The organism is Kitasatospora sp. NPDC127111 (genome assembly GCF_042677465.1).
Lineage (GTDB): Bacteria > Actinomycetota > Actinomycetes > Streptomycetales > Streptomycetaceae > Kitasatospora.
The window spans coordinates 1-43,007 of record NZ_JBHXTG010000024.1 but is presented as its reverse complement, the minus strand read 5'-3'; the positions used below and the strand labels follow the sequence as shown (position 1 = coordinate 43,007).

Annotated in this window: 44 protein-coding genes and 1 pseudogene; 19 read left to right on the top strand and 26 right to left on the bottom strand. The window is 75.1% G+C overall.

Annotation, left to right across the window (positions count from 1 at the left end; translation table 11 throughout):
• Positions 1–265 precede the first annotated feature (265 nt).
• The 3 genes from ACFVHB_RS17100 (at position 266) to ACFVHB_RS17090 (ending at position 3,535) form a co-directional block, all read left to right on the top strand.
• Positions 266–934, top strand: coding sequence for a hypothetical protein (locus tag ACFVHB_RS17100; RefSeq protein ID WP_380321950.1), 669 nt, complete (start codon positions 266–268; stop codon positions 932–934).
• A gap of 126 nt (positions 935–1,060) precedes the next feature.
• Positions 1,061–2,590: a TolB family protein gene (locus ACFVHB_RS17095; RefSeq protein ID WP_380321947.1), complete on the top strand. Its 1,530-nt coding sequence runs from the start codon at positions 1,061–1,063 to the stop codon at positions 2,588–2,590.
• A gap of 381 nt (positions 2,591–2,971) precedes the next feature.
• Positions 2,972–3,535 (top strand): DinB family protein, encoded by a 564-nt coding sequence (locus tag ACFVHB_RS17090; RefSeq protein WP_380321945.1) that lies wholly within the window; start codon positions 2,972–2,974, stop codon positions 3,533–3,535.
• A 67-nt stretch (positions 3,536–3,602) separates the two neighbouring features.
• Here the strand turns inward: ACFVHB_RS17090 and ACFVHB_RS17085 are convergent, their stop codons facing one another.
• Positions 3,603–4,253: a DUF4360 domain-containing protein gene (locus ACFVHB_RS17085; RefSeq protein ID WP_380321943.1), complete on the bottom strand. Its 651-nt coding sequence runs from the start codon at positions 4,251–4,253 to the stop codon at positions 3,603–3,605.
• A gap of 224 nt (positions 4,254–4,477) precedes the next feature.
• Positions 4,478–5,320: a class I SAM-dependent methyltransferase gene (locus tag ACFVHB_RS17080; RefSeq protein WP_380321940.1), complete on the bottom strand. Its 843-nt coding sequence runs from the start codon at positions 5,318–5,320 to the stop codon at positions 4,478–4,480.
• A 105-nt stretch (positions 5,321–5,425) separates the two neighbouring features.
• On the opposite strand from ACFVHB_RS17080, the gene ACFVHB_RS17075 reads away from it, so the two are divergent.
• From ACFVHB_RS17075 to ACFVHB_RS17060, 4 genes are all read left to right on the top strand, one after another.
• Positions 5,426–6,226 (top strand): phosphotransferase, encoded by an 801-nt coding sequence (locus ACFVHB_RS17075; RefSeq protein WP_380321937.1) that lies wholly within the window; start codon positions 5,426–5,428, stop codon positions 6,224–6,226.
• A gap of 52 nt (positions 6,227–6,278) precedes the next feature.
• Entirely contained in the window at positions 6,279–6,722 is a 444-nt protein-coding gene (locus ACFVHB_RS17070) for an NTP pyrophosphohydrolase (protein WP_380321934.1), read from the top strand.
• A gap of 128 nt (positions 6,723–6,850) precedes the next feature.
• Positions 6,851–7,342: an HPP family protein gene (locus ACFVHB_RS17065; RefSeq protein ID WP_380321931.1), complete on the top strand. Its 492-nt coding sequence runs from the start codon at positions 6,851–6,853 to the stop codon at positions 7,340–7,342.
• A 565-nt stretch (positions 7,343–7,907) separates the two neighbouring features.
• The gene (locus ACFVHB_RS17060; protein WP_380321928.1) at positions 7,908–8,288 is read left to right on the top strand and encodes an ATP-binding protein; all 381 of its coding nucleotides are present in this window, start codon (positions 7,908–7,910) and stop codon (positions 8,286–8,288) included.
• A 148-nt stretch (positions 8,289–8,436) separates the two neighbouring features.
• Here ACFVHB_RS17060 and ACFVHB_RS17055 read toward each other — a convergent pair whose 3' ends face one another.
• Positions 8,437–8,937: a hypothetical protein gene (locus ACFVHB_RS17055; protein ID WP_380321925.1), complete on the bottom strand. Its 501-nt coding sequence runs from the start codon at positions 8,935–8,937 to the stop codon at positions 8,437–8,439.
• Positions 8,938–9,338: 401 nt separating this feature from the next.
• Here ACFVHB_RS17055 and ACFVHB_RS17050 point away from each other — a divergent pair, with 401 nt between their 5' ends.
• Entirely contained in the window at positions 9,339–10,286 is a 948-nt protein-coding gene (locus ACFVHB_RS17050) for a helix-turn-helix domain-containing protein (protein ID WP_380321922.1), read from the top strand.
• A gap of 296 nt (positions 10,287–10,582) precedes the next feature.
• Complete coding sequence (locus ACFVHB_RS17045) at positions 10,583–11,491, top strand: NAD(+)/NADH kinase (RefSeq protein ID WP_380321919.1); 909 nt, start codon at positions 10,583–10,585, stop codon at positions 11,489–11,491.
• Positions 11,492–11,546: 55 nt separating this feature from the next.
• Here the strand turns inward: ACFVHB_RS17045 and ACFVHB_RS17040 are convergent, their stop codons facing one another.
• Positions 11,547–12,140 carry a TetR/AcrR family transcriptional regulator gene (locus tag ACFVHB_RS17040; RefSeq protein ID WP_380321916.1) on the bottom strand — a complete coding sequence of 198 codons (594 nt, stop codon included), beginning with the start codon at positions 12,138–12,140 and terminating at the stop codon, positions 11,547–11,549.
• A 147-nt stretch (positions 12,141–12,287) separates the two neighbouring features.
• On the opposite strand from ACFVHB_RS17040, the gene ACFVHB_RS17035 reads away from it, so the two are divergent.
• On the top strand, positions 12,288–13,433 hold the full coding sequence (locus ACFVHB_RS17035) for an FAD-dependent oxidoreductase (protein ID WP_380321913.1): 1,146 nt from the start codon (positions 12,288–12,290) through the stop codon (positions 13,431–13,433).
• Between the two features lie 91 nt (positions 13,434–13,524).
• Here the strand turns inward: ACFVHB_RS17035 and ACFVHB_RS17030 are convergent, their stop codons facing one another.
• The 11 genes from ACFVHB_RS17030 to ACFVHB_RS16980 form a co-directional block, all read right to left on the bottom strand.
• On the bottom strand, positions 13,525–14,343 hold the full coding sequence (locus tag ACFVHB_RS17030) for a class I SAM-dependent methyltransferase (protein ID WP_380321910.1): 819 nt from the start codon (positions 14,341–14,343) through the stop codon (positions 13,525–13,527).
• A 2-nt stretch (positions 14,344–14,345) separates the two neighbouring features.
• The gene (locus ACFVHB_RS17025) at positions 14,346–15,095 is read right to left on the bottom strand and encodes an ABC transporter permease (protein WP_380321907.1); all 750 of its coding nucleotides are present in this window, start codon (positions 15,093–15,095) and stop codon (positions 14,346–14,348) included.
• A gap of 1 nt (position 15,096) precedes the next feature.
• A complete protein-coding gene (locus tag ACFVHB_RS17020; protein ID WP_380321904.1) occupies positions 15,097–16,110 on the bottom strand; it encodes an ABC transporter ATP-binding protein in 1,014 nt (337 codons plus the stop codon).
• Positions 16,107–16,865: a type II CAAX prenyl endopeptidase Rce1 family protein gene (locus ACFVHB_RS17015; RefSeq protein WP_380321901.1), complete on the bottom strand. Its 759-nt coding sequence runs from the start codon at positions 16,863–16,865 to the stop codon at positions 16,107–16,109. The genes ACFVHB_RS17020 and ACFVHB_RS17015 overlap by 4 nt, the downstream gene beginning before the upstream one ends.
• Positions 16,862–17,641: a type II CAAX prenyl endopeptidase Rce1 family protein gene (locus ACFVHB_RS17010; RefSeq protein WP_380321898.1), complete on the bottom strand. Its 780-nt coding sequence runs from the start codon at positions 17,639–17,641 to the stop codon at positions 16,862–16,864. Before ACFVHB_RS17010 ends, ACFVHB_RS17015 begins: the two co-directional genes overlap by 4 nt.
• Entirely contained in the window at positions 17,616–18,980 is a 1,365-nt protein-coding gene (locus ACFVHB_RS17005) for a YcaO-like family protein (protein WP_380321895.1), read from the bottom strand. The genes ACFVHB_RS17010 and ACFVHB_RS17005 overlap by 26 nt, the downstream gene beginning before the upstream one ends.
• Positions 18,977–20,065 carry a hypothetical protein gene (locus tag ACFVHB_RS17000; protein WP_380321892.1) on the bottom strand — a complete coding sequence of 363 codons (1,089 nt, stop codon included), beginning with the start codon at positions 20,063–20,065 and terminating at the stop codon, positions 18,977–18,979. Before ACFVHB_RS17000 ends, ACFVHB_RS17005 begins: the two co-directional genes overlap by 4 nt.
• A 3-nt stretch (positions 20,066–20,068) precedes the next feature.
• Positions 20,069–21,019 carry a SagB/ThcOx family dehydrogenase gene (locus ACFVHB_RS16995; protein ID WP_380321890.1) on the bottom strand — a complete coding sequence of 317 codons (951 nt, stop codon included), beginning with the start codon at positions 21,017–21,019 and terminating at the stop codon, positions 20,069–20,071.
• Between the two features lie 255 nt (positions 21,020–21,274).
• Entirely contained in the window at positions 21,275–21,400 is a 126-nt protein-coding gene (locus ACFVHB_RS16990; RefSeq protein WP_380321887.1) for a hypothetical protein, read from the bottom strand.
• A gap of 181 nt (positions 21,401–21,581) precedes the next feature.
• Positions 21,582–22,574, bottom strand: a complete 993-nt coding sequence (locus tag ACFVHB_RS16985; RefSeq protein WP_380321884.1) for an asparaginase — start codon at positions 22,572–22,574, stop codon at positions 21,582–21,584.
• A 546-nt stretch (positions 22,575–23,120) separates the two neighbouring features.
• On the bottom strand, positions 23,121–24,038 hold the full coding sequence (locus ACFVHB_RS16980; protein ID WP_380321881.1) for a YhjD/YihY/BrkB family envelope integrity protein: 918 nt from the start codon (positions 24,036–24,038) through the stop codon (positions 23,121–23,123).
• A gap of 601 nt (positions 24,039–24,639) precedes the next feature.
• Between ACFVHB_RS16980 and ACFVHB_RS16975 the strand changes: the two genes are divergently transcribed.
• Complete coding sequence (locus ACFVHB_RS16975; RefSeq protein WP_380321878.1) at positions 24,640–25,389, top strand: hypothetical protein; 750 nt, start codon at positions 24,640–24,642, stop codon at positions 25,387–25,389.
• Between the two features lie 90 nt (positions 25,390–25,479).
• Here ACFVHB_RS16975 and ACFVHB_RS16970 read toward each other — a convergent pair whose 3' ends face one another.
• Together ACFVHB_RS16970 and ACFVHB_RS16965 are read right to left on the bottom strand one after the other, a co-directional pair.
• Positions 25,480–26,271, bottom strand: a complete 792-nt coding sequence (locus tag ACFVHB_RS16970) for a DUF1775 domain-containing protein (protein ID WP_380321875.1) — start codon at positions 26,269–26,271, stop codon at positions 25,480–25,482.
• 158 nt (positions 26,272–26,429) lie between these two features.
• Positions 26,430–28,226, bottom strand: coding sequence for a protein kinase (locus tag ACFVHB_RS16965; RefSeq protein WP_380321872.1), 1,797 nt, complete (start codon positions 28,224–28,226; stop codon positions 26,430–26,432).
• Positions 28,227–28,414: 188 nt separating this feature from the next.
• Here ACFVHB_RS16965 and ACFVHB_RS16960 point away from each other — a divergent pair, with 188 nt between their 5' ends.
• Positions 28,415–28,825, top strand: a complete 411-nt coding sequence (locus ACFVHB_RS16960; RefSeq protein ID WP_380321869.1) for a hypothetical protein — start codon at positions 28,415–28,417, stop codon at positions 28,823–28,825.
• Between the two features lie 86 nt (positions 28,826–28,911).
• Here ACFVHB_RS16960 and ACFVHB_RS16955 read toward each other — a convergent pair whose 3' ends face one another.
• Genes ACFVHB_RS16955 through ACFVHB_RS16940 form a run of 4 tightly spaced genes read right to left on the bottom strand, consistent with a single transcriptional unit; the run spans position 28,912 to position 32,070 of the window.
• Entirely contained in the window at positions 28,912–29,787 is an 876-nt protein-coding gene (locus ACFVHB_RS16955) for a biotin-dependent carboxyltransferase family protein (protein ID WP_380321866.1), read from the bottom strand.
• A gap of 53 nt (positions 29,788–29,840) precedes the next feature.
• The gene (locus ACFVHB_RS16950) at positions 29,841–30,458 is read right to left on the bottom strand and encodes an allophanate hydrolase subunit 1 (protein ID WP_380321863.1); all 618 of its coding nucleotides are present in this window, start codon (positions 30,456–30,458) and stop codon (positions 29,841–29,843) included.
• Positions 30,455–31,258, bottom strand: a complete 804-nt coding sequence (locus tag ACFVHB_RS16945; RefSeq protein ID WP_380321860.1) for a LamB/YcsF family protein — start codon at positions 31,256–31,258, stop codon at positions 30,455–30,457. Before ACFVHB_RS16945 ends, ACFVHB_RS16950 begins: the two co-directional genes overlap by 4 nt.
• Positions 31,255–32,070, bottom strand: coding sequence for a GntR family transcriptional regulator (locus tag ACFVHB_RS16940; protein ID WP_380321857.1), 816 nt, complete (start codon positions 32,068–32,070; stop codon positions 31,255–31,257). Before ACFVHB_RS16940 ends, ACFVHB_RS16945 begins: the two co-directional genes overlap by 4 nt.
• Before the next feature lie 195 nt (positions 32,071–32,265).
• Here ACFVHB_RS16940 and ACFVHB_RS16935 point away from each other — a divergent pair, with 195 nt between their 5' ends.
• From ACFVHB_RS16935 to ACFVHB_RS16920, 4 genes are all read left to right on the top strand, one after another.
• Positions 32,266–33,054, top strand: a complete 789-nt coding sequence (locus tag ACFVHB_RS16935) for a DUF969 domain-containing protein (RefSeq protein ID WP_380321854.1) — start codon at positions 32,266–32,268, stop codon at positions 33,052–33,054.
• Positions 33,051–34,019 (top strand): DUF979 domain-containing protein, encoded by a 969-nt coding sequence (locus ACFVHB_RS16930; RefSeq protein ID WP_380321851.1) that lies wholly within the window; start codon positions 33,051–33,053, stop codon positions 34,017–34,019. The genes ACFVHB_RS16935 and ACFVHB_RS16930 overlap by 4 nt, the downstream gene beginning before the upstream one ends.
• A 173-nt stretch (positions 34,020–34,192) precedes the next feature.
• Positions 34,193–34,834 carry a pyroglutamyl-peptidase I gene (pcp, locus tag ACFVHB_RS16925; RefSeq protein WP_380321848.1) on the top strand — a complete coding sequence of 214 codons (642 nt, stop codon included), beginning with the start codon at positions 34,193–34,195 and terminating at the stop codon, positions 34,832–34,834.
• A gap of 119 nt (positions 34,835–34,953) precedes the next feature.
• The gene (locus tag ACFVHB_RS16920) at positions 34,954–35,952 is read left to right on the top strand and encodes a 1-aminocyclopropane-1-carboxylate deaminase/D-cysteine desulfhydrase (protein WP_380321845.1); all 999 of its coding nucleotides are present in this window, start codon (positions 34,954–34,956) and stop codon (positions 35,950–35,952) included.
• A 131-nt stretch (positions 35,953–36,083) separates the two neighbouring features.
• On the opposite strand, the gene ACFVHB_RS16915 is transcribed toward ACFVHB_RS16920, so the two are convergent.
• The 4 genes and pseudogenes from ACFVHB_RS16915 to ACFVHB_RS16900 form a co-directional block, all read right to left on the bottom strand.
• The gene (locus ACFVHB_RS16915; protein WP_380321842.1) at positions 36,084–36,479 is read right to left on the bottom strand and encodes an STAS domain-containing protein; all 396 of its coding nucleotides are present in this window, start codon (positions 36,477–36,479) and stop codon (positions 36,084–36,086) included.
• Positions 36,480–36,551: 72 nt separating this feature from the next.
• Positions 36,552–36,875, bottom strand: a complete 324-nt coding sequence (locus ACFVHB_RS16910; protein ID WP_380322094.1) for a plasmid stabilization protein — start codon at positions 36,873–36,875, stop codon at positions 36,552–36,554.
• 246 nt (positions 36,876–37,121) lie between these two features.
• Positions 37,122–37,529, bottom strand: a pseudogene (locus ACFVHB_RS16905) (DNA topoisomerase IB); the annotation flags it as partial.
• Between the two features lie 18 nt (positions 37,530–37,547).
• A complete protein-coding gene (locus ACFVHB_RS16900) occupies positions 37,548–38,114 on the bottom strand; it encodes a CinA family protein (RefSeq protein ID WP_380321839.1) in 567 nt (188 codons plus the stop codon).
• A 404-nt stretch (positions 38,115–38,518) separates the two neighbouring features.
• On the opposite strand from ACFVHB_RS16900, the gene ACFVHB_RS16895 reads away from it, so the two are divergent.
• Complete coding sequence (locus ACFVHB_RS16895; RefSeq protein ID WP_380321836.1) at positions 38,519–39,412, top strand: SDR family oxidoreductase; 894 nt, start codon at positions 38,519–38,521, stop codon at positions 39,410–39,412.
• 188 nt (positions 39,413–39,600) lie between these two features.
• Here the strand turns inward: ACFVHB_RS16895 and ACFVHB_RS16890 are convergent, their stop codons facing one another.
• A complete protein-coding gene (locus ACFVHB_RS16890) occupies positions 39,601–40,569 on the bottom strand; it encodes an LLM class F420-dependent oxidoreductase (protein WP_380321833.1) in 969 nt (322 codons plus the stop codon).
• A 286-nt stretch (positions 40,570–40,855) separates the two neighbouring features.
• On the opposite strand from ACFVHB_RS16890, the gene ACFVHB_RS16885 reads away from it, so the two are divergent.
• A complete protein-coding gene (locus ACFVHB_RS16885) occupies positions 40,856–42,046 on the top strand; it encodes a YbdK family carboxylate-amine ligase (RefSeq protein WP_380321830.1) in 1,191 nt (396 codons plus the stop codon).
• Positions 42,047–42,570: 524 nt separating this feature from the next.
• Positions 42,571–43,005 carry an Hsp20/alpha crystallin family protein gene (locus tag ACFVHB_RS16880; RefSeq protein ID WP_380321827.1) on the top strand — a complete coding sequence of 145 codons (435 nt, stop codon included), beginning with the start codon at positions 42,571–42,573 and terminating at the stop codon, positions 43,003–43,005.
• Positions 43,006–43,007 lie beyond the last annotated feature (2 nt).

Below are 43,007 nucleotides of genomic sequence, written 5' to 3'. Positions count from 1 at the left end.
CTCTCTCTCCTCTTTCGGTACCCCGATCCCCGCCGGCGCCCGCCCCGCCGGGGTCCCCCCCGCGGCGCTGGTGGGGTTGGTTGCGCGGGCCGTCCCCCCCCCCCCCCCCCCCGGCCCCCTTCCGGAGCGAGCTCCCGGGCCCTCCTCCCCCGGGCGGGGGAGGAGGTTCCCCCTCCGAGGGGAGGCGGGCGGGCCGGGCGGCTGCGATCTTCGTCCCGGGGGCCGGGCACGACGCACGGCCCGGAGCACGACCGGAGAACCGACCATGACCGCCGTCACCGACCTGCCACGCCCGTCCGACCCGCCACCCCCGTCCGACCCGCCACGCCCATTCGGGCGGCTGCGCACCACCTGGACGGCCGCGCACACGACCGTCCCCGGGGTGCCCCGCTGGGTGCGGACCACCGCGCTCGCGATCCCGTTCACGGTGCTGCCGTCGAGTGCCTGGCGGATCGCCACCTGCACCTTCCACGCCCCGCTGGACGGCGGCGGGCCGCAGGCCTCGGGGAACCTCCCCGGCTGGCTGCCGCTCGAACTGTACGTGGTCCTGCTGTCGCTGCTCTCCGAGGTGCTGGCGTTCGCCGCCGTCGGACTGACCGCCCCGTGGGGCGAGGTGTTCCCGCGCTGGATCCCCGGGCTGCGCGGACGCCGGGTGCCGGTCACGGCCGCCGTCCTCCCGGCGGGGCTGGGCGCCACCGTGCTGACGGTCGTGCCGCTCTTCCTCACCGTCATGATCGCCGGGGGGCGGACGCTCCAGGGGCGGCCGCTGGACGAGGGCATCCCGCTGGCGACGCACGACTGGCGCACCGTCGTGCTGGCGGTCTGTTACGCCCCGCTGCTGCTCTGGGGGCCGATGCTGGCCGTCGTCACCGTCGCCTACTGGCGCCGCCGGCGTGGGGGTCGCTCGTCCGAGAGCGGTTCCCACTTGGCGTGAAGTCGTCAAGGCCCGGTCCGGGCCGTTGACCGCACCCGGGGCGAGACGGTTGGCTCGGCCCGAGCCGGCCGCCGGGGGGCGGGCCGCGGCAACGCGGTGAGGGCGCGAGCGAGGGAGCCGACCACGATGACGAGGACACCCCACACCACCACGACCGGGCCCGGCGCCGCCGGCCGCCCGACGACGGGACGGCCGGGCCGCCGCCTGACGGCCCGTGCGGCGGCCGTGCTGGCCGCCGCCGCCCTGGCCGCCACGGCCGCCGCACCCGCGCGGGCCACGCCGTTCGGCGCGGCCACCACCCGGGTCAGCACCGGTACGGCGGGGGCGCAGCCGAACGACTTCTCCTGGGGCAACGCGCTGAGCGCCGAGGGCCGGTACGCGGTGTTCTCCTCCGCCGCCAGCAACCTCGTCCCGGGCGACACCAACGGCCGGATCGACGTCTTCACCCGGGACCGCTGGACCGGCCGCACCGAGCGGGTCAGCCTGACCGAGGCGGGCGGCCAGGCGGACGGCGCGTCGTACGACGGCGCGATCAGCGGCGACGGCCGGTACGTCGTCTTCACCTCCACCGCCGCACTCGTCGCCGGGGACACCAACGGCGCGGAGGACGTCTACGTCCGCGACCGCTGGACCGGCCGCACGGAGCGGCTCACCACCGGGGACCCGGGCCGGGAGCAGCCGGGTCTGGACTCCTACCTGCCGTCCGTGAGCCGGGACGGCCGGTACGTCGCGTTCGCGTCGACCCGGACGGACCTGCTGCCCGGCGAGCGGGTGGCGATGGCCAACGTCTACGTCACCGACCGGTGGACCGGCACCACCCGCCTGGCGACCGTCGGTGCGGACGGCTCACCGGCCAACCGGCCCTCGGCCGACCCGCAGATCAGCGCGGACGGCAGCGCGGTCGGCTTCGTCTCCAAGGCCACCAACCTGCTCCCGCCCGCCGGGGGCGGGCCGGCCGAGGAGGCGCGGCCGTCGGCGGAGAGCCTGGCCGCCGGCGCGGAGGACGCGGGCTTCGAGCACCGGTCCGGCGTCCCGGCCCGGAGCGGCGGGCCGCGGGCGGCCGCCGGCGAGCGCGCCACGCTCCTGAAGCCGCGGCTCCACCCGTTCTTCGTCCACGAGGTGGCGACCGGGCGGACGCGCGGTGCGAGCACCGACGAGGCCGGCGAACTGGTGGGCGTCGCGGACGCCTCGGTCGGTCCGGACGGCCGCTACGCCGTCTACGCGCTGCCGGTCGTGAACCGGGGGCCGGACGGCGAGCTCGGCGGCCGCCACTTCGAGCTGTTCGTCCGCGACCTGCGGTCGGGCGGCGTCCGGCACCTCGCGGCCGCCCTGCCGGGCACCACGTCGAACGGCTCGTTCTCCAGCCCCCGGCTGGCCCTGGGGAACCGCTGGCTGTTCTTCGTCTCCGCTGCGGAGAACCTGGTGGCCGGCGACACCAACCAGGCGGACGACGTGTTCCGCCACGACCTGTGGACCGGCCGCACCGAGCGGGTCAGCGTGGCCTCCGACGGCGCGCAGAACACGGGCGCCTCGTACGGACCGGTGCTCGACGCGCTGGGCACCACGGTGCTCTTCGGCGCGGAGGACGGCACGCTGGTGGAGCAGGATTCCAACGGCGCGGCCGACGTCTTCGCCCGGCGGCTGCCGCCGTTCTGACGGGCCGCCCGGACACCCGGCGGGCGGCGCGCGAGCAGCTGCGTACGAACAGGGAGTCGGCCCGCCCGACCTCCCGCTCGCGTCGTTTCCGGGTCAGCCACGCAGTGGACGGCCCCGCCCCGCGCGGTGTTCGCAGCAAGGACGGCACCGTGCGGATTCCCCACCTCGGCGTTCCCCGCGATGCGGGCTGACGACGGAACGGGCACCAACAGTCCTGTCGACGGTGGGCACCGTCCCGCCGTCCTGGAGCCGCGATTGCCCGGAGCAGGCCCGAACCGGTCCCCGGTCCGGCCGGGAGGACGGGACTTAGGACATGGTCTGACCTACATGCCTCCTACTGTTTCTCCTGTCACCGAACAGGACCGACGAAGGGCGGGCATCATGACGAACACCACCACCATCAGCGGCAACGCCGGCACCACCACCGGCGCGCAGGGCGGCGGGGAGCGGGCCGACCTGCTGGCGACGCTGGAGAAGCACCGGCAGTTCCTGCGGTTCACCGCCCGCGACCTGACGGACGAGCAGGCCGGGCGCCGGAGCACCGTCAGCGAGCTGTGCGTGGGCGGGCTGGTCAAGCACGTCGCGGCGGTCGAGCGGGCCTGGGTGGCGTTCATCCTCGAAGGCCCTTCGGCGATGGGCGACTTCACCGCCATGACCGAGGAGGACTTCGCCAAGCGGGCCGACGAGTTCCGGATGCTGCCGGGCGACACGCTGGCGGGCGTCCTGGCCGACTACGAGGAGACGGCGCGCCGTACGGACGAGCTGATCGCCGCGCTGCCGGACCTCGACCTGTCCCACGAGCTGCCGAAGGCCCCGTGGAACGAGCCGGGGGCCCGCTGGTCGGCCCGGCGGGTGCTGCTGCACATCATCGCCGAGACCGCGCAGCACGCCGGCCACGCCGACATCGTCCGCGAGGGCCTGGACGGTGCCAAGACGATGGGCTGAGCGGGACCGGTCCCGCGCCCTCGTCCGGCCATCGGCGGCCGGGCACGGGCGCGGGACCGCGGTGCTGTCAGGGGCAGCGCTTCCAGGCCAGGTGGTAGGTGGTGTTGATGCTGCCGTCGGTCGAGTCCATGGTCATGAAGCTGGTGGTCCTGGTCGGGTCCGAGGTGCCGGCGCTGACCCGGAGCTCGGTGTTGATGTTGAAGTTGCGCAGTTCCCCGCAGGGCGCCCAGACCAGCGCCGCGACGCCGACGGTGTCGGTCGCCTGCCAGCTGTTGTCGATCGCACCGGCGAACTGGTGGCTGGCGGAGGTGGTCTGGGGCGAGCCCTGGAAGTAGTAGTTGGCGCGCTGGACGGCGGTCGCCCCCTTCTCCAGGTGCGCGAAGCCGCGGTAGTCGGCGGAGGCGATCGCGTAGGTGAAGCCCTGCGGGACGTGGACGTTCAGGTTGAGCTGGCAGTTCTTGCGGAAGTCGGTGGGCTTGGAGCCGACGCCGACCTGGGCGAGGTACTCGCTGTACGTCACCGTGAAGGCGGTGTTGTCCGGGGAGACGGCGACGGCCGCCGTCCCGGGCCGACAACCGGAGCCGTTGACGGTGGCCACGTCGATGACGATCTTGTCCGGCGGCGGCGTCGTCCACCCCGTGCCGGCGGCGACGCCGGCGAGCGGGGTGGAGAGCAGAACGGCGACAGCGCCGCCGGCGGCCAGGATGCGTACGGTCACGGGCGTTTCCTTCCCCTTGCCCGCCGGTTGCCGGTCGCGCACCCCCACGTGCGGACCACCCGGCGAGTTGTCGCGTCCATGTCAGCAGTTGGAGGCGGTCACGTACAGGGGGAGCAACGGGGCGCATCCCAGCGCGCCGGGGCGAACCGACCGGCGCGGGTCGAGGCGCTCACGCCCCCGACCGGGCCGGCGCACCTCCGGCGCCGGTGCTCATGGGGCCCGGGTCAGGCCTCGGCGCCCACCAGCCAGCAGGCCGCGGTGAAGCGGACCCGCGCACCGTGCACATAGGGCTCGAACGCGGCCCGGACCGTCTCGACCACCCGGGCACGCGTCCGCTCGTCCACCCCGGGCAGGGCCTGGCCGACCGGGCCGAGCCTGGTGAAGTACCCGACCAGCTCGGCCTCGGGCAGGGCGCACTCCACGTCCACCGGCCGCAGCTCGACCCCGGACCAGCCGCTCCCGGCCAGCACCCGGCGGATGACGTCCGGATCCGAGAGGCCGAACTGCCCCGGCCCGTCCGGCCGGCGGGCCGGCAGGCCCGGCAGGAGGGGCGCCGCGGCCCGCTCGGCCGTGGTCATGAACGGGTTCTCCGCGATGTCGCGCCAGCACACGAAGCACAGCCGGCCCCCGGGACGGGCGGCCCGCCGCAGGTTGCCGAAGGCCCGGACGGGGTCGTCGAAGAACATCACCCCGAAGCGGGAGACGACGGCGTCGAAGGAGGCGGGCTCGAAGGCGTGCTCGGCGGCGTCGGCGTGGACGAACCGGACCGGCAGGCCCTCCCGCTCGGCGCGCGCCCGCGCCGCGGCGATCACGGCCCCGGAGATGTCGACGCCGACGCAGCGGCCCCGCGCGCCGACCCGCCGCGCCAGGGCCACCGTCGTACCGCCCGTCCCGCAGCCGACGTCGAGCACCCGGTCGCCGGCGCGGGGCGAGACCGCTTCGACCAGCACGTCCTCCAGCGGCGCGAGCATCCCGTCCAGCACGGCCTGCTCGTCGACCCAGGCGTTGCCCGAGCGGCCGTTCCACTCGTGGGCCGGTCCGGCGCCGGCCGGGTGCGGGTCGTTCACGATCGTCTCCTGTCTCCTACCGCTCGCCGCTCGCCGCTCGTCGCTCGGAGGCCGGGGCGGAAAAACGGACGGCGCCGCACCGGCCGGTCCGTCCAGAATGGCGGGATGACCGCCATGGCGCCCCGGGGACCGGTCGAGGTCCCCCCGACAGTGACCGAGCTCGCGGCCGGACGGCCGGTGCGGGCCGTCTGGCAGAACGAGGCCGGCGGGCTGACCTTCCAAGTCGGCACGGAAGTGCGGCAGTTCGTCAAGTGGAACCCCGCCGGCAGCTGGCTCGACCTGACGGCCGAGGCCGCGCGCCTGCGCTGGGCGGCCGGGTACACCGTCGTGCCGCACGTCGTGGCCGAGGGCGCCGACCGGACCGGGTCCTGGATGGTCACCGACGGCCTGCCCGGGCGCACGGCCGTGGACGGCCGCTGGAGGCGCGATCCCGGCACCGCCGTCCGGGCGATCGGCGCCGGGCTGCGGGCCCTGCACGAGGCGCTGCCCGTCGCGGACTGCCCGTTCGACTGGTCGGCCGGGCGCCGGCTGGCGGCGGTCCGCGCACGGGCGGCGGCGGGCCGGATCGACCCGGCCGACTGGCACCCGGACATCCGGCCCGTCGGGAGCGTCGAGCGGGCGCTGGAGCTGCTGGCCGACGTTCCGCCGGTGGACGTGCCCGTGGTCTGCCACGGCGACGCCTGCGCCCCCAACACCCTGGTCGGCGACGACGGCCGGCACAGCGGGCACGTCGACCTCGGCACGCTGGGCGTCGCGGACCGCTGGGCGGACCTGGCCGTCGCCACCTGGAGCACGCGATGGAACTACGGTCCGGGTTGGGAGGACCCGCTGCTCGACGCCTACGGGGTCGAACGGGACGAGGAGCGGATCGCGTACTACCGGCTGCTGTGGGGGCTGTCCGAGTGACGGCCGGGGTCCCGCGGGCCGGGGCCGGGGGCCGGCGTGGGAGGCTGCGGGCATGAGTGGACGTGCCGTCGGTGGCGGCGACGGGGGACGGGTGCCGCTGCTGGTGGTGGACGCCGCCAATGTGGTGGGTTCGGTGCCCGACGGCTGGTGGCGGGACCGGCGCGGCGCGGCCGAACGGCTGCGGGACGCGCTGGTCGGCGTCGCGCTGGAGGGTCCCACCGACCGGAGCGGGCCGCCGGCCGGGCCGGTGGAGGTGGTGCTGGTCGTGGAGGGCGCCGCGCGCGGCGTGGCGGGCGTGCCTCAGGTACGGGTCGTGGCCGCGGCCGGTGCCGGGGACGACCGGATCGTCGAGCTGGTCGCGGAGGCGCTGGCCGAGCGGCCGGGGCGGAGCTGCCTCGTCGTCACCGCCGACCGCGGCCTGCGGGCCCGCGTCACCGCCCTCGGCGCCGGGGTCCTCGGGCCCCGGTCGGTGTGGCCGGCCCGGCCGTCCACCTGAACCGGACGCGCGCGCTTCACGGCGGGCGCGTGCGTGTCAAACCGGTTGCCCCGCGGGCAACACGATCAGCCTTCAATCAACAATCTGTTTACCATCTCCGGGTCCCGTCCAGCCTGCTCGGAGCCCGCATGACCACGCCGCCGCCCGCCGCCCGTACCCGTCCGCACCCGCTGCACGTGCTGCGCGCCACCGCCTTCGCGATCGGCACGCTGCTCGTCCTGGTCGGCGTCGGGGTGGTGCTGCGGCAGCCGCTGCTCATCCCGCCGCTGGCCGCCAGCGCGGCCCTGGTGCACGGTGCGCCCGGACTCCCGATCTCCCAGCCGCGCAACCTGGTCGGCGGGCAGCTGGTCTCCGCGGTGATCGGCTTCGCCACCCTCGCGGTGACCGGGAGCACCGCGTGGGGCGCGGCCGTCGCGGCCGGGCTCTCGCTGGGCGCGATGATGCTGACCCACCTCTCGCACTCCCCCGCCGTCGCCACCGCCGTCATCGTGGTGCTGCAGGCCCCGCGGCCGGGCCACTTCCTCCCGCTGCTGGCGCTGTCCACCGTCCTCCTGGTGGTGATCGGCCTGCTGCCGGGCCGGATCGGTGGGCACCCGGTGCGCTACCCGGTCACCTGGTGAGGCCGCCGCTGTCCCGCCGCTGCCCGGAGTGCGGACGCGGCACCGACGCGCGGCGGTCACCGGAGGCGCCTCGTCGCGCCCGCGGTGACCGCCGCGTTCCTGCTCAGGGGGTACCCCGCTCAGGGGCACCTCAGCACCTCAGCACCTCAGCACTGGGGACGGCGGCCGTGGTTGGCCCCGCGCCTGGCCCGTGCCTTCTTCTTGCGGCGCCGCTTCGATGACATGACCACTCCTCTCGCGACGGTGCGCTCCCCCGGGGTTCCACGGTGGCACACCGGGGCCCAGCGGGCCTCCGGAGACCGGCAGGGCCGCCCGGCGGGTGGGTTCGGCGACCGGTTCCGGAACCCGGCGACCCCGGCCTCGAACACGCGAGCCTCGAACAAGCGCCGCTCCATCCGCGCACAGGCCGTGTGGAGCGTCGTGTAGAGCACGGCCGCCGGGGTAGACGGTCGGGTGCACAGGCACGCCCGCACCGCGCACCGGAGTCCCCGTCATGTGCACACCGCCCACCGCGGCTCGCTACTCACAGCGCCTGGCCTTCCCACCGAACGGCACGCGGGGCCGCGTGCGCCCGGGCCTCGCGTTCGTCCGCACGACCCTGGCGAACTGGCAACCCGACGCCGACACGGTGGCCGTGGACGACGCGATGCTGGTGACCGCCGAACTGCTCGCGAACGCCACCGCCCACGCCGGCCGACCGCTGGCCCTCCAGCTGTACTTCGAGCCGCGCACCACCCGACTTCGGATCGAGGTCACCGACCCGACGCCCACCCCGCCACGGCTGCGCCTCGCCCGGCCCGACGATCCGCACGGCCACGGACTGCGGATCGTCGACCGGATCACGACCGCTTGGGGAACCACCCCCACCACGACGGGCAAGACCGTCTGGGCCGAGCTCCTCCTCCCCGCGGCGCACTGGCCGGGCGCCACCCACGCCGCGCGGTAGCCCCGGGACGGACCGCGTCCGTGAGCGGGCTCCCGCCCCGGTCCACCGGAGCCTCCGCCGCCACCCCGGGCATTCTGCGGCCTCCCGGGTCCGGCCACCGGGCCGGGTCACCGCCGACCGGGCTCGTGAGCGGGCGCCCACCACGGCTTCAGGCCGCGGGACGGGGGCCGCGCCCCTCCGCGCGGGCGGTGGCCGTGCCGGTGATGGCGCGGGCGAGTGCGTCACGAAGGCGGCGTACGGCTCGTTCGGCATCGGTGAGGTCGCCAGGGGCGGGAGCGACGGTGCCGAAGGACGACCGCTCGTCGGCGCGCAGGGCGCGCCAGTGCAGAACGGGCACGAGGGCGGTGCTGGCCTGGGCGAGGAACCAGGCGAGTTGGCCGTGCGTGCGGGCGATGGAGATGGCGAGGACCGCCAGAGCTTCACGCAGGCGTTCCAGGCGGTCGATGACCGGCAGGTCCTCGTGTTCACTCGCGTCGCGGACGGCGTCCGCGAGGCCGCAGGCGGTCTTGCGGGCCAGCGCCGCCTCGTCGTCGGTCAGGACCCATAGTCCGTGGCTCACCTGGCGTTCGGCTTCCGCCGTGAGGTGCTCGATCTGCTCGCACATGCCCGCGCCGGCCGGCAGGGGGCGGAAGGTGTCGTGCAGGGCCATGCCATGCCTTTCGGGAAGGATGCGGCGGGATCCATGCCCGTGGACGCGGGCGTGGCGGAGGACAGTGCCGGGACGGTGTACGGCGGTGCCGGGCCGGTCGCGGTCCCCCTTTCGACGGTCATCGCTCGCACGCCGACCCGCAGCGCCGGAAACGAAGTCGTCGAGGAACGGCCGGCCCGCGAGCGAAGCCCGTCGTGGTCCGGGACAGCCACCCTCGCGGTCGCGCGGCAGCCCGGTCCGGTCGCGTGCGCGTGGTCCAGCCCGTGCGCGTGGCACGTGCTCCGGCCGCGGATGACGGCCTCGACCGGCAGACCCGGTCGGACCGCGAGTCGGGCGCCGTTCCGCGGGTAGACCCGTAACGTCAGGGGGAAGCAGAGGGGTCCGACCGGCCGGTGGTGAGGGTGGAGTCGTTGCTTTTCGACAGCGTGAGCGTCGACGAGACGGAAGAGTTCCTGTCGTCCGCGTACACGCCGATGCGGATCGGCGGTCCGGTCGAGGACGCGCGGGTGCACATCAGCCGCCGGGCTGCCGGCCCGGTCGCGATGGACCGGCTGGACTTCGGCTACACGATGGCCTACGACGCGCGCGACCTTGGCCGGGTGTGTCTGATCAGCATGCACCACGGCACCCTCGTGGACCTCACCGGCGGCCGCGAGGAAGTCTTCGGGCCCGGGGAGACGTTCCTCCTCGCCCCGCCCGACCAGCCCTACCAGGGTGAGGTGCGCGCCGCCCGCTACACCATCGCCCTGTTCGACACCGCCCTGCTGGAGGCCGTCGCGCCCACCGCTCCGGGCGAGCGCCCGACCCGCCTCACCGGACCGCGGCCCGTCACGGCGGACGCGAACCGTCGGCTCGCCGCCGCCATCGCCTACGTGCGCGACCACGTCCTCGACGATCCGGCCGCCTGCGCTCACGACCTGCTCGTGGGCACCGCCGCCCGGCACCTGGCCGCCGCCGCCCTCGCCGCCCTCCCCCACACCGCCCGCGACACCGCCCGGCCGGCCGACAGCTCCGACGCCACCCCCGGCACCGTGCGCCGCGCGGTCGCGTTCATCGAGTCCAACGCGGACCAGGACATCGCGCTCGCGCACATCGCCTCCGCCGCGTACGTCACCCCCCGGGCCCTGCAGTACGCCTTCCGGCGCCACCTCGGCACCACGCCGCTGGCGTACCTGCGCCGGGTGCGCGTGGCGGCCGCGCACCGTGACCTGCTCGCCGCCGACCCGCGGACCAGCACCGTCACCGAGATCGCCGTGCGGTGGGGCTTCGCCCACCCGGGGCGTTTCGCCGCCCACTACCGCGATGCCTACCGGACCTCACCCAGCACGACCCTCCGCCTGCGCAGCTGACCTGCGAGCGGCCCCCGGAGGCACGACGACCGGCACGGACCGGTCGTCAAGGCCGGCCGGCGGCTCGGCCGTGGATCGGCCGTGGCCCGGCCGTGGGCTCGCATCACGCCGCCGAGGGTCGGATGCCGCCCAGCGACCCGAGGTGCCGGCCGCTCCGGCTGACCCAGCTCGACACCGCCGTCGCCATCGACCCCGCTCCCACCGGCTGCCGACCCGGCCGGCTCCGACGCCGAGAGGACCCGGACGGATGGGCGCCGGGGCCGGGGGCCGGCTTGAACGAGGGTGGGCGGCTGTGCGTGACTGGGAGGGGGAACAGCGACCCGGTCGACAACGAGGTGCCGCAGATGGGATTCATCGGCACGGTGGGGCTGGTGCTCCACCCCGAGCGGACCTGCGGGCCCGTCGTGAACACGGTCATCCGGTGGAGCCGGGCCCGGGACACCAAGGTGCTGGGGCTGGCCGAGGAGGTGGCCCGGATCGGGTGCGACGCGGTGGCGGTCGGGCCCGAGGAGATGGCGGCGAGCGCCGATCTGCTGATCAGCCTGGGCGGGGACGGGACGATGCTGCGCGCGATGCGGCTGACGGTGGGTGGCGGCGCGCCCGTCCTGGGGGTCAACGTCGGACGGCTGGGGTTCCTCGCCGAGGTCGACATCCCGGAGCTCGCGGACGCGCTCGACGCCATCGACGACCAGCGCTTCACCGTGGAGGCGAGGTCCGGGGTCCGGGCCGGGTTCGGGAGCACCGAGGTGACCGCGTTGAACGACGTCGTGCTGATGCGCAGCCCCGGGCACCGGTCGGCGGTCGTCGCGGTACGGGTCCAGCACCAGCCCTTCGTGTCGTACACCGCCGACGCCGTCGTGGTCGCCACGCCGACCGGGTCCACCGCGTACAGCTTCTCCGCCGGCGGCCCGATCGTCTCCCCCACCACCGAGGGGCTGCTGGTCACACCGGTGGCACCGCACTCCGCGTTCAACCGCTCGGTCTTCCTCTCCGGCGGGGAGCGGCTCGCCCTGGAGGTGCTGCCGCACAGCGGGGACCTCGCCGTCGAGGCGGACGGCCTGCTGGTCGGGCGGGTCCGGCCGGGCGACGTGGTCGAGGTGGCCATGCTCCCGACCGCGGCGCGCGTCGTGCGACTCGGGCACACCACCTTCTACCAGCGGGCGCAGCGCAAGCTGCGGCTCAGCGGGTCGCCTGAGCACGGGTGACGGCCCGGCGCGCCGGACCCGGGGCGGCGGCCGGGCGGCTCGGGGCCGCGCTCGCTCAGTGGTCCGGGTACCGGGCGGCCCAGCCGGGTTCGAGCAGGGCGAAGGCCTCCTCGGCGGCGCGCCGCGGGTCGGCGTGCCGCTGGACGAGCACGCGGGCCTCCAGGGCGAAGCGGGCCAGGGCGGCGCAGGTGACGTCGTCCTCGGGCGCGCCGACCTCGGCCGCGATGGCGTGGGCCAGGGCGGCTTCGTGGCGGGTCCACATGCGCTGGGCGTAGTCGCGGAGGGCCGGGGTGTCCTGGATCATCCGCGTGAACGCGGGGAACCGCGGATCCGCGGCCGTGACGGCGAACCGGCTCCCGGCCAGCAGGACGTGTTCGCGGAGGGCGTGCGGGATCGACCGGCCGGCGGGGCGGTCCCGGACGGCGGCGACCAGTGCGTCCTCCAGGTCTCGGTCCTGGTCGAAGACCAGCGCTTCCTTGCCCGGGAAGTGCTTGAACAGGGTGGTCACGGACACGTCGGCGGCGTCCGCGACGTCCTTGACGCCGACCTGGTCGTAGCCGCGGTCGAGGAAGAGTTCGAGGGCGGCGTCGGCCAGTGCCTGCCGGGTCTGGGCCTTCTTGCGCTCGCGGCGCCCGAGGGGTTCGGTCACGGGCTCCACCGTACTCCAGGGGATGAACCCGGTTCAAAAGTGTAGTGATTGCACTTTTGTAGTGAGTGTGTTTTCGTGAGTGGCGCCGGACCGACCCGGCGGCGCCGGACCACCGGCGGCTCATCCACCTCCCGAGGGGGACCTCCCATGCACTCCACCCGCGCCCCGCGCGTCGCGGTCGTCGGCGCCGGCCTCGGCGGTCTCGCCCTGGCCGCCGTCCTGCACCGGCACGGCTACCCCGTCACCGTCTTCGAGCGCGAGGCCTCGCCCACCGCCCGCGGCCAGGGCGGCACCCTCGACATCCGCGCGAGCAGCGGCCAGGTGGCGCTGCGCGCGGCCGGCCTGCTCGACCGGTTCCACGCGCTCGCCCGCCCCGAGGGCCAGGAGTGGCGGCTGGTCGACCCGCACACCGGTGCGACGCGGTCCGCCGGCGGGCCGGACCACGACGGGTCGGGCCCGGGGCCCGACGAGGAGAGCCCGGAGATCGACCGCGGTCAGCTGCGCGGGCTCTTCCTGGAGTCGCTCGCCGCCGACACCGTCCGGTGGGGGCACGGCGTCGGCGGGGTCGGCCCGCTCGGCGACGGCACCTGGCGCCTGCGCCTCGACGACGGCACCACCGAGGACGCCGCCCTGGTGGTCGGCGCCGACGGCACCTGGTCACGCGTCCGCACCGCCCTGTCGGACGCCGGGCCTGCCTACACCGGCGTCACCTTCGTCGAGGCCGGCTTCGACGACTGCGACCTCCGTCACCCCGACCTCGCGCGGATGGTCGGGCCCGGCACGATGCTCGCGAGGCACGACGGCAGGGCCCTGGTCGCCCAGCGCAACAGCGGCGGCCACATCCGCGGCTACGCGGCGCTGCGCGTCCCGGAGGACTGGCACCGCGCCGAGGGTCGCGACGACCAGGCGGCGGTCCGCGCCGAGCTGTTGACGATGTTCGCCGGCTGGGACGAGGGCCTGCGGTACCTGCTGCGCCACAACGACCGCCCGTTCGTCCACCGGCCGCTGTACGTCCTGCCCGCCCCGCACACCTGGGAGCGCACCCGCGGCATCACCCTCCTCGGAGACGCCGCCCACCTGCTGCCCCCGGTCGGACTCGGCGCCAACCTCGCCATGCTCGACGGTGCCGACCTGGCGCACGCCCTGCTCACCGAACCCACGGTCGACGACGCCGTCCGCGCCTACGAGGCGGTGATGCGGCCGCGCTCCGCCCGCGCCGCCCTGGACTGCGTCGGCGCCCTCGACGACCTCGTCCCTCCGGCGACCACTACGGCGAGGACGGTCGCGCACTGACGGGGACGTGACGGCGGGTCGGCGGGCCGGGCCACGCCCCGGGCCTGTCGCCGCCTCCCGGGCGGGGGTCCGGTGACCGGCCCGGCGCGCGTCACGGCAGGTCGGTGCGCAGGCGGAGCACGCTGTCGGGCAGGAGGCGGGTGGCGGCGCCGGGGCGGGCGGAGATCCGGGCGGTGGGGAGGAGGTCGAGGTGGTCGCAGTGCCAGCCGGCGGCCTCGAACGGGGTGAGGTCGGCGAGGCCGTGCATGGTCAGCGGCGTCCCGGCGGTGCGGGCGGCGGCGGTGAGGCCGTGCGCGGAGGCGACGGAGAGGACGTCGCAGATCCAGGCGGCGCCGGTCCCGCCCAGCTCCGCCGCGAGAACCGCCAGGGCGCGGAGCCGGGTGTCCGGCAGGTAGGTGAGCAGGCCCTCGGCGAGGAGGAGGACCCGCCGGCCGGCGGTGCGGGGGCGCAGCAGCGCGGCCAGGGCGTCGAGGTCGCGGAGGTCGCAGCGCAGTCGTTCGACCGGGACGGGCGCGGCGCCGGCCGGCAGCAGCCGGTCCTTGAGGTCGAGCACGGGCGCGCAGTCGAGCTCGATCACCCGGCAGTGGGCCGGCCAGCCCAGGCGGTACGGGCGGGCGTCGAAGCCCGCGCCGAGGTTGACGCAGACGTCCCAGGGCGCTTCGTCTCCGCGTCCCCCCAGCAGCTCGGCGACCAGCCCGTCGATGGCGACCGTGCGGGCCACCAGCGAGGACGTCCCGGCGGTGTGCCGGGTGACGCGGCGGATGGCGGCCGGGCAGTGGGCGGCGAAGCGCTCGGCGTACGGGTCGTGCAGGCCGCCGCGCGGGTCGGCCGTCGCTCCGGCGCGGGCGAGCGCGGTGAGGAAGGCGGTCGCGGGTACCTGCTCGGCGAGCGGGGGGCGGGCGGCGGGCACGGCTACTCCCACCGGAACAGCCGGACGGCGGCGGCTCCGCAGAGCACGACGACGCCAGCGAGCACACCGAGGTCGAGGCCGACGTTCGTGGCGCTGTCCAGCCAGGCGTGCTGGAGGAGCTCCACCGCGTACGTCGCGGGCAGGGCGTCGCTGATCGCCCGCATGCCGGAGGGGAAGATCTGCAGCGGGACGGTCGCGCCCGACAGGAAGATCATCGGGAAGTAGACCAGGTTGGCGACGGCCACCGCGACCCGTTCCGACCGCGCCACCGCGGCGACCACGCCGCCCACCGCGTACATCGCGAGGGTCGCGAGGAGGAGCGCGCCGGCCGTGGCGGCGAGCGCGCCGCCGGAGCTCGGCAGGTGGAGGTCGAAGAACAGGCTCCCGGCCACCACCAGCAGGAACGCGCCCGCCAGGCTCAGCGCGACGTTCACCAGCCCCTGCGCGACCAGGAAGGCGGAGGCGTCGACCGGTGTCGCGCGGAACCGCTTCAGGACCTTGCGGTCGCGGTACTCGGCCAGCCCGAGCGGGAAGCTCATCAGCCCGGTCACCGAGACCACCAGGACCAGGTAGGCGGGCACCGACATGTCCACCGTCCCCCGCCCGTCGAACTGCTCGGACGGCTTGTTGCCGTAGATGCCGCCGAACATGCAGAGCATCAGCACCGGGAAGGCCAGGGCGAAGAACACCGGGGCGAAGTTGCGCAGCATCCTGCGCGACTCGAACCGGACGACCGGCCACAGGGTCGCCATCTCAGGCCACCTCCTTCGCCGCGGTGTCGCCCCGCACGGTGTCGCCGACCAGGTTGAGGTAGGCGTCCTCGAAGGTCGGCGTCCGGCGGCTCACCGCGGAGGGCGGGAGGCCGGCGTCCGCGAGGAGGCGCACGATGCGGTCGTAGTCGGCGGGGAAGGCGCCGGTGAACTCCAGCCGGTCCGGCCCGCCGGGCAGCCGGGACAGCCCGAGGGCGTCGAGCCGTTCCTCGACCCCTCCCGCCGCGCGCCCGCCGCCGTCCGCGACGGCGCGCAGGTCGATCGAGAAGGTGGACGGGCCGGCGTGGGCCTCGGTCAGCCGCGCCGGCGGGTCGAGGGCGACCAGCTCGCCGGCCCGCAGCACGCCGACCCGGTCGCAGAGCGCCTCGACCTCGTCCATCGCGTGCGAGGTGAGCAGCACCGCGACGCCGCGCGCGGCCAGGTCGAGCACCGAGCGCCAGGTCTCCCGGCGCTGGTGCGGGTCGAGGCCGGTGGTGAGCTCGTCCAGGATGACCAGGCGGACGTCGCCGATCTGGGCGAGGGCCAGCGCGAGCCGCTGGCGCATCCCGCCGGAGAGGTCGGCGATCAGGCCGCGGCGGCGGTCGGCGAGGCCGAAGGACTCCAGCAGTGCGGTGGAGGCCCCGGGCGCCCGGTAGATCGCCTCGTAGAGCTCGCACAGCTCGCCCACCCGGGCGCGGCTGGGGAACTGCGACTCCTGGAGCTGCATCCCGACGAGGCGGGTGACGGCCTCGCGGTCCGTGCGGGGGTCGTGGCCGCAGACCGAGATCGCGCCGTCCCGGGCGGGCCTGCGCAGCCCTCCCACCGCCTCGACGATCGAGGTCTTGCCCGCGCCGTTCGGTCCGACCAGCCCGAACACCTCCCCGGGAGGGATCCGGAAGGAGACGTCGCGCACGGCGGTGAACGCGCCGTACGTGACGGTCAGTCGGTCGACCCGGACGACGGCGCCGTCGTCCGCCGCCGCCTCGGTCGGGTCGGCGGACGGCTGGTTCCCGGTCAAAGGCTGAGCCTCCTGGGGGTGGTGGCGCGCGCTCCGGCGGAGGCGCTGAGGTGGGTGTAGAAGCCGGCGAAGGACATGTGCAGGGCGAGGGCGGGCAGGACACCGCCGGTGGCCGCGGTCAGCAGGCCGCCGACCACGCCGAGGGTCACGCTCGACGTGCCCAGGACGTACGCCTGGACCGGGGTGGAGACCAGGGCGACCTGGCCGGCGGCGAACAGGCAGGTGCTGACGGCGAGCGCGACGCCGAAGCCGCTGCCGAGCGCGCCGAGCCCGAGCAGGACCGCGCCGCGGAAGAGGAGTTCCTCGACCAGGGCCGCGGCGGCCGGGATGATCCACCGGTAGTGCCGCGGCAGGGCCAGGATCGAGGAGATCCACTGGACGCGGGCGATCTCGCCCGGGACGTCGACCCGCGGGTTCGCCCGGTAGAGCAACGAGACGCAGAGGATGTTGGCGCTGGAGGTGCCGAGGACGGCGAGCAGCAGGGCGAGCGGCGTGGTCGGGCCGAGCCGTCCGACCAGTTGCTGGAGGGAGAGCGGGGTGGCCGCCAGCAGCACGGTCAGCGCCAGCGCGCCGAGCGCGAGGTACAGCACCGTGCCGAACACCGCGAAGGCGGCCTCGGGGGTCGGTCCGGTCCGCCCGGCGAGCCGCAGTGCCGTCCGCCGGCGCCGCGCGGGGTCGTTGAACGGCACCCGGTACAGCGCCAGCCAGCCGGCGACCACGACGGCGCAGAGGCCGGCGTACCCGGGCGCGCTCATCGGGCGGCCTCCCGGGCGCCGGTCGCGTCGCCGGCTCTCTCGGCGTCGCCGTCCGCCGGGTGCCGGGCGCCGCGCTCCTGGCGGACGGCCAGCAGGTGGACGGCGGCGTTCTGGGCGAGGTGCGCCACCAGCGGCACCGCCAGACTGCCGGAGGCCACCAGGAGCACCCCGAACACGGCGCCGGACAGGGTCTTCTGGACGACGGCGAGGCCGCCGAAGAAGAGGTGCCCGAGGGCGTACGCCAGCGCGGCGACGGCGGTCGCCACAGCGGTCGGCAGCTCCAGGCGCTGGTGCAGGACGCCGATCCACAGGCCCCGGTAGAGCAGTTCCTCCGCGACCGCGGTGGCCAGGATCGCGGCGGCGTACCCGGGGGTCGCCACGCCGCTCGAACGGTGCACCGCGAGCCGCAGCCCGTTCGCGCCCCGCGGGAGCCGCGGCACCGCGCCCGCCAGGAACTCCGCGCCGACCAGCGCGGTCCCGGTCACGGCGGCGGCCGGCAGCCAGACGGCGTCGGCCCGCCAGCCGGTCAGCGTGTCCGGGGCGAAGCCGCCGCTCGCCGCGACGGCGAGGGCCAGGCCGGTCACCACCAGGTAGGCCGCCGGGGCGCCGAACAACGCGAACCACGCCGCCCGGCCCCGTCCGGTGCCGGTCCTGCCCTCCCCCGGCCCCGAGCCCGCGCCGCCGGGGCCGAACGCCGTCGCGACGCGCACGAGTTCGGCGGGGGCGACGGTGGCCGCCAGCACCAGGCACTCAAGGGAGCGGGTGTGGGACCACATGGGTCACACCCCCATGGCTCAGCATCCGCGGGTGGCCCTTCGGCGGGAACCCGGGCAGGCACATGCTCAGCAGCTCCGGGATGACCGCCCGGACCACCCGCCACGGGGTGTCCGCCAGCTCCGGCGGCGTGATGTCCAGGTAGCCCGCCCACTCGCTGACGCCGGCGAGCTCGGTCAGCAGCCGGTGGATCGCCGCCCGGTCGTCGGCCGCGTAGCCGGGGAGTCCGGCGAAGTCGACGCGCCCGGCGGTCCGGCTCTCCACCGCGGCCAGCTTGCGCTCGGCGTCCCCGGGGGCGGCGAAGTACAGCACGTTGGTGTCCAGGTCGGTGTACGCCGAACTCGCCTGCGCGAAGTGCACGTTGGGCAGGTCGAAGACGGTGCTGAACATGCCGATGCCGAGGATGGCGGTCGCCTCGGCGGCCCCGCGCAGCAGTGCCCGCCGCGGCTGCGGGTCCGCCTGCAGCCCGAAGGCGATGTACGGCAGCCTGGCGTCCCGGCGCACCAGGGTCACCCCGATGTTCGGCAGCGGAAGGTCCGGCCGGGTGAGGTAGCTCGCCCGCACCTCGTACGGCCCGTCCGGCGCCAGCCCGGCCGCGGCGAGCAGCTCCCGGCCGTCCTCGTCGAGGTCGATCAGCGGCGCCCCGGCCCCGGTGTACCAGTTGAGGACGAAGGCGTCGATCTGGACGGCCTCGACGAGCGCCCCGAGCAGCGCCTGGTCCAGCGAGACGTGGGCCGCCGTCCCGGTGGAGAAGGACGGGGTGAACAGCTTGTCGCCGGCCCGGGCGTCACTGCGGAAGCCGAGGAACACCAACTGCGCCGGGAGGTAGACCTCCTCCCCCGGCCGGGTCAGCGACGGACAGGCGATCCACGCGATGACGTCGTCCTCGGTGGGGAGTTCGGGCGAGTAGCGGTGCATCATCCGGGCCAGCAGCCGCTGCTGCTCGGCGTCGAAGACGCCCAGCAGGTCCAGCGGCAGGCAGCGGTGCCGGGAGGACAGCGCGCGGTAGGAGGCGTACTCGATCCGGTCCGCGAACAGCGGCATCGCCATGATCGCCGCGTACCGCTCCACCGACTCACCGGTGAGCCGGGTCACCGCCTCCTCGTTGGTGGACCCGTAGCCGGCGAGGTGGTACTGCATCTGCAGGTGCGGGTCGCCGAGCGCCAGGCGGTGGTACTGCGGCATCGCCGCGGTGGCCGAGCGCAGGTACGGTTCGCCGTCGATCGCGGCGACCGAGACCAGCATGCCGGGCAGGATCCCGCCCTGGTTGCCGCCGATCCGGCCGTACCGGGCGAGCGCCTCGGCCATCCCCGGGTGACCGCGGGTCGGGATCCCGCTCATCGGCCCCCTCCGAGCGCCTCGCGGACGTGGCGGTCGACGACGACCCGGCTGCTGAAGTTGATCTCGCGGACGATGTCCCGGGCGACGTGACCGCAGGCCGGACACGTGCCGATGCGCAGCACGTCCTGCGCCTGCATCTCGTACGTCGGCAGGTAGACGCTCAGCGCCCGGCCGAGGAACCGCGAGGTGCCGAGCGAGCGCAGCAGCACGGCCTCGTTCACCAGGTGCGCGCAGATCAGCGACTCCACGCCGTTGGCCCGGCCGGTGCCGGCGGACGCGCCCGCCCCGACGAAGGCGTGGTAGCCGATGTGGTCCTCCAACCGGGCCAGCGAGCGCTGTTCGAAGCACTCCAGGCAGCCGGTGCGCGGGCTCTCGGCGCCGACGACCGTCGCGAACGGTCCGTCGACCAGCCCGACCACCACCGGCTTCTCCAGGTGGCAGACCAGCCGGTTGAGGTTGCGCAGGGTCAGGATCGAGGCCTGCCCGAGGTGGACGACGAGCGAGTCGCAGTGCTCGACGGCCGCGCTCAGCCGTTTCAGCGCGTCCGCGGCGGCCAGGCCGCCCATTCCGGAGGTCAGGTCGGCGCCGCGCAGCCCGTCCAGGAAGGCGGGCGGCAGCGGCTCCAGCGGTACGCCGAGGGTCTGCGCCTGACCGGCGAGGTAGGCCGCGGCGCTGGGTGAGTCGGCGGCGAAGCCGACCGTGGCGTCGACGGACTCGCCGGCGCCGTACAGGTCCAGGTTGCCGAGCAGGGCCCGGGCCATCTCCGCGCCGTACTCGGACGGGCGGTCGTGGGCGAGGAAACCGGCCTGCCGCAGCTCGTTGACGGCCAGCCGGAGGTTGGCCCGCTCGACCGGCGTGAGGTCGACGGCCTCCGCGAACGACCCGTCGGCCGGCTTGCCCGCGGCCAGGGTCTCGAACAGCGCGGTCATCGCGGCCCGGACCGCGGGGGACTCCGCCCGCAGGTCGACGTTGACCTCGGAGAAGTTCCAGATGCCCCAGCGCAGCCGGATGACCCCCGGCTCGACGGCCAGCAGCCGGACGGACGTCGCCAGGACGACCCCCGGCTCGGACGGTGCGACGGTCATGGATCAGGCCTCTCCGTGTCCGAGGAGCGTCAGGTGGACGACATGGCACGACGTTCCGTCGCAGCCGAGCGTCTTCTCGAGGGTCTGCTTGTCGTACCCGCCCTGGTCGCACCCGATCATGCCGAGCGCGGTCCGGGCCAGGTGGACGTTCTGGGAGATCCCGCCGACCTCGATCAGCGCGAAGACCAGCCCGCTGTCGCCGTACTTCTGCGAGTTGGCGTACAGGTCGTAGACGTAGACCAGGGCGAAGGCGACCTTGTCCAGCTCGACGTCCGCCGTGAACAGCTGCCGGCCCAGGTCCACCGGGGACGGCGTCGCGGCGAGCGGCAGCAGCGTGTGGCTGTGCGGCTGGTACTCGTACCCGCCCGGCGCCAGCCCCTTCACGTGCTGGGCGAGGACCGCGACCCGCACCGGGTAGAGGCCGCCGCCGGAGGGGGCGTTGCGCAACGCCACAGCGGCGTCGCCGTCCTGGGCGGTGGGCACCGGCAGGCTGCCCGAGACGCCCTGCGCGTGCCACAGGACGGTCGCCAACTCGTCCAGGGCGACGGGCTTCCCGGAGAACCGCCGCCCGCTGCGCCGCGCGGCCACCGTGGTGGTGAGGCCGGCGCGCAGCCGCCGGTGCGCGGGCAGGGCGATCGCCCCGTCCAGCCGTTCGCGGAGGTCGCTGTGCGCGCTGGAGAGGACGGCGTCGTGGCCGTAGAACCGCGACACCCCCAGCTGCATGCCCAGGTCCCGCCCGCTGCGGCGGTGGTTGAGCAGCAGCTCCTCCCCCACGAAGCCGTGCACGGCCGGGCTCCACCGGCCCCGCACCACCGACTCCGGCGCCCGCACCACCGTGGTCGCGCTGTACATCGACACGGAGGTGTGCTGTTGCCCGAACGCCGCCACGGTGGACACGTGGGCGTTCCGGCCCAGGTAGTCCGACACGGCCTCTTCGGAGTCCTTCAGTGACATCTCGGCCTTTCGCTCGACGAGGCTTGCGGGCTGTGCGGCGAAACGGGAGCGCGCTCTCCCGGGCGTGCGAGGTGCTGGCGTCGCGAGGTGCTGGCGTACGGGTGCCGGCGTTGCGAGGTGCTGGCGTCGTGAGGTGCCGGTGTGCGAGGTGCCGGTGTGCGAGGTGCCGGTGTGCGAGGTGCCGGTGTGCGAGGTGCCGGTGCGCGTGTCGGGCGGAGGTGGCCGCCGGCGGCCGCCTCCGCCCGACACCGGTGACTACCAGCTGCAGCACGAGCTGCAGCAGCAGTTGCCGCCACCACAGGTGGTGCTGGCTCCCGGCGCCACCTGGACGAACGCACCGCCGGTGGCGGTGCTCCCGACCTGGCTGGAGAAGCTCAACATGTTCCCTCACCTCCCATCGAGGGCACGAAGGAGAAGGATCTCGGCTCCTTAGCCGACCGGGAGCGTAGCAGCCCCCACCCCACCGGGGAACGGGTCGGGAAGCGTCAATTAACCGGCCAGTAGGTTGATTTGACGGATCATCACGATCCCGCGCGCGCGGACCCGCCGCCCCGCGGAGAGGTCAGCGGGCCGTGGTCCGGAAGGCGGCGGCGATCTCGTCGGTCCTCCGCCCTTGGGCGAGCAGGACGTGGAGGAGCAGCCGGGCCTTGTAGGCGTCCAGGTGGCCGCCGTGGATCAGTCCGCGCCCGAGCAGGTCCTTCTCCGAACCGGGGAAGCCGTACGTCGCTTCCAGCACCGGCCCGTTGCCGATGCGGCTGACGAGGATCACGGGGATCCGGGACGCGGTCCGCTCCAGCGTGGCCACGAAGCTCCCGGGGACGTGGCCCGCCCCGAAGGCGGCCATCACGAGGCCGTCGCAGGCGTCGGCCATCGCGGCGAGAAGGGTGCCGTCGTCGCCGAGGGTCGCGGTGTACAGGCCGACGCGGGGAGCCCGGCCGGTCAACGGCCCCGGGAAGGCGGTGCGCGGGGCGAGCGGACCGTGGAGGTGGACACGGCCCTCGTACAGCCGTCCCAGCGGGCCGGTGGCCGGGGAGGTGAACGCGGCCGGGCTGGTGCTGTGGGACTTGCGGACGGTGCGGGCCGCGTGGATCTCGTCGCCGAGGACGACCACGGTACCGGCGCCGCGGAGCGCGGGATCGGCGGCGGCGATGACGGCGGCCTGGAGGTTCGCCGGGCCGTCCGCACCGGGCTGGGTGGGGTTGCGCATGGCCCCGGTGACGACGATCGGCTGATCACCCGCATGCAGCAGGTCGAGGAGGAAGGCGGTCTCCTCGATGGTGTCGGTGCCCTGGGTGACCACCGCGCCGTCGCAACCGGCCCGGAAGGCATCGGCGACGGCGTCCGCGAGCGCGCTCAGGTCGTCGAAGCCGAGGGAGGCCCCGGGCAGCCGCCGGAAGTCGTGGACCCGCAGGTCGACGTCGAGGCGCCGCAGCACGGGGACGGCGTCGAGGAGCTCCTGGGCGGAGAGCGCGGGCACCACCCCGCCGGTGACGGGGTCGGTGGTCATCGCGATGGTCCCGCCCAGCGAGAAGATCGCAACCGTTCTCGTGCTCAACGCCGTCGTCTCCCTCTCCCCGGTCGTCCGTGCCGCGGTGCGGCCGCAGGGCCCCCGGGCAATCTACCGGCTGTCGGGCTTCGGCGAGCGCTGGGCGCGGAGCACCTCCCGTGCCACGTCGGGGGAGCCACGGCGGGTTCCGTGCCACGGCCGGTGACCTCCACCGGCGGGATCGACCAATGCCGGCGGCCACCAGGGTGCCGTTCTGTGAACGCCGTCCAGGAAGGGATCGACAGCGGTGCCGCCGCCGCGGGGAGGCCCGCCGGGCACGGAGGCGAGGCGGGAGGAGAACGACCGTCGCGGCCATCGATCTGATCAGTGTCAGCATCCCCACGCGTTCGTTCTTCGTCGGCATCGTGCGGGGCGTCGTGAACCTCCGTCAACGGCGGTCGGCCGACCTGGTCGATGCCGCCGGCTGGTCTTCCGGCAGGCGACAGCCGAGCGCCCGGCCGACCGCCGGGACACTCCGCCGGCGTCGTCACCGCCGACCGACCGGGGCAGCACGGTCAGGGCCGGCGGGGCACGGTCAGGGCCGGCGGGGCACGGTCAGTGCTCGTCCGGCGGGCGGGGCTCGGTCGGGCGACGCCGGCGGGGCCGCTGTTCCTGCACGGTCCGCCAGCGCGATCGGATCTGCTCGACCAGAGCGTGCCACTCGCGGCGGACTTCGTCCTCGGGAGGGCGCTCACCGCGGTTGATGCGGTTCAACTCGTCGTGCACCTCGCGTCCGAGCGCCGCGGATCCGACGACGGCGACCATCGCACCGAACAGGGCCGAGAGCATCGCGAAGACCGAACCCACGGCACCGTACCGGTCGGCATAGGAACTGAACAGGCGCGGCAGGTAGACCGTCGCACCGATCGAGTAGACCGCCGTCACCGCGGCGGCGGTGACGCCGAACGGCACCAGGTCGCGCGCGGTGATCCGCTTCGCGGACAGGACCCGCCCGCTCCAGACCAGGAAGGCCCCGGTCAGCGGAGCCACCAGCAGACTGGCCGCCCATTCGTGCCGTCGGCTGCCGACGGCCGCGTGCAGCCAGCCGCCCGCCACCGTGTAGACCGCCAGGCCGAGGATCCACCACAGCCCGTTCGCCGTGTTGCGGACACTGAGCGGTCTGAGCTCCCAGGTCTGCTCGAACAGCCGTTGCGCGGCCCGGGCGAAGCCCAGCATCGAGAGCAGCAGGAACAGCGCACTGAAGACGTCCCCGCCCGTGCCCGTGGCGGCCGACGGCGCCAGGGCCTCCTGGACGGCCTCCGCCCCGTCCCCGGTGAGGTTGTACCGCTCGACGACGCGATCGGCGACGTCGCTGCCCCCGAGGCCCGCGAGGAGGGTGCCGCAGAGGATCGCCAGCGGGATCGCCGCGGTCAGCGCGGCGGACGCCAACGCCAGGGCGCGGTCGAACCCCGCGATCGCCTGGAACCGTTTGGCGACGCGCAGCCCGAAGGCCGGACGGAGCCAGAACGTCATCGATCTGATGACGATCTCACGGCTGAGCCGGGCCGTCTCACCCTCCCGCGCTTCGACAGTGACGACCTCAGGAGCCTAGCCCGACGCCCCCTCACCGCCCGGTTCCGACACGGCCCCCGCCCGGCCGCGGCCCAACGCCCCTGAAGCCGGCCGGCTCCGGCGGCACCCGCGCCCGCTCGTTCGCCGAGCCCGGACGGGCGCCGAGGACGGCCGTACCCCGGTGACGCCCGGCCGCGGCGGGCAGCGGGCGGAGCAGGCCGGATCGACGGCTCCGAGGCCGTCCGTGCTCGCGGTTTTCGGTTATCGCGCTCCCCGTCGCCGGTCTCCTGTAGTAGTGAGGCCGAACCCCTCGGCTCCGCACGGCGCGCCGCCCCGGTGCGCCCGCTACGGGAAAGACCTGCCGATGACCGCTGCTCCCTCTCGTCCGTTCTCCCGAGGTTGGCTGCTCGCGTCCTGCGTGCCCACGCTGCTCGTCATCGGGATGGCGGTGTCCGTCCCGGAGGCTCCCTCCGGTGCCCCGCGGGCCGCGGCGGCGAGCATGCCGGGAATGCCGGGAATGCCGGAGGCGGCGGGAACGGCGGAGGCGCCGGGGATGCCGGGGATGGCTGGGACGGCCCACCCGGCGGGTGCCTCCCAGGGCCTCGCCCGCGGCCTCGCCGCCGAGCGGGACGGCTACCGGCTGAACCTCGTGACCTGCAGCCCGCCGGCCGGGCGGCCGACGGCCTTCCGGTTCACCGTCACGGGCCCCGGCGGCTCCCCGGTCACCGACTTCGCCGTCCACCAGACCAAGAAGCTGCACTTCTACGCGATCCGCTCCGACCTCACCGGCTTCCAGCACCTGCACCCGGACATGGCGGACGACGGCACCTGGACGGCCGATCTCGCCGCCCTCGCCCCGGGCACCTGGCGGCTGTACGCCGACTTCATCCCGAACACCGGCGCCCGGGCCACGGAGCTCGTCCTCAGCCGCACCGTGACGGTGCCCGGCGAGGCCGTCCCGGTGCCCCTGCCCGCCCCGAGCGACAGCACCACCGTCGACGGCTACACCGTCACCCTGCAGGCCCGCCCGATGGCCGGCGCGCACCAACTGGTCGCCACGATCGGTCAGGACGGACGGCCGGTCACCGATCTCCAGCCCTACCTGGACAGCTACGCCCACCTCAGCGCGTTCCACGAAAGCGACCAGGCGCTGGCCCACCTCCACCCCGCGAACCCGGTGAACGGTGACCACGGCGGGCCCACGCTGACCTTCCAGGCCCTGTTCGCCGAGCCGGGCGACTGGCGGGTCCACCTCCAGTTCCAGACCGCGGGGAAGCTGCACACCGCCGAATTCACCCTGCACGTCGACTGACGGAGACCCGCCACGGACGCCGCGGTGCCCGGTACTCGTGGGCCCGGTCCTCGTGACCCGGGGGCCGGGAACCGCAGCGGCTGCGGACCGTCAGCCGGACCCGCTGCGCTTGCGGCGCCACCACCAGGCGCCGCCCGCGGCGAGTACCACCACGGCGGCGACACCGAGGGCGATGGGGGCGGCGGACGAGGAGTCGCCGGCCGAGGCGGTCGCCGCCGCGCTGGGCGAGGCCGCCGTCACGCCAGGGGCGCCCGAAGCGGTGGCCGGCGCCGCTGCGGTGGCCGGAGCCGAGGGGGCGGCCGGAACCGAGGGGGTGGCCGGAGCCGAGGGGGCGCCCGACGCGGACGGCGTCGCGCCGGTGGGCGCGACGGACGGCGTGCCGATCGGGGCCGCTCCGGGCGCGGCGGCGGCGAGCTTGAGGGTGGGCGCGGGGTGCTCGGGCTTGGTGCCGGCTTTCGGGAGTTCGATCCAGCGGTCGATGCGGCCGTCGCCGTAGGTCTCCAGGGTCTTGAAGACCAGTTCCCCGGCGTCGGGCAGCTGCTTGACCGTGATCTTGTAAACGGCGTCCTTGCCCGGGGCCAGCGCCGGGCCGCCGACCGTGTAGCCGTCGGCGGTGGCGGCGAGGGTCCAGCCGGCCGGGGCGTCGGCCAGGGCCACGTCGGCGGGGGCGATGCCCTCGGGCAGGACGACCTGGAACCCGGCGAGGCCGGCGGTGGTCGACTCGGCCTCGGCGGTGAAGGTGACGGTCGCGTTGGCGGCCAGCGCCTGGGCGGTCTCGGACTCGACCTCCACGTGGGCGAAGGCCGGCACGGCCACCACGAGGGTTCCGGCCACGACCGCCGTGGCGGTGGCGGCCCGGCCGAGCAGGCGGGACGTGTTCATGGAAAGGCGCTCCGGGGGGAGGGCCGGCCTCGGGCGGGGCAGGCCGGGCCGGTCGACGTGGGGGCGCGTCCATGATGCCCGACGGACCCGGCGGGTCGGGTGTGGCCACCGGAAGCCCCGGGACGAACGGAACCAGCGGCCCCGCCGGGCGGGGCCGGTCACTCGGCCGGGTAGGTGCGACCGATCTTGCCCTTCGGGTCGGCACAGAAGTAGCCGGTGTGGCCGTGTTCGTCCGAGAAGTAGACCCGGATGATCGGGGTGCCGTCGAACATGTCCGGGCCGATGATCAGGTAGCGGCTGGTCGGGTTGGGGACGTTGAGGACGCTGCCGGCCGCCTTCAGGAGGTCGGGCAGGACGTTCCAGTCGTACTGGGCCAGGTCGACCGGCTTGTCCTTGCCCATGGTGCTGCCGGTACGGCGGGTGGTCCTGCCGTCCCGGTAGTCGTACCAGTCGTAGCTGCGGCCGTCGGCCGTCGGCACCTGGCCCGTGGCGTAGCCGGGGTAGACGGTGAGTTCCTTGACCTTGGTGCCGCCGGTCTGGGCGCTCAGCGCGGCCACGACGGTGCGCACGCCGTCGGGGGTGAGGAGGTCCTTGGCGGCCGGGGTGGAGGACCGCTCCGCGGTGACGGTCGGGACGGTCGTCGGCAGCGGCGGGGCGGCCGAACCGGTGGACGCGGGCACGGCCGCCGGACCGGAGGAACCACCGGCGGCCGGGGCGGCGGTGCGGCCGTCGGTGCCGTCGGGGAGCAGGGCCCAGGTGACGGAGCCGACGAGCACCACGGCCGCGACCGAGAGCGTCACGGCCAGGCCGGCCCGGCTGCGGGCGGGCGGCGGGGGCTGCGGTACCGGTCCGGCGGGCACGGCGCCGAACGGCACCCCGGGCGCGGCGTAGCCGGAGCCGGCCGGGGCGGGGTGACCGGAGCCGGTGGGCGCGGCGTGGGCGGAGCCGGTGGGCGCGGCGAGCGGATATGCCGTGAGGTCCGGACGCGCCCCCGCGTCCGCCGGCACGCCGGTCCCGGGCACGGCGTCCGCGGGCACGCCGGCCCCGGGGTTGGCGGGGTGCGGCGTGTCCAGGAAGGTCGGCGCCCAGGCCGGCGCCGGAGCGGGCGGCGCGCCGTACTGCTCCGCGGCGGCGAGCGCCCGGTCCAGTTGGTCGGCGTCCGGGCGCAGCCGCGGGTCGCGGCCCAGGACTGCGGCGAGGACCGGGCCGAGCGGGCCCGAGCGGGCGGGCGGCGGCAGCGGCTCGTCCAGGACGGCGGCGAGGGTGGCCAGCGTGGTGCCGCGGCGCAGCGGGTGGTGGCCCTCGACCGCCACGTACAGCAGCATGCCGAGCGACCAGAGGTCGGAGGAGGGGTTGCCCTCCTCGCCGCGGATGCGTTCCGGGGCGATGTACTCGGGCGAGCCGATCAGCGCGCCGGTCGCGGTGAGCGCGGTGGCGTCCTGCACGGCGGCGATGCCGAAGTCGGTGAGCACCGGGGTGCCGTCGGGGCGGAGCAGCACGTTGCCGGGCTTGACGTCGCGGTGCAGGATGCCGGCCGCGTGGGCGGCCCGCAGGGCGGCGAGCACGCCGCGGCCGATCCGGGCCGCCTCCGGGACGCTGAGCGGGCCCTGGGCGATCCGGTCGGCGAGGCTGCCGCCGGTGACCAGTTCCATCACCAGCCAGGGGTGCGGGTGCTCGGGCGTGTCGATGATGTGGTGGATCACCGCGACGTTGGGGTGCTGGACGCGGGCGAGCGCCCGGGCCTCGCGCAGGACGCGTTCGCGCAGCTCGTGGGCACCGTCGGGGTCGGCCTCGGCCATCGCCGGGTCGGGCGGGCGGACCTCCTTGAGCGCGACCTCCCGGTGCAGCGCGTTGTCCCGCGCACGCCAGACCAGGCCCATGCCCCCGCCGCCGAGGCGGGCGAGCAGTTCGAAGCGGCCGTCAATGAGCCGCGCCCGCGGCCCCCCAGTGTTCATGGCGCACATCGTAGAGGCCCCCACCGACCGCGTACCGGACGGGCCGCCGCGGCTGCGGCACCCGTCCGGGCGCCGGCCGGCCCGGGCACCGGCGGCCGCGCGAACGAGCCGGGGCTCCACCGCCGAACGGATGCGGGCGGCCCCGCGCTGACGGACCCTGGGAGAGCAGCCGACCTCGGAGGAGAGCGATGCCCAGTACCAGCGGCTCACGGGAACCGAGCGCCATGGTGCACATGTCGATCTCCGGTGCCCCACCCCTGGCGAACGTGGTCGCCGATACGGTGAGCCGGTCGTTCGGCCTGATCATCGTCCCTGGTCCCGGCACGGCGGGGGACTACGTCTCGCCCGCCGAGCAGGTCGTCCGGACCCGCTGGCAGGTGGACACGTCGGCACCGGTCGACGAGTCCGCCACACGGCCGGTCCCCCTCGCGGACCCCGGTGCCGAGCCGGTGAAGGTGGAGCTCAGCGGTCGATCCGACGCCGTCGCCAAGGTCGACGCCCTCATCCGCGCCCACTTCCGCGCCGGCCCGCCGGCCGGGATCTCCCAGGCGTTCGAGGTGTGGCCGGGGAGCCCACCGGACGCCACGGGCCGGCCGTGACGGACGTGCCCCGCGCCCGGCGACCTGTCCGGCCCCGCCGCACCGCACGGGTCGGCCTCTCGGTCGCCGGTCGTGGTGGCGGGCCGTCAGCGCAGCCGGACGGGTGCGAAGCGGACCGGGGTGCCGGGGGCGGCCTGGGCGGCGGCGGGGAGGACTGCGGCGGGGACGACGCCGATGACGGGGTAGCCGCCGGTGGTCGGGTGGTCGGCGAGGAAGACCACCGGGCGGCCGTCGGGCGGCACCTGGACGGCGCCCAGGACCATGCCCTCACTGGGCAGTTCGCCCTGGCGGGCGCGTTCCAGCGGCGGGCCGTCGAGGCGTAGGCCGATCCGGTTGCTGGTCGTCGAGACGTGGTAGACGGAGCGCGCGAGGACGCCGAGGGCCCCGGCGGTGAACCAGTCGTCGCGCGGGCCGAGCATGAGCGGGAGGACCAGCCGGGCGGGCGGGGCGGCCCAGGGCAGCACGTCCGCCCCGGCCGGCGGGCCGGCCGGCCGGCCGAGCGGCAGGCGGTCCCCGACGGCCAGCGGCGCGGGGCCCAGCCCGGAGAGCAGGTCGGTCGAACGGCTGCCGAGGACCGGTTCGGTGGCGATCCCGCCCGCGAAGGCGAGGTAGCTGCGCACCCCCCGGGTCGCGGGGCCGACGTCGAGCCGCGCCCCGGCGGACAGCCGGACCGGGGTGCCCCAGGCGGCGGGCCGGCCGTCGACCCGTACGGCGCAGGGCGCCCCGGTCACGGCCACCGTCACCGGCCGGTGCACCCGGACCGCGCAGCCGAGCACCGTGGTCTCCAGGGCGGCCGCCCCGGCGGGGTTGCCGACCAGCCGGTTGGCCAGGCGGTGGGCCGGCCGGTCGAGCGCACCGGAGCGCGGCACGCCCAGATGGGCGTGGCCCGACCGGCCGAGGTCCTGGACGGTCGTCAGCAGGCCCGCGCCGACGACGGTGACGGTCACGGCTTCCCCGGTCACGGCTTCCCCGGTCGCGACTCCTCCGCCCGCGGCCTCCGACACGGCTCCCCCGGTCATGCTTCCTCGATGACGAACCGCACCCGCGCCCCCGGGGCGAACAGGGCCGCGGGCTCGCGCGCGACGTCCCACAGCGCGGCGTCGGTGCGGCCGATCAGCTGCCAGCCGCCCGGGGACGAGCGCGGGTAGACGCCGGTGTACGGTCCGGCCAGGGCGACCGAGCCGGCCGGCACGGCGCTGCGGGGCACTGCCCGCCGCGCGACGTGGTACCGGTCGGCGAGGCCGGTGAGGTAGCCGAAGCCGGGGGCGAAGCCGCTGAAGGCGACGCGGAACTCGGTCGCGGAGTGGATGCGCGCGACGGCGTCCTCCGCGACGCCCCAGAGCGCGGCGACCTCCGCGAGGTCCGCACCGTCGTAGCGGACCGGTACGGTCACCACCGGACCGGCCCGTTCCGGGGCGGGCGGCACGCGCCAGGTGGCCAGTTCGGCGGCCAGGGCGCGCGGGTCCGCCACCCCGTCGAGCAGTACGGTCCGTTCGGCGGGGACGATCTCGTCCACCGGCGGCAGCCCGAACCCCGCGCGTCTGCGGAGGAGTTCGGCGTGGAGGGCGGCGGTCCGGTCGGCGTCGGCGAGTTCGACCAGCAAGGCGTGCGGGCCGACCCGCAGCACTCTCATGCGAACGCCTCGACGCGCACCCCGGCGGCTCGCAGCGCCGTCCGGACGCGGCGGGCGAGGTCGGCGGCCCCGGGGGTGTCGCCGTGCACGCACAGCGAGCGGGCGCGCAGCCGGATCCGGTCGCCGGTGTGCGCGGTGAGCAGGCCGTCGCGGGCGATGCCGACCGAGCGGCAAACCACGGCGTCGGGGTCGTGGACGACCGCGCCCGGTTCCCGGCGGGAGAGCAGTGTGGCCTCCGGGGTGTAGGCGCGGTCGCCGAACGCCTCGGCGACCACCGGCAGTCCGGCCTGCCGGGCCGCCTCGTGCAGCCGCGAGCCGGGCAGCCCGAGCACCGGCGGCGCCGGCGTTCCGGGGAGGGCCAGGCGGACACCGCGGACCACCGCCGCGGCCTGTTCCGCGTCGCGCACCGTGCGGTTGTAGAGCGCGCCGTGCGGTTTGACGTAGGCGACCCCGGCGCCGGCTGCCTGCGCGAACACCTGCAACGCCCCTATCTGGTAGGCGATTTCGTCGGCCAGCTCGTCCGGGGGGACGTCCATCGCCCGCCGCCCGAAGCCGGCCAGGTCCCGGTAGGAGACCTGCGCGCCGATCCGCACCCCGCGCTCGGCGGCCAGGGCACACACGCGCCGCATGGTGGACGGGTCCCCGGCGTGGAAGCCGCAGGCGACGTTGGCGCTGGTGACCACCGACAGCAGGGCCTCGTCCTCGGTGAGCGTCCAGCGGCCGAAGCCCTCGCCGAGGTCGGCGTTCAGGTCGATCACCGGCTCCGCGGCGGCCCCGGTAACCGTCCGGCCGCCCGTCACCGCCCGTCTCCCGGGAGATACCCGTTCCCCGGGAGGTGGCCCGGGCCCGGGGCCTGCCCGGCACCCGGGGACTGTCCGGCGCCCGGGGACTGTCCGGCGCCCGGGGCCTGCCCGGCACCCGGGGCCTGTCCGCGCTCCGCCATGGCGCGGACGATCACCGCGCGCGCGTCGTCCAGGTATCCGGTCAACTCGACCTCGGCGTCGTCGATCTCGCCGGACTCCAGCAGCCCGGCGAGCGTCTGGTTGCGGCGCAGGAACGGTTCGTGCAGCGCGCGTGCGGAGGGGACGGCGGCGAAGGCCAACCGCAGTTCCGCCATCAGCCGCGCCATGCACTCGTCGATCCGCCCGCTGCCGGCCAGCCCGGCGACGGCCTGGTGGAAGTGCAGGTCGGCGGTGCCGACGGCGGCCCAGTCGCCGAGCAGCTCGGCACCCTCGGCCCGCACGAGCGCGGCCCGCACCGCGGCCAGGCGCTCCGGCGCCGCGCTGCGCAGCGCGCGCACGCCGGCCATCTCCAGGGCCAGGCGCAGGGTGTAGATGTCGACGACGTCCGCCGGTTCCAGGATCCGGACGAAGACCCCGCGGTTCAGCTCGTGGACGACGAGGCGCTGGTCGGCCAGTTGCCGGAACGCCTCGCGGAGCGTGTTGCGCGACACCGCGAGCGCGTCGCCCAACGCCTCCTCCGACAGTCGCGTCCCGGGAGCGAGCCGGCCCTCGGTGATGTGCTCGCGCAGCACCTCGGCCACCCGCTGGGCGGCGCTGGCGCGTTCGAGCCGGCCCCGGTCGGCCGCGAGTGCGTCGAAAACCCCGGTCAAGTCCTGCCTCCTGCCGGCCTACGTTCCGTCAGGACGCTTAATCCTGAACCCTTGTCGGATTGTTCCACAATCCCCTAACCTCTCGGCAACCCCCGCTGCGAGGCCGCGGCCCACCCGGCCGGGACCTCCTGCGCCGTGTGGCGTCACAGATGACCGCCCGCACCGCGTGGACCCCTCCGAAAGGCGGCCAGGCACGTGATCGTTCTCGTCGGCATCCTCATCGTGGTGGCCGGATTCGCCACCCGGCGAAATCCGCTCCTCGTCGTCGGCGCCGCCGGCGTCGTCACCGGCCTGCTGGGCGGGCTGAGCCCGGTGAAGGTCCTGGAGACGTTCGGGACGGGCTTCGCCTCCAGCCGCTCGGTGACCCTCTTCGCCGTCACCCTGCCGGTCATCGGTCTGCTGGAGCGCCACGGTCTGCAGAACCAGGCCCGCACCCTGATGAACCGGCTCGCGAAGGTCAGCGCCGGCCGCCTGCTCGCGTGCTACCTGGTGATCCGCCAGCTCGCCGCCGCCCTCGGGCTCACCGCGCTCGGCGGACATCCCCAGGCGGTGCGGCCGATGATCGTGCCGATGGCGGAGGCCGCCGTCGAGCGCCGCCACGGCACGCTGACCGAGAAGGCCCGCGAACGCCTGCGCTCCTTCGCCGCGAGCGCCGACAACGTCGGCCTCTTCTTCGGCGAGGACTGCTTCCTCGCCATCGGCTCGATCCTCCTGATCACCGGCTTCGTCAACGCGACCTACCACACCGCCCTGGAGCCGGTGCAGCTCGCCCTGTGGGCCATCCCCACCGCGGTCTGCGCCGCCCTCATCCACGGCGTGCACCTGCTGCGCCTGGACACCACGCTCGCCCGGGACCTGCCCGCCGCGTCCGGCCGCCCCGTCGGCGCCCCCACCGACACCCGAGCCGCCGACGCCAGCCCCGCCGACTCCAGCCCCGCCGACTCCAGCCCCGCCGACTCGCTCACCGTGGAGGACAGCAAGTGATCAAGGTCGAATGGCTGTACTGGCTCGTCGGCGCCGTCTTCCTCGCGATGGCCGCGCAGATGGCCGCCGACCGCAGCAACCCCAAGCGGTTCGGCAGCGCCGCCTTCTGGGGCCTGTTCGGCGCGAGCTTCGTCTACGGCACGTGGGTCGCCGACAAGAGCGCGCCCGCCGCGCCCCTGGGTGCGGCCGTCCTCGCCATGATCTGCCTGGGCGGCCTCGGCTTCACCGGCCGCGGCACGCCCGCGACCACCAGCCCCGAGCAGCGGGCCGCCTCCGCCGCCCGTCTCGGCAGCCGGCTGTTCATTCCCGCGCTCACCCTGCCGCTGGTCGCACTGACCTGCGCCACCCTCCTCAAGGGCGTGCACCTCGGCGGCGGGCTGCTGCTCCCGTCCGGCAGCGAGGCCCTGCTCGGGCTCGGCATCGGCACGCTCGTCGCACTGGCCGTCGGCCTCGCCCTCACCCGCGAGCGCAATCCCGTCGTCGCCCTGCACGCCGGCCGCGCGCTGGTGGAGGCCATGGGCTGGGCGCTGCTCCTGCCCCAACTCCTCGCCGTACTGGGCTCGATCTTCCAGCGCACCGGTGTCGGCACCCAGGTCGGCAAGATCACCACCCACTTCCTGCCCGACGGCAGCACGTACGCGGCGGTGGCCCTCTACTGCCTCGGCATGGCCCTGTTCACCGTCGTCATGGGCAACGCCTTCGCCGCCTTCCCCGTCATGACCGCCGCCATCGGCTGGCCCGTCCTGATCACCCAGCTGCACGGCGACCCGGCGGTCGTCCTGGCCGTGGGCATGCTGGCCGGCTTCTGCGGCACCCTCGCCACCCCGATGGCCGCCAACTTCAACCTGGTCCCGGCCGCCCTGCTCGAACTCAAGGACCAGTACGGGCCGATCAAGGCCCAACTGCCCACCGCAGGCGCCCTGTTGGTGTGCAACATGGCCATCATGTCGCTGTTCGCGTTCTGACCACCGGCGTTCCGGCCACGGGCGCTCCGGACACCCGTGTCCAGGCCACCCTGCTCCGGCCACCCTGCTCCGGCCACCCTGCTCCGGCCACCGCTGCTCCGGTCGCCGACGTTCCGCCGCCGACGTTCCGTCACCGAGATCCGAACATCCCGTCAGAAAGGCTCTCCCCACCCATGACCCGGGTCCTGCTCACCGGTTTCGAACCGTTCGACGGCGCCACCCTCAACCCGTCCTGGGAGGTCGCCCGCCTCGTCGCCGACGAGCCGCCCGCAGGGATGGTGGTCACCCCCGTCCGGCTGAGCTGCGTCTTCGGCCAGGCGGCCGGGGAACTGCGCGCGGCGGTGCGCGGCAGCGACCCGGACGTCGTGGTCTGTCTCGGCCAGGCGACCGGCCGCCCCGACATCAGCATCGAGCGCATCGCCGTCAACATCGACGACGCGCGCATCCCGGACAACTCAGGCCGGCAGCCGATCGACCGGCCCGTCGTCCCCGGCGGTCCCGCCGCCTACTTCGCCACCCTGCCGGTCAAGGCGTGCGTGGCCGCCGTCCGGGAGGCCGGCCTGCCGTCCTCCCTCTCCCACAGCGCCGGGACCTTCGTCTGCAACCACGTCTTCTACGCCCTCATGCACCTGCTCGCCACCGAACGCCCCACCGCCCGCGGCGGGTTCGTCCACCTGCCCGCCCTGCCCGAACAGGTCCTCGACCGGGCCCAGCCCTCCCTGCCCGCCGCCACGGCCGCCCACGCCCTGCGCGCCCTGCTCACGGCCTCGGCCCGCCCCACCGACCTGCGCACCCCCGAGGGGACCACCCACTGACGCGCTGAGCACCACCGGCAGTTCCATCAACCGGCACGGGAGCGGAAGCCGACACTCGCGTACCGCAGTTGACGCCGAAACCGGTCCGATCGTCCTCCCGCTGCCCTACCGTCTCCTCCATGCGACCTCCGCTGCTGCACCAGCGCTGTCCCGAACTGGCCGGCTCGCTTCCGTTCCTGCGGCTGGGCACGGCACCCACGCCGGTGCGGGCGCTGCCCGGGCTGGACACGCGCGCCGAGCTGTGGATCAAGGACGAGAGCGGATACGGCGACGGCGGCTGGGGTGGCAACAAGGTCCGCAAGCTGGAGTGGCTGCTCCCGGAGGCCCGGCAACGCGGCGCGAGGACCATCCTCACCGTCGGCGGCCTCGGCACCAACTGGGGCCTCGCCGCCGCCCGCTACGCGCGGGAGCAAGGGCTCCGGGTAGCCCTGGGCCTGATCGACCAACCGGTCGACGAGCACGTGCGGGCCCAACTGGAACGGCTGCGCGCCTCCGGCGCGACGCTCCACCTCCTGCACACCAAGACCCGGCTGATCCTGGCCGCCCCCTGGCTCTTCGTCCGGCACACCCACGGCCGCACCCCGCCGTACTACCTCCCGGCCGGCGGCTCCTCGCCGCTCGGCACGCTCGGCGCCGTCGAGACCGCCCTGGAACTGGCCGGACAGGTCGATGCCGGACAACTACCGGAACCGGCGTGGCTGGTCACCGCCGTCGGATCCGGCGGCACCGCCGCAGGGCTGACCCTCGGACTGCGCCTCGCCGGGCTGCGCACCCGCGTCCTCGGCGTCGTCGTCAACGACACCCTGCCCCTGGACACCCCCACCCTCCTCTCACTGGCCCGCCGCTCCACCGCCCTGCTCCGGGCCCGGGGCGCCGACGTGAGCGGCGCCGAGCCCGCCCCCGACGCGATCCGCACCGAGACGGCCTGGCTGGGAGACGGCTACGCCCACCCCACCCGGGCCAGCGACCGGGCACTCGCACGCGCCGCCGCGCACGCCGGCCTGGCCCTGGAACGCACCTACACCGCCAAGGCACTCGCCGCCCTCCTCGACCTGGATGAGACCGGCCGCCTGGACGGCGGCCCGGTGGTCTTCCTGCACACCCACGGACCGCGATGACGCGGCCTCACGGCGAGGGCCGGTCCCACTGATCCCGCCGGGAGGCCGTCAGCACGGCGGAGCGACGCGGAGGCGGGTGTGCCGGCCGTGGCCGGTGGCGGCGAGCGGGGCGGGCGGCCCGCGCCGGGGGCTCATTCGGGGCGGGGCACGGCAGTGGTGCGGACGTGGACGCGGAGGGTGAAGATCTCATCGGCTCCGGTGATCGCCAGCAGGCGCAGCAGTTGGGGGCCGGCGCCGGAGAGGACGAGCCACACTCCTGCGGCTTCGGCGTCGTGGCGGGCCTGGAGGAGGGCGTTGAGGCACGCCGAGTCGCAGAAGGTGAGGGCTGCGAGATCGACGATCAGCATCGCGGGTGCGTCTGCGACGGCCTTGGCGAGGGCTTCGTCGAGAAGGTGCCGGTTGTCCTGGTCGGGTTCTCCCGCGACGCGGCACACCACCGCGGGGATCGCCGCGGCCTGGGTGGTGACCTGGAGCCGCGCCCGCGTCGGCTGGCCGGGCTCCGGATGGGCGCCCGGGGTGGGGGACATGATGGGTTCCCTTCCGACGGAATGGCTGTCCGATCCCCGTCCTCCCCCGGGCGGCCGCCCTGGAGGTGTACGTCAGCGGCCGAGGGCGTTGGCGAGCTCCTTCTTGTTCATCTTGGAGCGGCCGTGGACGTTGCGCTGCTTGGCCTCGTTGTAGAGCTGGTCGTAGGTGGGGCCTTCGGAGCCCGAGTGGGAGCGCTGGCCGCCCCGCTTGGAGGAGGACATGTCCTGGGTGGAGGAGCGGCTGGCGGTCTTCGACTCGCCGTGCCGGGCCCGTTCCTTGTTCACCGTGCGGGCGGCGATCTCCTTGGCCCGCTTCTCACTCTCACCGCGGTCGAGGGCGCTCTCCTTGATGTGTTCGTACTGGCGTTCCCGCTTCTTGTTCGAGCCGGCCGGCATGACTCCTCCTTGGGCGTGATGTGTGGACCGGCGGCTACCCCGTGCGGCCCGTCCCATGCCTCGACGCGTCGTTCCCGGCCCGGTGAGGAGGGAGAGGACGGCGCGTTCCACGCTCTCGCCGGTGCCGGGCAGGCCCGGCCCGGTCGGGTCGGCGGCGAGGTCGGGCAACGCGTCGGCGACGGTGACTCCCTGGTCGTAGAGCTCGAACAGCCGCGGGTTGACGTAGGAGGCGCGGCAGACGGCCGGGGTGTTCCCCAGGTGGGCCGCCGTCTCGCGGACGACCCGGGCGGCCGCGCGACGCCGGGCGGTCTTCGACCGGCTCGCCTGGGGCCAGGAGACGGCGAGGCCGACCGCGACCAGCACGGTGGCGTGCCAGGTGCGGAAGTCCTTGGCGGACACGTCCGTGCCGCTTCCGGAGCGCAGGTAGGCGTTCAGGTCCACGGCGTCCAGGGACCGCCACGTCCGGTGTTCCCAGAACGCCCAGAGGGCCGGGCCGTCGTCGTGGCGGCGCAGCAGGGCCCGGACGGTGTGCGCGGCGGCCGCGTCGGTGAGGGTGAGGTCACGGCGGCGCCCGGACTTGGCCGCGTACCCGAAGTGGAGGTCGGCGCCGTGGACGGTGGTCTGGTCGCGGCGCAGCGTGGTCAGGCCGTACGAGCCGTTGGCCTTTTGGAGTCAGCCGCCGGGTCGCAACAGGTCGTGAAGGAGGCCGAGGGCGGCGAGCACGGCTTCGCCCTGGATGTCCTCGCGCCGGTTCGACGGCGGTGCGGGCTGGGTGGTGCTGGTCGTGTGCGGGGTCGCGACGGCCACGTAGACGGTGCCCACCGGGCGGCCGTCCTGGGGCGCGGGCCCGGCGACTCCGGTGGTGGCGAGACCGTAGGTGGCGCCGGTGATCGTGCGGATGCCCTCGGCCATCTGGACGGCGACCTCGGGATGGACGGCTCCCGCGTCGGCGAGGAGGGAGGCGTCGACGTGCAGCAGGGTGGTCTTGAGTCCGGTGGCGTAGGCGACGACGCCACCGAGGAACGTCTCCCCCGCGCCGGGCGCGTCCGCCAAGGCGGTGGCCAGGCGACCGCCGGTGAGGGATTCGGCGGCGGCGACGGTGTGGCCGGCGGCCGCCAGGGCCGTGGTGATCTGGCGCACCAGCACACCGGCCCGGTCCAGCCCCGCCCGGACCTGGTCGTCCTGGCGGCTCGGGCCGGGTGCTCGGGCCGTTCCCGCCGAGCGGTCATCGTGGGGCATCGGGGTCATCCGCCGGTCAGCTCGCGATCGTCCAGGCCCACCGGCAGTTCCTCGGGGAGGGCCGCGACGGCTTCCGGCGCCGGTGCTCGGGACTCGACCATGTCCGGGCGTCTGCCCTGCGTCCGAGGCGGAAAACGGGTACGGGACACCGCCCGGTCCATGACCTACGAGGCCGTCACCGTACGGCGGCGTCCGGGGGCCGGGGTCCGGCGTCCGGTGGCCGGGGTCCGGTGGCACCGGAGTCCCGTGGCCGGTCGCAGGAGCTCCCGGCGGGCCGCCCCGCACGCGGGCGCGCGGCGGGCGGACCACCCGCATGCCGCAGCCCGGCGCGCGGGCGACCCCGCGCGCGGTCAGACTCGCCCCCGTGAGCCTTCCGACCGCCCCGAGGAGCACCGTCCGCCGTGTTGAGTGACCAGCACACCCCGCAGGACCCGACCGAACAGCATCCGAGACCGCCGTTCCCCGGTCAGTCGCAGCCCCACCCCGGCACCGCGGACGACATGACGCCCCGGCCGGACCACGGCGAGACGTCCTACCGCGGCACCGGCCGGCTGGACGGTCGCGTCGCCCTGGTCACCGGCGGCGACTCCGGTATCGGCCGGGCCGTCGTGCTCGCGTTCGCCCGCGAGGGCGCCGACATCGCCTTCTGCCACCTTCCCGAGGAAGCGGCCGACGCCGAGGAGACCACCCGCCTGGTCGTCGACGCCGGCCGACGCGTCCTCGCCGTGCCCGGCGACCTACGGGACCAGCGGTTCTGCGCGGAGCTGGTGTCCCGCTGCACCGACACCTTCGGCCGCCTCGACGTCCTGGTGAACAACGCCGCCTACCAGATGTCCCAGCCCGACGGGCTGACCGCGATCACGACCGAACAGTTCGACCGCGTCATGAAGACCAACCTGTACGGCATGTTCTGGACCACCCGCGCGGCCCTGCCCCACCTGCGCGCGGGCGCCTCCGTCATCAACACCGCCTCCGTCCAGGCCTACAAACCCAGCCCCCACCTCCTCGACTACGCGATGACCAAGGCCGCCATCGTCGCCTTCACCCAGGGCCTCGCGATGCAGCTCGCCCCCGACGGCATCCGCGTCAACGCGGTCGCCCCCGGGCCGGTCTGGACACCGTTGATCCCCGCCACCATGGACGAGGACAAGGTCGCCCACTTCGGCGAGCAGTCACCCCTCGGCCGCGCGGCCCAGCCCGCCGAGATGGCCCCCGCCTACGTCTTCCTCGCCTCCCAGGAGTCCTCCTACATCACCGCCGAGATCGTCAACGCCACCGGCGGCACACCACTGCCCTGACACCGCTGGGACGGACCGGTGGTGGCCCCGTGGCCCCCTACCCGGTGGCGCCGGGGACCTTCAGCGGGTCGCGGGGTGGCGGTCTACTCGGCTTCTTCGAGCCGTCCGCCGAGTTCCACCACCCGGTTGCCGGCACAGCGGGGGTGCCAGCAGGTCAGGGGGCCCCGGTACCGGGCGCGGGCGGCTCCTCAGAACGCCGCGCGCAGCGCCGGCAGCAGGGCGTCCCGGGCCCAGTCGAGGTAGGCGGGCTGGGTGTCGCCGCCGACCTGGACGAGGGCGACCTCCCCGAAACCCGCGTCGACGAACGGCCGCACCGCTTCGACGAAGTCCTCGGCCCGGTCGCCGCAGGGGATGCTCCCGGCGACGTCCTCCGGGCGGACGAACCGGCTCGCGGCGGCGAAGCCCGCCGTCCCGGGCAGTTCGGCGTTGACCTTCCAGCCGCCGCCGAACCAGCGGAACTGCTCGTGGGCCCGGCGAACGGCGGCGTCCCGGTCGGTGTCCCAGCACACCGGGAGCTGGCCCACCGCCGGCTTCCCGGCCCCGCCGTGCTCCGCGAAGCCGGTGATCAGCGCCGGGTCCGGCTCCACGGCGATCACCAGGTCGGCCAGCCGGCCGGCCAGTTCGCAGGAGGCCGGGCCGGACACCGCCACCCCGATCGGCGGCGGCCGGTCGGGAAGGTCCCACAACCGGGCGCCCCGGACGTCGAAGTACCGGCCGCGGCGGGTGACGTACCCGCCGTCGAAGAGCGCCCGGATGACCCGCACGGCCTCGTCGAGCATCGCCTGACGCACCGGCACCGCGGGCCAGCCGCGGCCGACCACGTGCTCGTTGAGGTTCTCGCCGCTGCCCAGCCCGAGCCGGAAGCGGCCCTCGGACAGCAACTGCACCGTGGCCGCCTTCTGCGCCACCACCACGGGGTGGTAGCGGAACGTCGGGCAGGTCACGTAGGTCATGAGCGGGATCCGGGAGGTGGCCTGCGCGGCGGCACCGAGCACCGCCCACGCGTACGGGGCGTGGCCCTGCTCGTCCAGCCAGGGGAAGGAGTGGTCCGAGATCACCGAGAAGTCGAAACCGGCCCGCTCCGCGTGCACCACGTCCGCGACCAGGTCACGCGGGCCGCGCTGCTCGGTCATCATCGTGTATCCGATCTGCACCATGACCCGCGCCTGCCCCGATCACCGCGTGCCTCACGCCGAGCGGCCCCGCTTCGTCCGGGCGCGGCGGACGAGCCTTCCCCGGCCCGGCGCCGAGACGCTCCCCCCACGGGCCCGGCGCGGCGTTGTTTCCGCCCGCGCCAGCGGGAAACACGCCCGAGCGACAGTCCCCTGAGCCGGAGCGCAGCGCCATGACAAGCATCCGTCTCCGCACCCGGTACGGCCCGGCCCGGGGCCGGGCACGTCCGCGACTCGGTCCGGTCCCGGCTGCCGTGGCGGGAGCGGGGCGGTGAGCGGCCGGCACGAGGCCCTCAGGTTCGGCGTCGAGGAGGAGTTCCTGCTGGTCGATCGGACCACGCGGATCACCGCCCCCTGCGCCGACCTGGTGGTGGCGCACGCCGCCCGCACCCTCGGTGCCCGGGCCCAGCACGAGTTCCTGGCCACCCAGGTCGAGGCGTGCACCCGCCCGGTCACGACCGCTGCCGGGCTGCACGCGGAGCTGGCGGCCGCACGCCGGGCCATGGCCGAGGCGGCCGAGAACGCCGGGTGCCTCCTCGTGGCCACCGGCACCGCCGTCCTGCCGAGTCACCATCCGTTGCCGCTGACCCCGACCGACCGCTACCGGCGCGTCGCCGCCCACGTGGGCCCGGCCGCCGACCAGGTGGGGGGCGAGATCTGCGGCTGCCACGTCCACCTCGGCGACCTCGGCCGCGCCGACGCCCTCGCGATCAGCGCCCACCTGCGCCCGTGGCTGCCGCTCCTGCAGGCACTGTGCGTCAACTCGCCGTTCTGCGAGGGCCGGGACCGCGGCGCCGCGAGCAGCCGTGCCGGCCGCCACCTGGCATGGCCGACCTGCGGGCCGGCCCCGGTTCTGGATCCGGAGGAGTACGAGCGGACGGTACGACGGCTGATCACCCACCGGGTGATCCTCGACCGGAAGATGCTCTACTGGTACGCCCGGCCGTCCGAACACCTGCCCACGCTCGAAGTGAGGATCGCCGACACCAACGCGGACGCCGACGCCCCGCTCCTGCTGGCCGTCCTCCTGCGCGGACTCGCGCGCACCTTCCTCGCCGCCCACCGCAACGGTGTCCCACCGCCGCGCACGGCTGCGGCGGCCCTGCGGGAGGCCCATCGGCAGGCTGCCCGCGGCGGCCTCGCCGGCGTCGGCACGGACCCGTCCACCGGTCGCCGCGTGCCGATGTCCCGGCTCGTCGCCCGCCTGCTCGACCTGACCGGTCCCGCTCTGGCGGAGGTGGGCGACCTGGAGACCGCACGCCTCCTCCTCCACCGCCGGTTGACCTGCGGCACGGACGCCGACCGACAACGGGCCGTGTTCAACCGCCGTCGTTCGCTGACCGACGTCGTCGACGACCTCGCCCACCTCACCGCCGCCCCCGGAATCGCGGCGGCCCCGGTCCCCGCCCCCACCTCCGGCAGCGGCTTTCAGCGCCTCGGCAGCGCCACCGTCCCGTTCTGAACGGCGCTCCCGTTCTGAACGACGCCTCGCCGACGTGGCACGGGCGACACGGCCCGCCCGTCAGGCCCGGGAAGCGGGCGGCGGGGACACACCCGCGCTTCTGACGGTGATTCCGACGGGCAAGGCCTCGCAGCCCGGGGGCGGCGGGAGGTCGGGCAGGAGCGGTGTCGGGCGGTGGGACGGCCGCCCCGGCGGGGGTGGCGTCGGCGGCAGCGGCACGGCTGCCGGGGAAACGGCGCTCATGATCTCAGCTCTCCTCTGCTCGACCCCGCCCGTGACTCCGGCTACCCGGATCCGGCGCCACCACGCCCGGTTCCACCCGGTGTTGGCGCCCGTGCTCGGTGGTAGGCCGGGGGCCAGGTGCTGGGTGGCGACGGGGGTTGCGCGGTCGGCGGCACCAGCTGCCCGCTCATGCCGTCATCCTTCGGACGACATCCGATGTTTGTCATCGGATGGATGACGTGCTACAACGGTTCCCAGGTGAAGCGCACTGCTGACCAATGAACCAGTGGAGGTGTTTCGCGATGCTGATGCGCACCGACCCGTTCCGCGAGCTGGACCGCCTGACCCAGCAGTTCCTCGGCGGCAACGGCACGTGGTCCCGACCGGCCCCGATGCCGCTGGACGCCTACCGCGCCGGCGACGAGTACGTGATGTGCTTCGACCTTCCCGGGGTGGACCCGGAGGCGATCGACATCGACGTCGAACGGAACATGCTGACCGTGAAGGCCGAACGCCGTCCGCGCCACGAGGGCGAGGGCGTGAAGTGGGAGCTGTCCGAGCGCCCGCTCGGCGTCTTCTCCCGGCAGGTCATGCTCTCCGACACGCTCGACCCCGAGGGGATCACCGCCGACTACGAGGCCGGCGTGCTGACCCTGAAGATCCCGGTCGCCGAGCGGGCCAAGCCCCGCAAGATCGCCATCGGGCACGGCGACGACCGCAAGCAGCTCAAGGCCTGACC

Excerpts from the sequence above, each read along its gene's own strand:
- ACFVHB_RS16980 (WP_380321881.1), bottom strand. The coding sequence starts at position 24,038 with ATGACGTTCTGGCTCCGTCCGGCCTTCGGGCTGCGCGTCGCCAAACGG.
- ACFVHB_RS17005 (WP_380321895.1), bottom strand. The coding sequence starts at position 18,980 with ATGAGCGGGATCCCGACCCGCGGTCACCCGGGGATGGCCGAGGCGCTC.
- ACFVHB_RS17000 (WP_380321892.1), bottom strand. The coding sequence starts at position 20,065 with ATGACCGTCGCACCGTCCGAGCCGGGGGTCGTCCTGGCGACGTCCGTC.
- ACFVHB_RS17035 (WP_380321913.1), top strand. The coding sequence starts at position 12,288 with ATGCACTCCACCCGCGCCCCGCGCGTCGCGGTCGTCGGCGCCGGCCTC.
- ACFVHB_RS17025 (WP_380321907.1), bottom strand. The coding sequence starts at position 15,095 with ATGGCGACCCTGTGGCCGGTCGTCCGGTTCGAGTCGCGCAGGATGCTG.
- ACFVHB_RS17010 (WP_380321898.1), bottom strand. The coding sequence starts at position 17,641 with ATGTGGTCCCACACCCGCTCCCTTGAGTGCCTGGTGCTGGCGGCCACC.
- ACFVHB_RS16950 (WP_380321863.1), bottom strand. The coding sequence starts at position 30,458 with ATGAGAGTGCTGCGGGTCGGCCCGCACGCCTTGCTGGTCGAACTCGCC.
- ACFVHB_RS16890 (WP_380321833.1), bottom strand. The coding sequence starts at position 40,569 with ATGGTGCAGATCGGATACACGATGATGACCGAGCAGCGCGGCCCGCGT.
- ACFVHB_RS17015 (WP_380321901.1), bottom strand. The coding sequence starts at position 16,865 with ATGAGCGCGCCCGGGTACGCCGGCCTCTGCGCCGTCGTGGTCGCCGGC.
- ACFVHB_RS16960 (WP_380321869.1), top strand. The coding sequence starts at position 28,415 with ATGCCCAGTACCAGCGGCTCACGGGAACCGAGCGCCATGGTGCACATG.
- pcp (WP_380321848.1), top strand. The coding sequence starts at position 34,193 with ATGACCCGGGTCCTGCTCACCGGTTTCGAACCGTTCGACGGCGCCACC.
- ACFVHB_RS17100 (WP_380321950.1), top strand. The coding sequence starts at position 266 with ATGACCGCCGTCACCGACCTGCCACGCCCGTCCGACCCGCCACCCCCG.
- ACFVHB_RS16975 (WP_380321878.1), top strand. The coding sequence starts at position 24,640 with ATGGCTGGGACGGCCCACCCGGCGGGTGCCTCCCAGGGCCTCGCCCGC.
- ACFVHB_RS16880 (WP_380321827.1), top strand. The coding sequence starts at position 42,571 with ATGCTGATGCGCACCGACCCGTTCCGCGAGCTGGACCGCCTGACCCAG.
- ACFVHB_RS16920 (WP_380321845.1), top strand. The coding sequence starts at position 34,954 with ATGCGACCTCCGCTGCTGCACCAGCGCTGTCCCGAACTGGCCGGCTCG.
- ACFVHB_RS17075 (WP_380321937.1), top strand. The coding sequence starts at position 5,426 with ATGACCGCCATGGCGCCCCGGGGACCGGTCGAGGTCCCCCCGACAGTG.
- ACFVHB_RS16910 (WP_380322094.1), bottom strand. The coding sequence starts at position 36,875 with ATGCCGGCCGGCTCGAACAAGAAGCGGGAACGCCAGTACGAACACATC.
- ACFVHB_RS16915 (WP_380321842.1), bottom strand. The coding sequence starts at position 36,479 with ATGTCCCCCACCCCGGGCGCCCATCCGGAGCCCGGCCAGCCGACGCGG.
- ACFVHB_RS16900 (WP_380321839.1), bottom strand. The coding sequence starts at position 38,114 with ATGCCCCACGATGACCGCTCGGCGGGAACGGCCCGAGCACCCGGCCCG.
- ACFVHB_RS16965 (WP_380321872.1), bottom strand. The coding sequence starts at position 28,226 with ATGAACACTGGGGGGCCGCGGGCGCGGCTCATTGACGGCCGCTTCGAA.
- ACFVHB_RS17065 (WP_380321931.1), top strand. The coding sequence starts at position 6,851 with ATGACCACGCCGCCGCCCGCCGCCCGTACCCGTCCGCACCCGCTGCAC.
- ACFVHB_RS17095 (WP_380321947.1), top strand. The coding sequence starts at position 1,061 with ATGACGAGGACACCCCACACCACCACGACCGGGCCCGGCGCCGCCGGC.
- ACFVHB_RS16970 (WP_380321875.1), bottom strand. The coding sequence starts at position 26,271 with ATGAACACGTCCCGCCTGCTCGGCCGGGCCGCCACCGCCACGGCGGTC.
- ACFVHB_RS16990 (WP_380321887.1), bottom strand. The coding sequence starts at position 21,400 with ATGTTGAGCTTCTCCAGCCAGGTCGGGAGCACCGCCACCGGCGGTGCG.
- ACFVHB_RS17090 (WP_380321945.1), top strand. The coding sequence starts at position 2,972 with ATGACGAACACCACCACCATCAGCGGCAACGCCGGCACCACCACCGGC.
- ACFVHB_RS16995 (WP_380321890.1), bottom strand. The coding sequence starts at position 21,019 with ATGTCACTGAAGGACTCCGAAGAGGCCGTGTCGGACTACCTGGGCCGG.
- ACFVHB_RS17055 (WP_380321925.1), bottom strand. The coding sequence starts at position 8,937 with ATGGCCCTGCACGACACCTTCCGCCCCCTGCCGGCCGGCGCGGGCATG.
- ACFVHB_RS17070 (WP_380321934.1), top strand. The coding sequence starts at position 6,279 with ATGAGTGGACGTGCCGTCGGTGGCGGCGACGGGGGACGGGTGCCGCTG.